Below are 55,953 nucleotides of genomic sequence, written 5' to 3' on the forward strand. Positions count from 1 at the left end.
GGTCCGGCATCCAGTCCGACTGCTCGTCGCAGCGGTAGTGCACGGCGGTGCCGCCCGCGAGGGAGACGGAGGCGGTCCAGAGGGGGTAGTCCGGGGCGGGGACGAGGACCTCGTCGCCGTCGTCGAGCAGGGCCTGCATCGACATCTGGATCAGCTCGGAGACGCCGTTGCCCAGGTAGACGTCCTCGACGGAGAGCTCGACGCCCTTGGTCTCGTAGTGCTGGACCACCGCGCGCCGCGCGGACAGCAGGCCCTTCGCGTCGCCGTAACCGTGCGCGTCGCCGACGTTGCGCAGCATGTCCTCCAGGATCTCCGGAGGGCATTCGAAGCCGAAGATCGCGGGGTTGCCGGTGTTGAGCTTGAGGATGCGGTGCCCCGCTGCCTCCAGCCGCATCGCCTCCTCCAGCACCGGGCCACGGATCTCGTAGCAGACGTTGGCGAGTTTCGTTGACTGGATCACCTGCATGACGGCCACCCTACGGGGGCGCGGGAGCGTCCGCGCGGGCTTTCGCGGCGCGCACGGCGCCCCCGGAGGGGCCGGTTCGGCGGAGCGGCGCGCGGTGCACGGGGTGACCCGCCAGTACGTCCATGCGCCGTCCGTCTTTCATCGCAAAGCGCCCGGCAATCGGGACATAAGGAATGCCGGGCGGAAGCGTCCGAGGGGCTTCGAAAGTGGCCGCGTACGGTCATGGTTCTTGGATCGGAGGAGCAAGATCCGCGCCCCGGATCGGGCCCCGTTCGGGCGGCCGGGGACCGGCCGCAGGGCGTGACGTGAGATGCGCCACGCCCACAGCGGCACGCCCACAGCGCTGCGGGGCTGGGTACGGGGCTAGAAGAACGTGCGGATGTAGTCCGTCACCGTGCCGTCCGCCGCCGCCACCGGAATCAGCTGCCACTTGTCGAACGTCGTGCACGGATGCGACAGCCCCAGCCCCACCCAGTCCCCGACCTCCAGCTCCGCGTCCTCCGGGAGGGAGACGAAGGCGTGCTGGTCGGCCAGGCCCGTCACGGTCATCCCGACCGCGTCGCGCAGCGATCCGTCCCGCGCCGAGCGGATGACCTGGACCTCCGGCAGCCCCAGGTCGTACGGGGCGTCCCGCTTGCCCGCGTTGAGGTAGGCGCGGCCCGGCTCCGGGCGGGAGACGCACTGGGCCCAGAGGCGGAACGCCGGGCGCAGGGCGCCCTGTTCGGGATGGCGCCCGAAGGGGGTCTTGTTCCGGTACTGGCCGTCGTCGTGCGTCACGTACGCGCCGGAGCGCAGCAGCTTCAGGGCCGGGGCCGACAACTCGGGCAGCTCCCCGAAGACTTCCGCGACCGTGTCGAACCAGGCGCTCCCGCCCGCGCTCACCACGATCTCCTCGACCCCCGCGAACCGCCCCGCCGCGTCGAAGGCGACGGCGATGCCGGTCAGCCGGCGCAGCCAGGCGCGCACGGACACCTCGTCCGCGTCCGGGATCTCGGCCTCGTAGCCGGCCACGCCGACCAGCCGCAGCGTCCCCGTGGCGGCGACCGCGTCGGCGACCAGCTCCGCGTCCGCCTCGGTGCGCACGCCCGTACGGCCGCCCATGGCGCCGAGTTCGACGACGACGTCGAGCGGGCGGACGGCCTCCGCCTCGCGCAGGGCCGCGTCCATGAGCTCCACGCCGCGCACGGAGTCGGCGTAGACGACGATGCGGAAGTCCGGGTCGGCCGTGAGCTCGCCCGCGAGCCAGCGCAGCGCCGCCGCGTCGACGAGCTCGTTGGCGAGGAAGATCCGCCGGACGCCGAACGCGCGGTAGGCGCGGACCTGGCTGGGCACGGCGGCGGTGATGCCCCACGCCCCGTGCGCGAGCTGGCGCTCGAAGAGCTGCGGGGCCATGGACGTCTTGCCGTGCGGGGCGAAGGCGAGGCCGTGCTCGGCGGACCAGCGCTCCATGAGCGCGAGGTTGTGGTCCAGAGCCTCGGTGGAGAGCGCGAGCACGGGTGTGGTGAAGCCGCCGGTGAACAGGCAGCGCCGCTCGGCGGCGAGCGCGCCGACGGCGAGTCCCTCCGCGTCCGGGGGAAGACCCTTGAAGCGGTGGTCGATGCGGTCGTGGGCGAGCCGGGCCAGGGCGTCGTCTGCGGCGGCCATGGAGCCTCCAGGGTCATGTTGCGGTATGTGCAACGTCCGTTGCGTACAACGCATGGAGCTGTCTAACATCCGGGCGAGCGCCGGGTCAACGGCCCGTCTCACATCGGCTGGATCGGCTGGATCGGCTGGATCGGCGGGGAGGAGCGGACGCGCAGTGATCGACGTGACCTGCGTCGGCGAGACGCTGATCGCCTTCCGCCCGGCCGGGCGCGAGGGCGGCCTCGGGGACGCGTCCTCCTTCGTCCGCGGCGTCGGCGGCGCCGAGTCCAACGTCGCGTGCGCGCTGTCGCGTTGGGGCCACCGGACGCGCTGGATCGGGCGCGTCGGCGAGGACGGGTTCGGCACCCATGTCCTGGGGACGCTCGCCGCGCACGGCGTGGACACCTCCGCCGCGCGCCGTGATCCGCGCCGGCCCACCGGTGTGTACTTCCGTACGCCCGAGGAGCGGTCCACGACCGACGGCGGACGCGCCCAAGTCGCCTACTACCGCGCCGGATCGGCGGCCACCGCCCTCTCCCCGGACCTCGTCGACCGGGACACCGCCTGGGCCGGACGGATCCTGCACCTCAGCGGCGTCACCGCCGCCCTCTCCGCGAGCTGCCTCGCGCTGCTGCGCGCGCTGACGGCCCCCGGGCCGCGACGCCCGCCGGTCTCCTTCGACGTCAACTACCGGGCGGGGCTGTGGCGCACGGCCCCCGAGGGCCCCGGCGTCCTGCTCGAACTCGCCCGCCGCAGCGACATCGTCCTCGTCGGGGAGGACGAGGCGGAGGCGGCATGGGGGCTGCGCGGGGCCGCCGCCGTACGGGCCGCGCTGCCCGAGCCTGCCGTGCTCGTCGTCAAACGAGGCGCGGCCGGGGCCGTCGTGCACACCCGCGACGGCCTCGTCGCCGCCGAACCCGCGCCCTCGGTCGAGGTCGTCGACCCGGTCGGGGCGGGCGACGCGTTCGCGGCCGGATTCCTCTCCGGCACGCTGCGCGGACTGCCGTACGCCGCGCGGCTGCGGCACGGCCACCTGCTGGCCGCGGCGGCCCTCACCAGCCCCGGCGACCTCGCCGAACCGCCGCCCGCGCGCGAGCGGGCCGACCGGCTCGCCGCCCTCGGCACCACCGCGTGGGGCAGACTGCGTCTCGGCCCCGGCTGGGCCGGCGAAGCACATCTCGACGAAGCACATCTTCAGGGGGAGCGCACCGCATGAGCCAGACCGTCGACCGCGCCCTGACCATCCTCCCGTTGCTGGCCGAGGGCCCCGCCAACCTCGAACAGGTCGCCGTCCGCCTCGGCGTCCACAAATCCACCGCGCTGCGGCTGCTGCGCACCCTGCACGAACACGGCATGGTCTACCGGCAGCAGGACCAGCGCTACCGGCTCGGGGCGCGGCTCTTCGCCCTCGCCCAGCAGGCCTTCGAGAGCCTCGACGTACGGGAGATCGCGCATCCGCACCTCGTCGCGCTGAACGAACGGTGCGGGCACACGGTGCACCTGGCGGTGTACGAGGACGGCGAGGTCGTCTACATCGACAAGGTCGACAGCCGGTACCCCGTACGGATGTACTCGCGGATCGGCAAGCCCGTCGCGATCACCGTGGCCGCGGTCGCGAAGCTGCTGCTGGCCGATCTCCCGGAAGGCGAGCGGCGGGCCCTGGCCGAGCGGCTGGACTACCCGGCGTACACGCCCCGTTCGACACCGAACGCCCCCGCGTTCCTGCGGGAACTGGCCGTGGTGCGCGAGCGGGGCTGGGCGGCGGACTTCGGCGGCCACGAGGAGTCGATCAACTGTGTCGGGGCGCCGATCCGGGGCGCGGACGGCCGGGTGGTCGCGGCGTGCTCGCTGTCCGCGCCGAACGTCGTGGTGAGCTCCGACGAACTGCTGGCGCTGCTCCCGGTGTTGCGGGCGACGGCGGAGACGATCGGCGCGGAGTACTCCGGAAAGCCGCTTTCGGCACAGTAGCGAGAGATGGGAAACGAATGACCGAGAAGACCGCTGTCACCCCGGCCGGGCACACGGCCCCGCCCGCGCTGTTCTCGCACGGCGTGCGCAAGGGGAACATCCTGCAGGTCGCCGGCCAGGTCGGCTTCCTGCCCGCCGACGGTTCCGGCAAGCCGGTGGTCGTCGGCCCCGGGCTCCGCGAGCAGACCGAGCAGACGCTGGAGAACGTGCGCGCGGTGCTGGAGGAGGGCGGCGCGTCCTGGGAGGACGCGGTGATGCTGCGGGTGTACCTCACGGACACGGCGCACTTCGCGGAGTTCAACGAGGTGTGGGACGCGTACTTCGCCGGCCGGGTGAAGGTGCCTGCGGCGCGGACGACGGTGTACGTGGGCCTGCCGGCAGGCCTCCTCGTGGAGATCGACGCGCTGGCGGTCCTGGGCTAGGCCCTGGTCCGGGCCTCGACCCGGCGCCGCCAGTACCGCCACCCGGCGTCGATCTGGCTGGCGGCCCAGACCACCGCGTCCTTCTCCAGACACTCCTGGTGGCTCGTCCAGTGGCGCGGGCCGCCCGCGGCCAGGGCGGTGAGCAGGGTCTGGCAGGCGCGTTCGAGCAGGATCGCGTACATGACCGCGTGGGCGATGTCGTGGCCGACCGCCGCGAGGCCGTGCCCGGGCATGAGGCAGGCACGGGCCTCGCCGAGGTCGGCGGCGAGCGCACGGCCCAGTTCGGGGGTGCGGACAAGGTCGGACGTGGCGGTGAACCGGGGCAGCCCGTGCTCGGCGAAGACGACGGCGTCATGACTGATCGCGCGCAGGGGTTCGCCGAGCGCGCTGAAGGCGTTGACCACCGGGGAATGGGTGTGCACGCTGACGTTCACGTCGGGCCGCGCCCGCATGATCCCGGTGTGGATGTGGTGCTCCAGATGGATCTTCCCGGTCCCCTCCAGCAGTTCACCCGTCCACGAGACGAGCAGGACGCGCTCGGGAGTGATCTCCTCCAGCCCCCAGCCCGCCGATTTCATCCACACGCCGCGCCCGGCCGGATCGCGAACGGCCAGGTGCCCCCACACCATGTCGCCCTGCCCGGCCTCGGAGAGGACCTGGCTGCCGAGGGCGACCAGGGGGGCCGGGGTGTCGTTGTCGGCTTGGGGTGACGGTACGGGGCTTCTGTCATCCTTCATGGGCGGATCATCTCCTCTGTTGGGCTGAACGATGCCTATACGGTGCGTACTTGGTGTTTCCGAGCCCACAGGCTTGGCGTGCCCCTGCGGGGATGCGGCCGGTGGGGTCGGGGGGCGGGGGAGATCTGTCACCCATTTGGGCGAATCCCGGGGAACGAGAGCCGAGCGCGCCGGGTGCCCGCAAAGCTGGCCTTTGCCTGGAAGGGAGTGCAGCATGACGGTTATGGCCGAGCGCATGTCACACATGTCGGTGGAGGACTTCGAGCAGATCGCCTCCGCATCGCCCGAGACCGTCACGTTGGAGTTCATCAACGGACGGATCGAGGAAAAAGCAGTGGCCGACGGGGATCACGGCGCGATCATCATGTGGCTGCTCAGGCTGTGCATGCAAACGCGCCCTGAACTCGACTTGTACACCGGTCAGGGACTGAAGGTCGGGGGGTATCGCAAGGGCAGGGCCCGGCCGGACGGCGCACTTGTACCTGTGAACTACTTTGCCGGGCGAGGCGAATGGGCCGACCCGGACGGCGTGCTGATGGCCGTCGAGGTCACCTCGTACGATGCGGACACCGATCGTCGCGACCGGCGGGAGAAGCCGGATGCCTACGCCGCCGCAGGCATCCCCCTCTATCTGCTCATCGACCGCGACTCCTGTGAAGCCGTGGTCCACATCAACCCCGATCAAGAAAAGGGCTGTTACCGCGACGTCCACCGGGCGCCCTTCGGGGAGCAGGTCAACCTCCCCGCCCCCGTCGGAGTCGTCCTCGACACCGAGGTCCTCAAGAACTACGTACGCTGAACCCGTCGCACCGGCGGTGCCGGGCTGGCCGTCGGGTACGGCCGGCTGTCCGCCGAACTCCGCTCCCGGCGATGTCAGTGGTGCCTTGTTGAATGGGCACCATGACCGTTCACACCCTCGTGGCCGAGCTCCCCGACCCCGCCGTCCTCCTGGCCCGCTGTCGAGCACTCGCACTGCTCGACGCCATACTCGACGGCGACACCCCTAGGCACTCGTTCGTGTCCGGCTGGCGTGACGGTGTGGACCTGGCGTTCATGGAGAACGGGTCCGGGGACGAGTACACCGTGGTGTTCGACCCGGCCGGAGTGTTCCTCTACGGCTTCGATCACGAGTCTGCCGCCACGCCGTGGAGAGAGGAGCCCCGTGCGCACTGGCCCGGTCTGCTCGACGGGCTTCCTGCCTCGCTCGCGCAGTATCCGCGCGCACCGGAGCTCCAGGTGGACGGGTTCTTCGACGCCACGGTCTGCGCGTGGCGCGAGACAGGCGCTACCACGTGGCAGTGCGGGCCGGTCAGCTTCGCCGCCGATGAATCGGACGGTGCGGACTGGCTTTTCGATGTCCTCACCGACAGCAGCCCCAAGACCTATGCGGACTTCGCCGAGCATTACTTCGAGAAGTCCGTCGACCCTCAGGCCGTGGCCGCGGTGTGGGCGGGCGAGCCGCTCACCCGCCGGACGGTCGCTGTGCTGTCCTCCGTAGCGGACTTCGAGTCCATCGCCTCGCAGGCCCGAGACCTGGGCTACGCCGTGCAGGACGAGATAGCGCTCTGACCTGGCGGTGTCCGTCTCACGGCTCCGCCGCGCGCGGCCTCCTTCGTCCGCTCAGTGCGTCCCTGTGGTCGCCGGTACCGGCTCCAACGCCCCCAGAATCCACGGCATGTGTATGTCCTCGGCAGCGATGAGCACCTGCTCCTCGCCGTCGCGGCACTCCGCGATCCAGCAGCCTTTGTGGTTGTCCCCGGGATCCCAGCGGTAGGGCGGGCGGACGCGTTCGACGACGAGCGTGCGCGGCACGGTCCTGCGGGCGATGCGGCCGGTGGGGTCGGGGGTGGAGGCGAGGTAACCGGGGCCGGCCACCAGGTGACCGAACCCGGCCATGCTGTACGGGACGTCGCCGATGACGAACCCCGGGAAGTGCTCCTCCTGTTCGGGGATGCGCGGGGTGACCTCGATCGTGTCGGTCCCCTTCCGTCGGTCCGCCCGCGCCTTGGCCATGGCCCAGACAGCCGCCACCAGCAGGCCCGGAGCTGACCCGAGAGCGGTGAACCACAGCGCGTCCGTCATCCCCGGCGTGAAGGCGACGGAGACGGGCCCCACGCCCATGACCCAGAGGCCCGCCACCTGCGGCACCGCAAGCTGCCAGGGAGAGCGGAGCGGCGAGGTGGCGCCCTTGCGGGCCAGCCAGTAGGCGCTCCAGAAGAGCACCAGGGAGAAGGGGATCAAGGCCATGCCGATGCCGGCGGGGATGCGGTAGTCGTTCGTCGGGACCTCGTGGGTGTCCTGCCGCACCCCTTTGAACTCGATGAAGCGGACCTGACCCCTCCAGTACCAGTCGGTCACCCGGTCACCGGCCTTCACGGCACGGAACACCGGCCGTTCGTCCCACTCCTCCCCACTCATCCTGATGGTGTGGGAGGAGCCGTCGGACTCGGTGAGCCTGATCCAGTACTTGGTCGTCTTGTTGTGGCGCTCGGTCCAGGTCTTCTGCACGGTGGCCGCCACCGGGCGTTCGCAGTCCTGCGACACGACGCCCGCCGGGCAGGCGGTCGCCGCCTCGAAGTCCCGCTGCTCGGCGAGCAGACGGGGGACGACGCCGAGGAGCAGGACCCCTGCGGCGATCGCGAACACGATGGCCCACGCCGCCGTCCAGACAGCGCTGCGTCGGTCCTGGCGGGACGAGCGGGCGGCGCTCATCGACAGGTCAGGGGTGTGCCCCACCTTGCTGACCAGGGAATAGGGATCAACATGGGGCCATTGTGCGCCTGCGTTCCGGGGGCTCGGGGGCGGGGTCGGGGGACGTGCGCGTTCCGGATGTGCGCCGTCAGAGGCTGTGCACCGGCATGCGGGGGGCACTGAGTGCTGCCTCCGCCGCCCGCTCGGTGCGGCAGCCGCCGCACAGTGCTTCGTCCCCCATGGGCCGGAAGAGGAGCGGCTGCGTGTGGTCGCCTTGGCATTCACGCATCTGGGCGACGCGTGGTCGCGGTGGGGTGGGGCGCCGGGCCCGGATCGGTGGTGCCTCGGGGAGTTTGCGTGTCAGCCGGTCGCGGATGAGGGATGCGGCGTGGTGGACGGGTTCGGGGAGGCCGTTGCGGAGCTCTTCGCGGAGGTCGCGGCCGGTTGCTCCGCGGAGGAGCCAGTCGGCTGCGAGTGGGGCGAGTTCCTTGAGCTCTCGTCCGGTGAGGCGGAGCCGGCGTTCGGTGTGGGAGACGGAGGCGAGGACGAGGGTGGCGTGTTCGACGAGGTCGTCGGGGATCAGTTCGCGCGGCGTCGGCGGCACGGGAGGTGGGGAAGTGTTCTTCACCGTGTTTGTCTTTGGGTGACGACCGACGGGCCGGGGCCTCGGCTCACCGACGGCCGGTTTCACGGTAGTCGGCGTTGCTTGCCCATCCCGGATCGCCCGGGCCTGCTCGGCGCTGAGCGGCTGGTTGGCGACCAGCTGCGTGGTCGTCCACCGTCCGTCGGGGCCCTGGCTGCGCCACTCGTGCGCGTAACCCTCCTCTTTGAGCTGGGACTTGGCGCGCTGGAAGGCGGCGTTCTTGATCCCGGCGCGGGCGGCGGCCTCGGAGAACGACAGGCGTTCGGTGTCGGGGGGGGAGAGGAGGAAGAGCAGCAGGCACCGGGCGTTGGGGGAGAGCCGTGGGTGACGGATGATGTCGTTCGGAGCTTGAGTGAATCGGCCCGTAGGCGCGATAGCATGGCGCAGCATCCCAGGGTCTCCTTGGGTTTCGACCTTGGCGGTGTAGGCCCCTGCGGTGTCCTGGCAGACACGTGGGGGCCGCTTTGTGCGGCTGAGCGTACAGGTAACTCAAGGCTCGGAACGTCGCCGTATGTAGTCGAACTTGTGTGCCATGGGGTCGTGTTGAGCGTTGTGCGCTCCATGTTTTAGCTTCGCGCCCTTGACCCGTGTTGCTCACGAGCGGAAGCTTCGCAAGAACGCGCAACCGGCTTGATAGGGGAGGGATCCATGAACCTAACCTTCATCGGGATCGACCCGGAGACCACCGGAGGAGGCTCGGCGACTGCCTGGGTGCATGAGGGTACGGCCGACCTCATCCTCCAGGGGGAGAAGGCTGATGAGTTGCTGAAGGAGCAGATCGGCCGGACCGATTGGGTGCCCGGTCATGACCGGGGCATCCCCGAGCACGAGACCGTGATTCGCATTCCGGCCCGTATGGTGCCGATTCTGAGGGAGGCGTGCGATGCAGCAGAACGACGTGCCCGACTTCTCTGAGCTGCTCCGTGCAGCTCGGAGCACGGCCATTCACCTGGAGATGCGGGACAGTTACGCGGTTGGTGACGAAGCAAGCGGCTTCGAGCGATTCCTGCGGACAGGTGAGGCCGACCTCGACCCCGACTCGGCCTTCTGGCAAGGGTGGACGCCACTCGTGCGCGAGGCGATTGGGCGGGGGATCGTGATGCGCCGGGCTCGGATCGTCTCCGAGCCGGTCACCGACTACATCCGGTACGAGCATGCCTTGACGCCTGTCAACGTCGCCGTGGGCGAGCGTGTCCGTTGGCTACCGCGACGCGAGGCCTCGGACATCGCGCTGCCGGGCAACGACTTCTGGTTGATCGATGATCGGATGGTGCAGTTCAACTTCTTCACAGGCAATGGGGACTGGGCTTCCCCAGGCCATGTGTGCACGGAGGACCCCGCTGTGGTCAGGCTCTGCTCTACCGCATTCGAGGCCGTGTGGGAACGCGGTATCGACCATGAGAAGTACACCGTCTGACCGCAGCTTCCAGTCATGCCCGTACCCCCCTCTTCGAGCGCCCAAGCAGCCCGCGAGGCGCTCGCGGCGCGTCTGCTCAACCTCCGCAAGGACGCCGGCCTCACCGGACGGGAACTCTCTGTCCGGTGCGGCTGGCACCCGGCGAAGACCACCAGGCTGCAAAAGGGCGCGGTCGCGCCCACGGACGCGGATATCCGCGCATGGTGTGCAGCCTGTGGTGTGGAGCGTCAGGCCGAGGACCTGATTGCCACCGCCCGTGCTGTTGATTCCATGTACCTGGAGTGGCGCAGGCTCCACAGAACCGGCATGCGCAAAGTTCAGGAAGACTTCTATGCGCTGCACGAGCACACAAACGTGTGCCGTGTGTACTCCTCCAATGCAGTGCCCGGCTTCATCCAGACGCCCGCGTATGCGACCGCGCTCATGCAGTCCATCACGGACTTCCAGGGCACCCCCGATGACGTTGCCGAAGCCGTGGCTGCCCGGATCGCCCGCTCCCGCTTCCTCTATCAAGGTAATCACCGCTTCGTGGTGCTCCTGGAGGAATGGGTTCTGAGGTCCCGAATCGGATACCCCGAGACGATGATCGGTCAGCTTCGGCACCTGCTCACAGTGATGCCTCTGCCATCCATCGCCCTGGGGGTCATTCCGTTCACCGCGCAGCGCCTCGTATGGCCTCTGGAAGCCTTCTATCTCTTTGATAATCGACGCGCCGTCATCGAGACTCTCACCGCCGAGGTCAATATCACTCAGCCCCGCGAACTCGCTGACTATCAAAGGGCTTTTGCCCAGCTGTCCAGGATGACCGTCCACGGGGACAGGGCGCGTGCCTTGATCGAGGCGGCACTCGACACCCTCGCGTGAACTCGCGCAATTATGCGCAACTTCCTGGCTGTTGCTGCCTGCCGATCCGTAGCGTCCCCTCATGACTCCGGACACAGAAGCAGCAGCGCAGCAAGCAGACGCATTCATGGCAGGGAAGCGGAAGGCCGACGACGCGGCCTTCATGCTTGGGCAGGTACTCAAAGCCGTGGGCATCACCGTGGGCGACCGGGACTCCTGGCCCCAGTTGACCGGGCGAGCCTCCCTCGCGGGTGAGCCGTACGTCTACCTGGGCACGGTTCCCCTGCCCACGGCGCAGAAGCTGGCGAACGCCTTGGTGCGCGCCGAGTCGGCACGACGGGTGAAGGCCTAGCAGAGCCAACGCCCGATCTGGAACCAGTAGGACGTTCTGTCCAACACGACACGGGAGGTTCCCCATGCAGGAGACCACTGTCCGTCCCTGGGGCATCAGCCGCATGCGTCCCTATCCGGCCACACACCAGCAGCCGTTCGCCACCGTCACCATCGACCCGGAAACCCAGACCGGCGTGTACCGCGATGGCGCGGGCCATGTGATGGAGATGGGTAAGCACGGATCCAGCAAGGGCACCGAGACCCAGCCGCAGAGCACCAACCTGGACAGCCGCAACGATACCGACCACGACCAGGACAGTGAACAGGACTGATGGCCGTGGACCGAGGACCGGTGGTGGTGGCCGCCGAAACGGACGATCAGACAGCCGATCTGGTCATCGCCGAACTCAACCAGCGCAACGTGTCGGTGATCAGATTCAACCCCGGTGACATCGGCCAACGCTTGGCGATATCTGCCCGGTTCGGTGCTCACCCGGGCACGCCGGCCGGACCGGTCCGTACCCCCTCAAGGACGGCGGACCTCGCGGAAATCCGTTCGGTGTACTGGAGGCGGCCGACCTGGCCCGCCTTCGAGCACCTCGACGAGCCCGACGCACGGTTCGCCGCCGCCCAGGTTCGCCACGGGCTCGGCGGTGTTCTGTACGCGCTGCATGACTGCCTGCACGTCAACCATCCACTGCGAAACTTCGAAGCCGAGTACAAGCCGCTTCAGCTCGCCGTGGCCCAGCGGATGGGACTGAACGTGCCGCCCACGCTCATCGCCAACGACCTTGATGCAGTAAGGGCGTTCATCGCTGCTCATGGCGAAGTGGTCCACAAGGTACTGCGCTGGACGCCCTACCGGCAGGGTGCGGTCGGACTGACGACATGGACCGAGCCAGTGACCGAAGGTGAACTGGACGAGAGCATCACGGTCGTGCCGCACTTGTTCCAGGCGCGCGTGAACAAGGTTGCGGATCTGCGCGTAGTGGTCGTCGGCGGAAAAGTGTTCGCGATCCGGATCGACTCCGATCTGCTGGACTGGCGTACGGATTACGACGTGCTGTCCTACAGCGTGGTGGACCTGCCGTCCCGGCTGGAGAAGACGCTCATCGCCTACCTGGAGCATTTCCGCCTGGCCTCGGGCAGCTTCGACCTGTGCGTCGATCGTGAGGGGGAGTTCCACTGGCTTGAGCTGAATCCGAACGGTCAATGGGGTTGGCTGGAGGATCAGACGGGTCTGAAGCTGGCCGCGGCCTTTGCCGAGTTGCTGATGCGAGGAGGGTCATGACCCAGTCCGATACGGGTACGGACACCGCCGCCGAGCGCCGTGCCCTCGCCGACCGCCTGGCCATCGGCGGACATCTCGTAACCCCTAGATGGCGGGCGGCAGTCGAGGCCGTCCCCCGGGAGCTATTCCTGCGACTGGGTGTCTTCCTGCCTGCCGAGGATGGTCGATGGACGCCCGTCACGGAGGCCGGAACCGACCCCAAGGAGTGGGCGGAGATCGCCTACAGCGATCAGTCGCTCGTCACCCAGCTCGACAACCACCTCACGGCCGACCAGGCCGACGGGCCAGTCCGGGGCTTTCCGACCTCGTCGTCCACGGTCCCGGCGACCGTAATCGGCATGATCGAGGAACTGGAGGTCGCCGACGGCCAGTCCGTGCTGGAGATCGGGACGGGCACGGGGTACTCGACCGCGCTCCTCTGCCATCGGCTCGGCGAGGACAACGTCACCAGCGTTGAGGTGGACCCCCAGGTCGCCGCCCGGGCGGACGCCGCGCTGGAGAACGCGGGGTACTCGACCTGGACGGTCACCGGGGACGGCCTGCTCGGGCATCCGCGCCGGGCTCCCTACGACCGGGTCATTGCGACCTGCGCGGTCCGCCGCATTCCCTACACATGGATCCGCCAGACCAGGCCCGGCGGGATCGTCCTCGCAACGATGGGCTCCTGGGCGTACGGGACCGGTCTGGCCAAGGTCGCTGTGAAGGACGACGGCACTGCGGAGGGGCGGATCATCGGCCGGTCCTCGTTCATGCCCGCTCGTTCCCAGGCGGTGGTTCCGCCGGCCGGAGACCTGTCGGCCCGTGCGGCCTATGCCGACACCGAGCGCCGGGCCGTGGTCGCTCCGCAGTTGCTGGAGGGGTGGATGCCAGCATTCCTGGCTCAGCTCGCCGTTCCTGGAGCCCAACTCACCTGCACCGTCGCGGAAGACGGCGAGCGAGCCGTATATCTCTTCGACGTCGAACGCGAGTCGTTCGCGGCGCTCGTTCGCGACGGGGGCGGTTGGACGGTCCGCCAGGGCGGCCCGGTCGCCCTCTGGGACGCCGTCGAACGGGTCCTGTCCGTCTGGGAGGACGCCGGGCAGCCCGATATCGACTCCGTACGCGTTCGGGTGACCGACCGGACGCACACCTACTGGATCGGGGACGAGCCGGCTCTGCGATGGGAACACCGGATCGCGTAGCTCTGCGGTCACCGGCCCCGCGTCTGCGGGCACTCCGCACAGATCTTGCGGGCTTTCGCGGATGTCCGGGACCCGCCCGGGCGGACACGATCAACCCGTCACCAGAACCCACCGGGCGCCGCACCGCCGGGTGGGCGGTCGACCGTGCCGGGGCTGTCCAGGGCCCCGGCACGGCACCGCCGCCCCCGTGCTCGGCCGGTGGTCAACGAGAAAGAAGGATTACGTCATGCTCAACGCCCTCATCGACCTCTTCAGCGACTTCGCCGACTGGTTCATCGGCTAAGTCCCGGTCCCACCGGGAGAGTCCCCGCTTCCGCGCGAACGGAAGCGGGGTCCCGGGACGCGGCGGGGCGGACGGAACGGCGGCGGGCCGTGGCGTCCGTGCCCGTGCGGGAGCGTCCTGGGGCCACGGGGGCGGGAGGGAGCCCCGCCCCCGCAACCCGCTGCACGGGTCAGTGCGCCGGTGAGCAGTACTGCTGCTCCTTCCCGATGGAGCGGTACATGCAGTCCGCGTTCTCCAGGAGTTGGAGCACCGCGTCCCGGTTGCGCGCCGTCTCGCGGTCGATGACCGAGGCCGGCGGGTAGAAGCCGCCGTCCGCCGCGCTGCTCGGGTACATCTCGAAGGTGTAGGCGAAGATCTTCTGGTCGCCCCAGAGCCAGTCGTCGATCGCGCCGTCGGTGATGTAGAGCCGGCTGTCCTGCTCGGGGGTGTAACCGTTGCTGGCGGCCATGGACTTGCCGACCGTGGCGAACGCGTCGTAGTCGTCCCGGGTCATGCCGGGCGCCGTCTCGTCGTACGTCCAGCCGAACGGCCACATGACCAGTTCGCTGTAGGTGTGGAAGTCGATGGCGGCCTTGATGCGCTGGGTGCCGTCCACCTTCCGGGAGCGGACGAAGTCGGAGACGGCCTTCACCTCGGGGGCGGATTCGGCGGCGGGGCCGCGGTACGTCTCGGAGCCGGTGCTGCCGGAGGAGCCGCCGCAGCAGGCCCACTTGTAGTCCCAGTTGCGGTTGAGGTCCGTGCCGACGTTGGAGGAGCCGGAGTTGGGCTGGCGGTTCTTGCGCCAGCTGCGGTACGTCCCCGTCGCGATGTCGTATTCGCCACCGTCGGGGTTGACATCGGGGACGATCCAGATGACGCGGTTGTCGACCATCTTGGTGATGCGGGGGTCGGTGCCGTAGCCGTTGCCGAGCTCCTTGAGCAGGTACAGCGCCATCTCCACCGTCAAGTGCTCGCGCGCGTGCTGGTGGTGGGTGAAGAGGACCTCGGGTTTGGCCGAGTCGGGGTCGGGGTTCGTGCCCGAGGTGACCTTGACGGCGATGATGTCGCGGCCTTCGTAGCTCTTGCCTATGACCTGTTTGCTCATGAAGGTGGGGTGGGCGGCTATGTCCGTGTCGATCTCGGCCATGGCCTCGGCGTAGGTGTGGTACTTGGCGTCCTGTGCGGGGAATGTGTGCGGTCTCGGCGTGTGGCCGCCCGAGCGGTCCGGCGGGCCGGGGAGCGGGACGACGCGGAGGCCCAGGGCACGTATGCGGTCGGCCTGGTCGGAACTGGCCGTGATGTCCGCCGTGTTGCCGTGGACGGCGTCGACCGACGCGCCCGTGGCGGCGACGGCGGTGCGCTGGGCCGCCGTGCGCAGGCCGTCGACCTCGTACGCGTGGGGGCGGCGGTCGTCGCGTGCGGTGGCGGGGGCGGCCAGGGCCAGGGAGAGCAGGACGGCGAGGGCGGCGGCTGCCCGGCCGCCGGGGGAGCGCGGTCGCATGCGGTCTCCTGAGGGGTCCGATGGTGCGACGGGTGGGGGGTTGGGCACCCTCAGTGTCGAGAGGATGGCATGAGCGGGTCAACGCGACCGGTGCGGGGGATTCCGGCCAACTTCCGGCAAGTTGACCGCCTCATGCGTCTGATCGATTGCGTTCGGCCCCATCCGTATCAACAATGCGCATGACAAATACCGTTCGGAGAGGACCACCCCCCATGAGACGACCTCTCGTCGGCGCGCTCGCCACGCTGCTGCTCACCGGAGCTGGTACCGCGACGGCCGTCGCCGCTCCGTCCGCCCCGGCCCCGGCCCCCGCACCCGCCAAGTCGACCGCCAAGGCCGTCGACTTCGCCGGCACCGTCGCCCTCAGCAACTGCTCCGGCTCGCTGATACGGCTGCCCAGCTCGGCCGACAACGACCCGGCGCTGGTGCTCACCAACGGCCACTGCCTGGAGACCGGGATGCCCGGCCCCGGCGACGTGGTCGTGGACCAGCCCTCGTCCCGTACGTTCAGCCTGCTCAACTCGACCGCGGGCAAGGCCGGTACGCTGCGCGCCAGCAAGGTCGCGTACGCCACGATGACCGACACCGACGTCACGCTGTACCAGCTCAACAGCACATACGCGCAGATCAAGAAGAACTACCGGATCGACGCCCTCAACCTGTCCACGGACCGGCCCGCCGCCGGTACGGCCATCAAGGTCGTCTCCGGGTACTGGAAGAAGATCTACTCGTGCAACGTGGACGGCTTCGTCCACGAGCTCCACGAGGGCGACTGGGTCTGGAAGGACTCGCTGCGCTACACGCCGTCCTGCAACACCATCGGCGGGACGTCCGGCTCCCCGGTCGTCGACGTGAACACCGGCAAGGTGGTCGCCGTCAACAACACCGGCAACGAGAACGGCGAGCGCTGCACGGAGAACAACCCGTGCGAGGTGGACGAGAACGGCAACGTCACCGTCCGCAAGGGCATCAACTACGCCGAGCAGACGTACGGCATCGCCAAGTGCATCACCAAGGGGAACAGGGTCGATCTGAGCCTGGATGGGTGTGCCCTGCCGAAGCCGTAGGGGTACCGAAGGAGGGGCCCGCCCTGTCCGGCGGGCCCCATCCCGTTGCGGAAGCTACGGCAGTCCGTGCACGTGCGGTCCCACCGCCGACGACCACGCGTTGCCGCTGCTCGCGTCCCAGTTGGTGGACCAGGTCATCGCGCCCCGGACGCCGGGGTAGGTCCTCGCGGGCTTGAACGTGCCGCAGCCCGTCCCCTTGGCGAGGCAGTCCAGGGCGTTGTTGATCACCGACGGGGGCACATAGCCGCTGCCCGCGCCGCGCGTCGAGGCGGGCAGGCCCAGGCCGACCTGCCCCGGGTCGAGGCCGCCCTCCAGCTGGATGCAGGCCAGAGCGGTGAGGAAGTCCACCGTGCCCTGGGAGTACACCTTGCCGTCGCAGCCGTTCATGGAACCGCTGTTGTAGAACTGGGTGTTGACGACGGTCAGGATGTCCTTGATGTTGAGCGCCGTCCTGAAGTAACCGGCCGACGTCGACTGCATGTCGATCGTCTGCGGCGCCATGGTGATCACCAGTCTGCTGCCGGCCTTCGCGGACAGTGCGCGCAGGGCCTGCGTCATATACGTCGGGTTGATCCCGTTCTCCAGGTCGATGTCGACGCCGTCGAATCCGTACTTCTGCATCAGGGACCAGGCGCTGTCGGCGAAGTTGTTCGCGGACGCCGTGTCGTTGACGCTGATCGTGCCCCGCTCGCCGCCGACCGAGAGGACGACCGACTTGCCCGCGGCGTGCTTGGCGGCGATGTCCGCCTTGAAGCGCGCCTCGTCGTACTTCAGCGCCGGGTCGAGGGTGAAGGAGATCGCGCCGGGTGTGGTGGTGGCGTCGGCGAAGGCCACGGCGATGATGTCGTACTGGTCGGACACGTCGCCGATCGTCTGGACCGTCGCGCCGTTGTCGAAGTTCTGCCAGTAGCCCGTCACGGCGTGCTTCGGTACGGCCGGTCCGCCGCCGCCCGCTGTCGTGGTGGCGGTGATCTCTGCCGAACGGGGTGACTCGCCCGCTGCGTTGACGGCCGTCACCTGGAAGCGGTAACTCGTGGACGGGGCCAGCCCGGTGACCGTGGCGGACGCTCCCGCGACCTCCTGGACCCGGGTGCCGTCCTGGTAGACGCGGTAGCCGGTGGCGCCGGTGACCGGGGTCCAGGACAGGGCGACGGACGAGGACGTGGCCCGCCCGGCCGCGAGCCCGCCGGGCGCGGCGGGCACCGGGTCGCCGGGGTCGGTCGGATCGCCGCCGGGCCCGGTCAGGGTGAAGTCGTCGGCGGAGTAGGCCCCTTGTCCGTACCAGCCGTGGGTGTAGACGGTGACGGACGTGGTGGTCGCGCCGGTGGTGAAGGACGTGGTCAGCTGTTTCCAGTCGGAGCCGGTGCCGGGGCTCCACGTCGAGACGTCCGTGGTGCCGGTCCCGCTCGCGCCCAGGTAGACGTACGAGCCCTGGACCCAGGCGCTGATCTGGTAGGCCGAGTTGGGCTTGACGGCGACCGTCTGGGAGCAGCGGGCGGTGTCCTGCCCGGCGGGCGTGGCGCGCAGGGCGGCCGTACCGCTGTGGACGGGGGAGGCAGTGACGGTGCCGCTGTCCGCCGAACAGGTCCAGGGGGAGAGGCCGTTCTCGAAGCCGGCGTTGCGGACGAGGTTGGGATCCGCGGCGTGGGTGGGGGACGCGGCGGCTATGCCGCCGGCGGTGAGGGCGAGCGCGGCGAGAGCGCTGGCGGCGGAGCGTCTGGTGGTACGGGGACATGGCCGATGCACTACTGCCTCCGGTGGGGGGCGAGTTGAAAGGGTGAGTGGGGGGTATCGCAGGGGAAGGCGGTGGCCACCGTCTGGAGCGTGAGGATGGTCCAGACCAATCCATTCGTCAAGGGTTCGCGACCCACGCGGCCGGGGCGGGCACCCAAGGAACTGTTCTCAGCCGCTCCATTCGTGGATACAGTGCGGAGGTTCGCGGATACAGTGCGGAGGCGGAGGCGCCGAGCAGTGACGGTCCACGGCCACCGGGGCACCGGACGGCCGGAGTGAACGGGGAATCCGACGTGCCGATTGCGATAGCGGTCACCAGTGGCGATCTGGTGCTGCCCGCGCCCGACGGCCCGGCCCCGACCGCCGCCGTGTTCCGCCCGCCCGGGGAGCAGCCGTTGGAGACCGCCGTCACGCAGGCGGGCCTGCTGCTCGACCAGTGCGGCCACCTCGTCGTCCTCTACCCGGACGCGCTGCCCGCGCCGTACGTCCACCGGCTGCACGCGGTGCGCGCGCTGCTGGAGAGCGAACGGATCGCCCTGCTGCCCGTCGGGCTGCCCCCGCTCGCCGTCGGCGTACTGGCCCGCCAGTTACGCCAGTTGTCCCTCTCCGACCTCGGGCCCGGCATCCTCGCCTCGGCGGCCCGGCTGCTCGCCCACTACATCTACGCCGGCGCCGAACTCGCCAGCGTCGCCCGGCTCGACCGGATGCCCGTCGGCCTCGGTCCGCATGTCGCCTCCCTGCTCCCCGGCGTCCGCTTCGGGGTCCTCGTCAATCCCGTGCCCCAACTCGTCCGCCCCGGTGGGGCGGAGATCCCGGGGCCCGCGTACCCGACCCGGATGACCGTCGCCCGCGCCGGGCCGCGGCGGGAGAGCGACTGGGTCACCGACACCCTCGCCCCCGCCTGGCAGGTCCAGGGTGTTCAGGAGATCTCCCCGCTGCCCGAGGGCTCCGCGCGCTGGTGGGGCACCCCCCGCGCCGTCGAGTTCGCCGCGGCGATCCCCGACCCGTCCGTCCTCTACCAGCTCATCGCGTCCGTACGGCGCGAGGAGTGCCGCTGGTGCGGGCTGGAACTCATCGGCGACCGCTGCGGGTTCTGCTCCGCGCCGGTGGCGGCGGCCGCCGCGTGAGCGCCCCGCGGCGGGCCCCGGGGCCGGCCGGTCCTCGGATCCGGCTGCTGCCCGGCCCCCGAGGTCCGGCCGGTCCCGGGGCCCCGGCCCGCCGCCCGCCGGTCCGCTGACCCCCGACCCCGATCCCCACCCCGACCCCGATCCCCACCCCGTCCCCCGTCCCCGGCCCGTCCCCCGTCCCCGGCCCGTCCCCCGTCCCCGACTCGTCCCAGCGCACCCGATCCGTCCCAGCGAGGTCGCCGCCCCATGAACTCACGCCAGCGTCGCGGGATCGTCCTGCTGCTCTTGTCGGTCCTGTGCGCCGTCGGCGCCGCCGCCGGGGTCCTCGCCGTCGTCGACGACGCCGAGTCCAAAGCAAGCCCCGAGGTCACCGCCTACCGGCTGCGCGAGGACGTTCCCGCCTACCGGGCCCTGGACGAGGGCGCGTTCGAGAGGGCTCCGATGCCCAGACGGTGGCTGCCGCCCACCGCCGTCACCGATCTCGCCGGGGTGCGCGGCAAGATCGCCGTGACACCGCTGCGCAAGGGGTCGCTGCTGCAGAGCGACATGATCGTCGAACGGCCCGCGCTCGCCGCCGGGCAGCAGGAGATCGCCATCATGATCGACGCCGCGACGGGGGTGGCCGGGAAGATCACCCCGGGGGCGAAGGTGAACATCTACGCCACTTTCGACGGACGGACCGCGGCCGCTGCGGGAAAGGACGGGAAGGAGCAGAGCACCCCGCCCGTCTCCAAGGTGATCGTCAGCGGCGCCCAGGTCATCGAGGTCGGCCGGCTCACCCCGCTCGACCGTCAGAGCCAGGACGGCCAGGGTCAGAGCCGGCGGAGCGGGAGCGTCCGGCCGGTCGGCGAGGCCGTGCCCATCACCTTCGCACTGGACACCAAGGACGCCCAACGCGTCGCCTACGCCGAGTCGTTCGCCACCCACGTCCGGCTGGCGCTCGTCGCCCCCGGCGGCGACCCCGGCGTCAGCGGCTCCGACCGGACCTACACCCTCGACGGCGACAAATAGGGGCCCGGCCATGACGATCCGCATCCTCCCCGCCGTCGCCGACCCCGAGGCGGCCCACGCCGTCGAGGGGCTCCTCGCCCAGCTGCCCGGCGTCGAACCGCTGCGCACCGTGGGCGACTCCGCCGGGCTCCTCGACGCCCTCGCCGTCCTGGGCGCCTCCTCCGTCGCCGGACTGCCCGAGGTCGTCCTCGTCCACGAGCACCTCGGGCCGCTGCCCGCGCTCGAACTCGTCCGGGAGGTCGCCCTGCGCTTCCCGGCCACCGGCGTCGTCCTGCTCTCCGCCGACGCCGGGCCCGCGCTCTACGCCGCCGCCATGGACTGCGGCGCCCGGGGCCTGGCCGCGCTGCCGCTCTCCTACGACGAACTCGGCGCCCGCGTCCGGGCCGCCGCCCACTGGGCCGACGGGGTCCGCCGCCATCTGGGCCCCGCGGACGCGCCGACGGGCGGCGCGGGCGGCGGCCGGCTCGTCGCCGTCGTCGGGGCGAAGGGCGGCGTCGGGACGACCGTCACGGCCGTCCAACTGGCCCTGGCCGCACGGGCCGCCGGGCGCGACGTCGCCCTCGCCGACCTCGACCTCCAGTCCGGGGACGTCGCGTCCTACCTGGACGTGCAGTTCCGGCGCTCGGTCGCCGACCTCGCGGGCATCACCGACATCTCGCCCCGGGTCCTCCAGGACGCGGTCTTCCCGCACCCGACGGGCCTCGGCCTGCTGCTCGCCCCGGCCGAGGGCGAGCGCGGGGAGGAGGTCGGCGACCTGGCCGCCCGGCAGATCACCGGCGCCCTGCGCCGCCGTTACGAGCTCGTGGTGGTCGACTGCGGCACGCAGATCACCGCCGCGGGGGCGGCCGTCATCGAGACGGCCGACCTGGCCCTGCTGGTCACCACGCCCGACGTGGTGTCCGTACGGGCCGCCAAGCGCATGGTCCGGCTCTGGGACCGGCTCCAGATCCGCAAGGCGGAGGACACCATGACCGTCGTGAACCGTCACACCCGCACCGCCGAGGTTCAGCCGCCCCTCGTGGCCCGCACCACCGGGACGACGACCGCCCGGACGACCGTCCCCGCCGCCTACAAGGAGCTGCGCGCGGCCGTGGACGCCGGGCGGATGCAGGACCTCGACGCCAGGTCCGGGGTCCGGCAGGCGCTGTGGACGCTGGCGGCCGAGCTGGGGCTGACCGGAGGGCCGGGCCGCCGGGCGCTCGGGCCGGGGGGAGGGGACGGGGGTGGTACGGGCGCCGATCAACTGAGGCCCGTCGCCTCGCCGTTCAGCAGGCTGCGGCGGAGGATCGGGGGCGACCGGGGGCAGATCGCCGTCGAGTTCACCGGGATCGTCCCGATGATCCTGGTGGCGCTGGCCGTGGTCTGGCAGTGCGTCCTCGTCGGCTACACCTACTCGCTCGCGGGCCACGCCGCCGACACCGGCGCCCGGGCCGGGGCCGTCGGCCGCGACTGCGCGGCCGCCGCGCGCGCCGACCTGCCGGACGCCTGGCGGACCGGTGCGGTCGACTGCGGGAACGCCGGCGGGGTCTACCGGGCGGGCGTCCGGCTGAAGGTGCCCGTGCTGGTGCCGAACGCGGTCGACTGGCCATGGCCGGTGGCGGGGACGGCCGGCGTGGCGCGGGAGGACTGAGGGGTGGTGAGTTTCGGGAGAGTGGTTGCCCCTGTCCCGCCCCCAGATGGGGCGCCCCCATTTCACCGTTGGCTGATTCAGCCCGTCCGGCGATTCAGGACAGCGCGCGCAGCGTGCTGCTGCGGAAACGGCGAAAGGGCGGGACAGGGGCAAATCCCTCCCCCCGAACAGGAACGCGGCTCCGCCGCCGTCGAGTTCATCGGCTTCGTCCCGCTCCTCCTGCTCGTCGCCCTGGTCGCCGTCCAGCTCGGCCTCGCTGCCTTCGCCGCGCAGCAGGCCGGGACCGGCGCCCGCGCCGCGGCCCGGACGGCCACCCTCGACGAGCCCCGCACCACGCCCGCGGACGCGGCCCGCGAGGCCATGACGGGCTGGGTCGCCGACCGCGCGGACACCACGGACGCGCCCTCGTGCGCGGGCCGCGACGAGGTCACCGCGACGGTCGGCGTCAGCGTCCCGGGCCTCGTCCCGGGGACGGACTTCCATGTGACCCGGCACGCCACGATGCGCTGCCCCGCGCCCGCGCCCGCGCCCGCAACCGCGCCCGTTCCCGCACCAGGGGGCGCACGATGAGCCTGCGCGCCCGCATCGTCGCCCCCGACGCGCCCGCCGCCGGGCGGGAGGCCGACCACCTCGTCCCCGTCTACCGGGCCAAGCTCCTGGAGGAGATCGACCTCGCCGAGATGTCCGCGCTCGCCGCCGCCGAGCGCCGGGGCCGGCTGGAGCGCGTCCTCGGGCACATCATCAGCCGCGAGGGGCCCGTCCTGTCGACGGCCGAACGCGACCGGCTCGTCCGCCGGGTCGTCGACGAGGCCCTCGGGCTCGGCATCCTCGAACCCCTGCTGGAGGACCCGACCGTCACCGAGATCATGGTCAACGGCCCCGACCAGGTCTTCGTCGAACGGGCCGGCCGGGTCGAGGCCGTCCCCGTCCGCTTCGCCTCCCACGAGCAGCTGATGCAGACCATCGAGCGCATCGTCTCGACGGTCAACCGCCGGGTGGACGAGTCCCACCCCATGGTCGACGCCCGCCTCCCCAGCGGCGAACGCGTCAACGTCATCATCCCGCCCCTCGCCCTCAACGGCGCCACCCTCACCATCCGCCGCTTCCCCCGCGTCTACACCCTGCGCGAACTCATCGGCATGGGCACGCTCGACGAGCCGACGTTGACGCTCCTCGCCGCCCTCGTCCGCGCCAAGTTCAACATCGTGATCTCCGGTCCCACCGGCTCCGGGAAGACCACGCTCCTCAACGCCCTCTCCGGGCTGATCCCCGAGGGCGAGCGGATCATCACCGTGGAGGACGCGGCCGAACTCCAGCTCCAGCAGGGGCATGTGATCCGGCTGGAGGCCCGCCCGCCCAACGTCGAGGGCAAGGGCCGCATCACCATCCGCGACCTGGTGCGCAACTCCCTGCGTATGCGCCCCGACCGCATCATCGTCGGCGAGGTCCGCGGCGGCGAGACCCTCGACATGCTCCAGGCCATGTCCACCGGCCACGACGGCTCGCTCGCCACCGTCCACGCCAACTCGGCCGAGGACGCCCTGATGCGCATGCGCACCCTCGCGTCCATGTCCGAGGTCAAGATCCCCTACGAGGCCCTGCGCGACCAGATCGACAGCGCGGTGGACTGCGTCGTCCAGCTCACCCGGGGGCCGGACGGCTCGCGGCGGATCACGGAGGTGGCCCTGCTGGACCCGGGCGACGACGTGGCCCACGGCGCGGAGTACCGGCTCGTCGCCGCCGTCCGCTTCGACGCCCTGCCCATGGGCCCCGACCGCGTCGTGCGCGGCTCGTTCGCCCATCTCCCCCTCCCGGACCGCGCCGTGGAGAGGCTGCGCCTGGCGAACGAACCGGTGCCCCAGGCGTTCGGCGTCGCCGCACCACCGGCCGGACGGGCCGCGGGCCGGCACGCCGCCCCCGGACAGCCCCTTGGACATCCGCGCAACCGGCCGACGTAGCGAGGCAACCGGACCATGGACAGCACCGCACTCCTGACCCTCGGCGCCACCCTTCTGGCCGGCGCGCTGGCCGTCGCCGGCGTACGCACCTGGCTGGCCGGGCGGCAGCAGCACGCCGCCCTGGTGGACCGGCTGGCGGGCACCCCGGACGCCACCGGCCCCCGCCCCCGGCCGTTCGCCCGCTTCGACCGCCGGCTGCGGGCCACCTGGTTCGGCCGCCGCCTGGAGCGGCGCATCGCCTCGACCGGACTCGCCGTCACCCCGGGCGACTTCACTCTCCGGACGCTCGCCGCGGCGGCCGTCCTGTGGCTGGTGGCGGCCCTCGCCCTCGCGCCGTTCTTCGGGCCGATCGCCGCGGTCGTCACCGTCTGGGCCGCCTCCGCCTTCCTCGCCCGGCAACGCCGCAAGCGCATCGAGAAGTTCATCAACCAGCTCCCCGAGCTCTCCCGCATCCTCGCCAACGCCACCCAGGCCGGACTCGCCCTGCGCACCGCGCTCGGCATGGCCGCCGAGGAGATGGACGCCCCGGCGGGCGAGGAACTGGCCGCGGTCGCCGACCGGCTCGCCGTCGGCCACTCCGTCGACGACGCCCTCGGCGAGCTCGCCGAGCGCCTTCCCTCCCGCGAACTCGTCGTCCTCGTCACGACCTTGGTGCTGTCCAACCGGGCCGGCGGCTCCGTCGTGCGCTCGCTGCGGAACCTCACCGAGACGCTGGAGGAGCGCAAGGAGACGCGGCGCGAGGTCCGCACCCAGCTGTCCCAGGTGACCGCCACAGCGTACGTCGTCCCGCTGATGGGGATCGGCACCCTCTTCCTCATGGACCGCATCGCCCCCGGCTCGATCGACCGGATGACGGGGACGGTGGCCGGACAGCTCGCCGTGGTCGGTGCGTTCGTGCTCTACGGCATCGGCTTCTTCCTGATCCGGCGCATGTCGCGCATCGACGTCTAGGAGGTTCTCCGCCGTGGGACTGCTGCTCGCCCTGCTGGCCGCCGCCTCGGTGGCCGGGGTCTGCTACGGCGTCGCCCTGTGCCGGGGCGGGGCCAGGCTGCCGCCGGACCTGGCGGTCGCCCTGGAGGTCGGGGCCACCCGCACCTCGGCCGTCGGCTCCGCCGTCGACCGGCTCGGCATGCGCGGGGCCCCGCTCGTCCTCCGCCTCATGGGCGAGCGGCGCGTCGCGCGGATCCGTACCCGCATCGACCGCGCGGGCAACCCCGGCGGCCTGACCGTGGACCGCTATGCGGCCCGCCGGGCGGTCTACGGGGCGCTCGGCTTCGGCGGCGCGCTGGTCATGGTGGCGAAGGGGCAGTGGCTGGTGGCCGCCCTGCTCGTCGCCTTCGGGCTGTTCTGGATCGAGGTCGGCATCTGGGCCGCCGTCCGCGAGCGGCGCGTGGCGATCGAGCGCACGCTCCCCGACTTCCTGGACGTGCTCGCCGTCGTGGTGAGCGCCGGGCTGAGCTTCCGGCAGGCGCTCGACCGGGTCGCGGAGCGCTACGAGGGCCCGTGGGCGGACGAACTGCGCATCGCCCTGCGCCAGATGGACATGGGCGTCAGCCGCCGCGAGGCGTTCGACGGCCTGCGCCGGCGCAACGAGTCCGAGCAGGTCGCCCAGTTCGTCTCCGCCCTGCAGCAGGGCGAGGAGCTCGGCTCGCCCATCGTCGACACGCTCATGGACCTCGCCGACGACATGCGGCGCACGGACGCGCAGCACGCGCGGCGGCGGGCGGCGCGGGCGGTGCCCAAGGCGACCGTGATCATCACGACGTTCATGGTGCCGGGGACGCTGGCGCTGATGGTGGCGGGGTTCTTCCTCGGCTCCGGGGTGGACTTCGGGACGGTGACGGGGAGGTGAGGCGGCGCCTGCAAGGAGGAGCGGGGAAGCGCGAGTTGTGTGAAGACCCTTCGCTTCTGCAATCAGTTGTGGGACAGTCGTCGACGCCTGGAAGCGGCTCCCCGTCCGGACGGAGGTGCGGTGTGTGAGGTGCCGGATGTTCGGCGCGATATTCCAACTTCCGTGCGACGGGGGAAAGCTGGGGCGTGCGCACTGTTCCGCGCCTGCCGTTTGGGCGTACGTTTCCCGTGCGGTGAGTGGTGCGGTGAGTGACCGTGCGCTGACGCGGATCCACCCGCAGAGCCGCAACCGACCGGCCGCCCGCGGAGGGGAAGAGGATGGCGCAGCGTTTCCGGAACCGAGCCTTCTGGGACGACCGGGGGCAGACCTCGGTCGAGTACCTGGGCATCATCGCGGTGGTGGTGGCGATCGTGCTGGTGCTGACGACGACGGACTTCGGAACGGTGATCGCCAAGGCGATCATGGACCAGATCCACAAGATCACCTGACCCCGCGCGCACCCGGGGCGCGGGACGCGGGACAGGCGTTCCCGGTCTACGTCGTGGCCGTCGCGGGCCTGCTGTTCGTCGCCCTCGCGGTCTTCGCCGTGGGCATGGCCGGGGCGGCGAGGAACGGCGCGCGGTCGGCGGCGGACGCGTCGGCCCTCGCGGCGGCGCAGAGCTACCGGGACGAGGTGTTCGCCGGCTTCCTCCGCGACCTCGGCACCGCCGACGCGGGACGCCGCTGGCTCACCGGCCTCGGGGACCCGCCACGGGCGGCCTGCTCCGAGGCGGCCCGGCTCGCGGGGAGCAACGACGCCGACGACGAACGGTGCAGGATCACCGCGGGCCCCGGCCCGGCGACCTCGTTCGAGGTGACGGCGCGGACGCGCAAGGCCGTCGGCACGTCGGTCGTCCCCGGCACGGAGGACGTCCACGCGCGGGCCACGGCACGGGCCGTGCTGGAGCCGCGCTGCCGCCCGGGGCCGGGGGACGTCCCGCACGCCGGACCGTTCCTCCTGGAGTGCGACGACGGGCGGGAGTTGACGGTCGACCCCGGCCACCCGGACCCGCTCCTCGACGCGAAGGACCTGTTCGCCGTCCGACTTGCCGCCACCGACCAGTGACCGACGAGCGAAGGAATGCGAACGATGAGCGCAGGGCACCGGAGGATCGCGGCCATGGCCCTCATGGTCCCGCTGGCCGCGGCGGCGGCCGGGTGCGGCGGCGGGGACGACGGAGGCAGGGACGGAGGGGGCGCCGGGAGCTCGAAACCGGTCGCGGACTCCGAGGACTCCCGGCCGGGCGGCGTACTGGGAGAGCTCAAGGGGCCCAACGGCGTGGTGGTGACGATCGGTTCCGCCGTCCGGGACGGCGGTGGCTTCGTCACCGTCCAGGGCTCCGTCACCAATCGCGGCAAAGCCGTCTTCGACGCGCTCGAATGGCGCTCCAAGGAGACCGGCGTGAAGTCGAGATCCGCGATATCGGGGGCCTCGCTGGTCGACGACCGCAGCAAGAAGCGCTATCTCGTCCTGCGCGACACGGACGGCGAGTGCCTGTGCACGACGGGCCTGACGAACATCAAGCCTGGTGAATCCCGCCCGGTCTTCGCCCAGTTCCCCGCGCCGCCCTCGGAGGTCACCGCGGTCGACTTCCAGCTCCCCACCATGCCCACCGTCCGCATCAGGCTCTCGGGGTGACCCGGTGGTGACCCGACTGCCGATCGTCGTCCTCGCCCTGATCGCCTTCGGGGCCGTCGCGCCGGCGCCCGCCCACGCTTCCGGACCCGGCGACCCCGCGAACACCACCCCGCCCGTCCGCCTCGACCCCACCGCCCCCGGCCTGAAACTGCGCAAGGGCGCGCGGCTCGCCCCCGGGCGCGTCCTCGACGTCAAGTCCGTTGTGGAGACCGGCAGCAACGGCGGCGAGCGCCGCGAGGACACCAACGTGGACGTGACGTTCGCCCTCCAGACGGAGATCCTCTTCGACAAGGACAGCGCCGACCTGGGCAAGGCGGCCGGACAGCGCATCGGCGTGATCGCCGCGGAGGCGAAGAGGCAGCGGGCGACGACGATCCGCGTCTTCGGCTTCACCGACAACCTCGGCTCGGCCGACCACGGCATCGCCCTCTCCAAGGAGCGCGCCAACGCGGTGCAGCGCCGCCTCGCCCGGGAACTGGGCTCCTCCGCGATCACCTACCAGATCCGGGGGTACGGCGAGGAGTACGCCATCGCCGACAACTCCACGGAGGACGGCCGCCGCAAGAACCGCAGGGTGGAGGTCAGCTTCCCGCGCAGGGGATGATGATCAAGGTCGGTCCGCCACCGGCTCACCGTCGGCCCACCGAGGAGAAGGATCCCCCTTGCGCAAGCTCGTCTACTGCATCGCCTCCACCATCGACGGCCACATCGCGGGCCCGGACGGCGCGGACCCGACCGGCCCGGACGGCTTCTGGCCTGTCCCGGAGGACTACGTCCGGCACCTGATCGCCGAGTACCCGGAGATCCTCCCGGTCCACGCCCGCGCCGCGCTCGGCGTCACGGCCGGGGGGACGCACTTCGACACCGTCGTCGAGGGCCGCCGCACCTACGAGACCGGCCTGGCGGCCGGGATCCCCGACGCCTACCCCCACCTGCGCCACCTGGTCTTCTCCCGCACCCTCACCGAGGCCCCGGCCCCCGCCGTGGAACTCGTCGCCACCGACCCGGCGGAGAAGGTCCGCGAGCTCAAGCAGGAGCCCGGCAAGGACATCTGGCTCATCGGCGGCGGCGAACTGGCGGCCTCCCTCTACCCCGAGATCGACCGCCTGATCATCAAGCTGGGCCCGCTGACGACGGGTACGGGTGTCCCGCTGTTCGCCCCGACGGCGGGCTTCGCACCGCGCGTGTGGACGCTGTCCGGGCATGTGGCGATGGAGAGCGGCGCGGTGTTCCTGACGTACGACCGGGACGGGGAGGCGTAGCCGCCCGTAAAGGGCGGGACCGACGGCGCGCCCCGCGTGCGCCTGCCGGATGCTTCCGTGCCCCTCTTCACGCCCCCGCAAGCGGAGGGGCACCGGTGCGTTCCGCATGGTTGGATTTCAGCCAGTTGACTGTCCAGTTGACTGTCGGAACGGGGTTCACGATGACCCAACAGCGCAACGGCCAACAGCGCAACGACATCTCGGGCGGCAGCATCGACGGTCCGGCCGTTCAGGCCGGCACCATCGGCACCGTTCACATCGGCACGAGACCCGGCGCAACGCCCCCGGACCGGCTGACCCGGGTCAAGAACCGGCTGGCGGCGGAAGTGCGGACGCAGTGGCGGGACGAGGTCACGGCGCAGGACCTGGACAGCCCCGCGCCGCTGCGCCTGTGGTGGCGGCGGACCGAGCGGGCCGTGGCCGCACGGGGCGCGGACGGGGCGCAGGAACGCGGCGCCGTGGACGGGCTCGTGGCGATGTTCCGCGAACTCCCCGTCCGGCAGCTGGTGATCCTCGGCGAGCGGGCCTCCGGCAAGAGCGTCTCCATGATGCTCCTGACGCTCGGGCTGCTGGAGGCGTACGACCCGGCGGACCCGGTGCCGGTGCTGATGACGGCCTCCTCGTGGCACCCCCGGCGCGAGCACCTGCACACCTGGCTGGCCCGCCGGCTGACCGAGGAACACCCCTTCCTGGCCGACCGGAAGGGGTGCGGTACGGACATGGCGGCACGGCTGGTCACCGGCGGGCACGTGCTGCTGATGCTCGACGGCCTGGACGAACTCCCCGCGGAGCTGCACGCGTTCGCCATCAGGGCGCTCGACCGGGCCGTGGGCGGCCGGGACCGGCTCGTGGTCGCCTGTCTCGCCGCCGAGTACGAACAGGCGGTCGCCCGGAGCGGCCGGATCCTGACCCGGGCGACGGTCGTGGAGATGGAACCGGTCTCCCTCGACCGCGCCGAGGAGTTCCTCACCGCCGACCGGCCGCCCGCCGACCGCCGCTGGCAGGACGTACTGGCGCGGCTGCGGGCCCACCCGCGGCACCCGGCCGTACCTCTGGCCCAGGCACTGACCAGTCCGCTCATGGTCGCGCTCGCTCGCGCGATCTACGCTCCGGCGGACGCGGACCCCCGCGTACTGCTGGGCTTCTCCGACCGGGAGGGCATCGAGAGCCATCTGCTGAGCGCCTTCCTCCCGGCCGCGTACGAGCCGCGCCCGCCGCCGCCCGGCGGCAGGCGGCGCGCCCCGGCGCACTATCGGCCCGAACAGGCCCGGCGCTGGCTGGTGTTCGCCGCCCGTCACATGAACCGGAACCGGACGCAGGACTTCGCGTGGTGGCAGGTGGAGACCGCGGTGCCGGGGAGCGTCCGGGGGCTGGTCTTCGCGGTGGTCTCGGGGCTGGTGTTCGGTGTGATCGGCCACGCGGCGGGCGGACCGGTGATCGGGCTCGTCTTCGGGGTCCCGTTCGCGCTGGCCGGATTCGTCGTGCAGACGACGGCCCGGTGCAAGCCGCCGACGCGGGTGGAGATCCGCTTCCGGGGCACGGGCGGGCCCTTCCTCCTCCGCTCCGCGGTGGGCTTCGTGATCGGCATCGCGCTCGGCTTCGGGTTCGAACTCCCCTATGACGACGCGCTGATGCTGGGTCTGCCGTTCGCCCTGGCGGTCGGTCTGCACGCCTGGCTGCGGGTGCCCGCCGACGCGAAGAAGGTGTCGAGCCCCGGGCTCACGCTCCAGCAGGACCGTACGGCGACGCTCATGCTGGGGCTCTCGTTCGCCCTCTCCTTCGGCCTCACCTTCGGGACGGTCTTCGCCCACACGGATCCGTCGGCCTCGGACTGGCCGGGGTTCGGGCCCGTCGACGGCCTCACGGTCAACGCGGTGTTCGTGCTCCCCGGCGCGCTGGCCGGCTGGATCGTGGGCCGTCTGTCGTACGGGCGGTGGGGCAGCCTCGCCTACGGCGTGGCGGGGGCGATCGTGAGCGGCGTCGTCTTCCCGCCGGCGGACGACCCCGGCTTCGCCTACGGGCTCGGTATCGCCTTCGGTCTCGCCTGCGGCTTCGTGGTCGTCCTCGGGCGTCCGTGGGGCGCGTTCGTCTTCGCGTGCGCCCTGCTGGCGCTCTCGGGCCGACTGCCCTGGCGGCCCATGGCCTTCCTCCAGGACGCGCGCCTCCGCGGCGTCCTCCGCCAGGCGGGCGGCGTCCACCAGTTCCGGCACGCCCGGCTGCGCGACCACTTGGCCGAAGGGCACACGTAGGGCGATCAGGGTGGACACCGGGCCGACGCGGCTGCTGGCTTGGTTGTGGCGACGGAGGTATCCGTCGCAGGAGCCAGGACGGCGGTTGCGGCCACCCATGGCGTGGGCGCGGGGTGCATGAAGTTATGAGGATGGGTCTTTTTGGGCCTGAAGGGCCCGGATGAGATGGACGGCCGATGAAGCACCATGCCGCTCCATGGTCGGTGCCCCGCTCAAAGGAGGTGGTCGGCTTTGCCGGCTTTGATGTCGAGGATGAGGGCGCGGAGGGCTTCTCGGGAATCGGTGAGGTAGCGGTGCTCCTCGCCAGCGACGGTGATGAAGCCGTTGCCGTCGGCATCGGTGCCTATGCGGAAGCATGCGCTTCCTTCGCCGCAGAAGGGTTCTTCCCAGGTGATGTCGGGCATGAGGAGTTTCCCTAGAGCTGTAGAACGATGTCATGGATGAAACCGAGAGACTCCTCCGGGGATAGGGCGAGCCGCTCGGTCCAGTCCAATTGAGCACGGTACTTGGTCAACTGCGCCTCACCGCAGAGGTATTCCGGCCCATGGGTGCTGTCGATCTGCACGGTGTCCAGCTGAGGGACTGCTCCCTCGGCATATACGAGCGTCTGCCCGGCCCCAGGAAAGACGCCACCGGACACCGGCAGGACGCGAAGCGTGACGTGGCTGAGCTCCGAGATGTGCATCAAGTGCTGTAGCTGTGCCCGTGCCACAGATCTGCCGCCGAACTGCATGCGGAGCGCCGCCTCGTGCACGGTTCCGTAGTACTCGGGCGGCTTGTCCTGGAGGAGGATGCGCTGGCGTTCCATGCGGTGCACCAGGCGCAACTCCAGTTCGCGTTCGGGGAGGGGCGGGACGACGGCTCCGAAGATGGCGCGGGCATGGTCGATCGTCTGGAGAAGTCCTGGGATGTGGACGGTGTGTGCCGTCCGCAGCCGCGTGGCGTTGGCCTCCATCTCCGAGATGTCGAGGAAGCCCCCGGGGAGCGCCCCTCTGTAGCGCTCCCACCAGCCTCTGGGGTTCGACTGGGAGAGCTTGACCAGTGCCTCGACGTACCGCTCGTCCGAACAGGCACAGTGGCAGGCCCAACTCCACAGGCGGTCCGGGCTGATGGCCCGTACGCCTCTCTCGATGGCGGAGATCTTGCTCCGGTCCACTCCCAGCAGTGAGGCGATGCTCTCGGCGCTCACACCTGCTGACGTGCGCATCTTGTTCAGCTCGTATCCGACGCGCTTCTGGCGCTCTGTGGGAGATGTCCTGGGTGGCACGGCTTCCCCTCTGTGCTTGTGGTGAACGGCAGTCTGCCGCCTCGGGCGAGGCCGCCTCCACCGAGGTGGACTTTCTGTGCAAGCGGGTGGCCTATTGGCCACCTGCTCCGCTACCTTCGGTGGCGCATCGCTCACGTACTGACGGAGTCGGAAGTGCATCGCGCGAGCACGCTCGTACGCCTGCGTGCTGTCGCGACGAGCCACCTTGCCCACACGTGCGTGCCCAACACCCGTCCCCCCACCGGGAGCTGCCGTATGCCCGTCAGCCTCTGCCCACTCGTGTCACCGGACTCGTGCGACGACCCACCAGCCCCTGTCCGCACCGCAGACCCCACATCCCTCTCCTACAGCTTCACAATCCCGGGAGAGTCCCGTTCGGCCGCCGTCGCCCGCCGCAACGTCCAGGCGTCCCTGTGCGCCCATGGACTCACCGGGATCGCCCCGCCCGTGCTCCAGGTTGTCGGCGAACTCGTCGCATGCGCGGTAATGTTCGAGCCCGGCCAGAACCTCTATCTCAGTCTCAACTGGCGCGATGACGCTCTGCGGACGGTCCTCTGGGACCCCCACCCCTCTCACCGGAGCGAACCTGCCGCGTCGCTCCTCTGCGCTGACCGGCGCAGGCGGATGCTGCTCCTGCTCGCCTGCGTGGCGCGGGAGTGCGGCGGCGACTGGGGAATCGACACACCGGGACCGGGCGCAGAGGGCACCAAGGTCTGGGCCGTCCTGCCCTACACGGGCGCGGCGGCGTATGCGCGCCAAGGCTGAGGGGCCACCAGTGCGTTCGACGGTGGGACGGCTCGTGAGCAACTGCGGCCATGTGGAGGGATGGGAGTCGGGAAACGGCGTGGAGCGCTGCCAGACGTGCGGTACCCAACGTTTTACGGACTATGGCGCCCTGCGCCCGCCCGAACTGCCGGTGATGGCGACAACCGCGATCCGGACGCACGACTGCGACGCGGGCGCCTGACCGACGCGCCTCGCGTGCGCCCGCCCGATGCTCCCGTGCCCCCTTTCACGCCCCCGCGAGCGGAGGCACACCGGCGTGTTCCGCATGTTTGGATTCCAGTCGATTCGTCTGTCGGTGAGACGGCGGAGGCGACTGGTTCGGAACGGGGTTCGCGATGACCCATGGGCGCAACGAAATTTCGGGCGGCAGCATCGATGGTCCGGCCGTTCAGGCCGGCAGCATCGGCAGCGTTCACTTCGGCACGAGACCTCATGGAACGTCCTCGGACCGGCTGGTCCAGGTCAAGAGCCGGCTGGCAGAGGAGGTGCGGAGGCAGTGGAGGGAGGAAGCCAAGGCGCAGGAACTGGACAGTCCCGCGCCGTTGCGCCTGTGGTGGCGGCGGACCGAGCGGGCCGTGGCGGCACGGGGTGCGGACGGGGCGCGGCAGCGTGGCGCTGTGGACGGTCTTGTGGCGATGTTCCGCGAACTGCCGGTCAAGCAGCTGATGATCCTGGGTGAGCGGGCCTCTGGCAAGAGCGTCTCCATGATGCTCCTGACGCTGGGGCTGCTGGAGGCGTACGACCCGGCGGACCCGGTGCCGGTGCTGATGACGGCGTCCTCGTGGCACCCGCGCCGGGAGCATCTGCATACCTGGCTGGCCCGTCGGCTGGTCCAGGAGCACCCTTTCCTGGCCGACCGGAAGGAGTGCGGTAGGGACATGGCGGCGCGGCTGGTCACCGGGGGACACGTGCTGCTGATGCTCGACGGGCTGGATGAACTTCCCTCGGAGTTGCATGGGTTCGCTATCAGGGAGCTCGACAAGACCGCGGGTGGTGAAGACCGACTCGTGGTTACCTGCCTCGCCGCCGAGTACGAAGAAGCGGTTGTCCGAAGCGGCCGGATCCTGACCCGGGCGACCGTGGTGGAGATGGAACCGGTCACGATCGACCGGGCCGAGGAGTTCTTGACCGCCGATCGGCCGTCGGCTGACCGCCGCTGGCAGGATGTGCTGGCGCGCCTGCGGGCTCACCCCGACTACCCGGCCGTACCCCTGGCCCAGGCCCTGACCAGCCCGCTCATGATTGCGCTCGCTCGTGCGATCTATGCCCCGGCGATTGCGGAACCCGGCGTGCTGCTGGGCTTTTGCGACCAGAAGGGCATTGAAGACCACTTGTTGAGCGCCTTCCTCCCGGCCGCGTACGAGCCCCGGCCGTCGTCGCCCGGAGCCGGACGCGGCGCGCAGGCGCGCTACCGGCCGGAACGGGCCTGCCAGTGGCTGGCGTTCGCCGCCCGCCACATGAACCGGACCCGGACGCAGGACTTCGCGTGGTGGCAGGTGGCAACGGCCGTTCCGGGGAGCGTCCGCGGGCTAGTCTTCGGCATCCTCTCGGGGCTGATGTTCGGTCTTATCGGCAATGCTGCGGGTGGGCCGGTGAACGGGTTCATCTTCGGGGTTCCCTTCGCACTGGCCGGGTTCCTTGTACAGACAACAGCCCGGTGTATGCCGCCGACCCGCGTGGAGATCGGCTTCCGGGGAACAGGAGGTCCCTTCCTCCTCCGGTCGGCTGTGGGCTTCACGACCGGTCTGGCACTCGGCTTCGGCCACGAACTTCCCCACGACAAGGTGCTGATGCTCGGTGCCCTGTTTGCCCTGGCGTTCGGTCTGCACGCTTGGCTGCGGGTGCCCGTCGATGCGAAGAAAGTATCGAGCCCTGGGCTGACCCTTCAGCAGGACCGCACAGCGACACTCATGCTGGGGCTCTCCTTCGCACTCTCCTTCGGCTTCACTTTCGGGACAGTCTTCGCCTACACGGACCCGTGGGCCTCACGCTGGCCGGAGCTTGTGCCCGTCAACGGCCTCTCGGTTAACCTCGTTTTTGCATTCCCCGGTGTGCTGGCCGGCTGGACCGGGGGTCGTCTGTCGTACGGCCGGGTCGGCAGCCTCGCGTATGGTGCCGCCGGGGCGATTCTGAGCGGCATTATCTTCCCGCCGGCGGACGACCCCGGCTTCGCCTACGGGCTCGGCATCGCCTTCGGGCTCGCCTGCGGCTTCGTGGTCGTCCTCGGGCGTCCGTGGGGCGCGTTCGTCTTCGCGTGCGCCCTGCTGGCGCTTTCGGGTCGGCTGCCCTGGCGGCCCATGGCCTTCCTCCAGGGCGCGCGCCTCCGCGGCGTCCTCCGCCAGGCGGGCGGCGTCCACCAGTTCCGGCACGCCCGGCTGCGCGACCACCTCGCGGAGGGGCGGGCGGGCCGGTTCAGGGCGTGACGGGTCAGGGCGTGGCGGGCACCGTCCACCGCTGGCTGCCGGCCCCGGTGCAGTCGCGGATCTGCAGGCGCGCGCCGTCGGCGGCGGACGGCGCGGTGAGGCAGCGGCCGGAAGAAGGGTTGCGCAGGCCGCTGTTGGAGCGGACCCACTGCTGGTTGGCGCCGCCGTTGCAGCCGTACACCAGGACGGGGGTGCCGTTCGCGGTCCCGTTCCCCGCCACGTCCAGGCACCTGCCGCTCTTCATCAGGTGCAGGGCCTTGTCCTTGCCGAGGACCCACTGCTGGTCCTCGGCCCCGGTCGGCGGGCGGAGGACGCCGGCGGCGTCGATCACCTTGCCGCCGGGGCCGGTGACCGGACCGCGCACCGAGTTGCCGACGCCGTTGCTCTGCACGCTGCCGTCGCTGGAAGTGCCGACACGGCTCAGGGCCGAGCAGCCGCCGCTGACGCTGGTGCCCGAGACCCGGGCCGTGGCCCTTCCTCCGTCGCCCTGCGGCAGGCCGAATCGCACCTGCGAATAAGGCTGGTCGTTGCAGGACGCCCGGTCGTCGTTCCACTCGAAGTACTCGGTCCAGTCGACCATTCCGCCGGGCGATATCCGGTCCGAGGCGGCGCGGATGCTGCCGAGCTTGAAGGAGCCGCCGGTGGTCTCGTCGGTCACCGTGACGCCGAACCAGCGGTCGCCCTCGGCGGCGACCCGCGTCCGGTACGTACGGCCCTCCTTCCAGTCGTACTTGATACGGCAGCTCTTGCCCTCGCCCTCGCCGCCGAAGTCGACGCAGTAGCTGCCCCTGGAGCCCGGCTTGGCCTCCTTGGCGTCCCAGACGGAGAACAGGAACGTGCGCTTCTCGCCCGGGCCGTTGGCCTGCATCCCGGTGTAGGCGCCGTTGCCCTTGGTGAAGCCGAACTGGTGGCTCCAGAAGACGTTGGCCGCCCGGCCCGGATCCTTGGTGACCGTGGTGCGGAACGTGACGTCCGACAGGCCCTTGGTGCCGCCGGGGAAGGCGTAGTCGGTGTACGAGCCGGGGGTCTCGGACGCGGACGCCGGGCCTGCTGTGGCGACAGCGATGCCTGTCGCGGAGGTGAGGGCGGTGGCCAGGGCGATCCAGCGCCGCAGGGTGCGTGAAGTCATGGGGGGCTTTCGTGTGTGGGGGGAGCCTGTACGGCTTGTCGATCATGGAACTGCCGGGGTCGGCGCACCGGCCAGGGCCGAAAGTCCCTTGTGCCGCAAGGTTGTTGCGGGTTAACCGCAAAATAGGCCGATCGGCGATGGCTTTGCCAATTCTTGGTGTTCTTGGCCGGACATTCGGACCAATGTCTTCCGCATCGCACGGCAACGGCAGTCGCTCCGGCTCCCCACGGCCCGATCGCCGTTCCCCCACGCTTTCGAGGAGGAGTCCGTCATGACGGAATGCAGAAGACGGCGGTACAGCCGCCGGGTCCTGGCCCTGTCGGCCGCCGCACTGGGCCTGGTGGGCGCCGCGGCCCTCCCTGCCTCGGCCGCGGATCTCAGCGTCAAGCAGATCATGGCCGACTGCGCCTCCGGCGCGGGCAAGTGCACCTTCAACGACCCGAAGTTCGGCACCGCCTACCTCGGCAACTACAAGCGGGTCTCCGACGAGCTCCACAACTGCACCAGCTCGGACGCGAGCCAGACGATGAGCTGGTCCGACACGGTGGGCTCCAGCGACACGGCCGGCGTGACCATATCCGTCGGCGGCAAGATCGAGGGCATCATCGACGTCAGCGTGCAGGCGAACTACAGCCACACCTGGTCGAGTTCGCACTCGGAAACCAGCACGTTGGGGATGACCGTCAAGCCGGGCGAGGTCGGCTGGATCTCCCGGGCCCAGGTGATGCGGAACGTGTCCGGCACCTGGCAGACCCACTACGACGACCCCAAGGCGGGCCACTACTACTGGTACGTCAACGACACCATCAGCGGCCCCGCCCCCAACGGGACCGACGGCGTCCACAACGCGGTCGTCGTGAAGACCCGTCCCATGACGAGCGCGGAGAAGTCGGCCTGCTCGACCCGGACGGCGAAGGTCTTCCGGTCCGCGAACTGACGGACAGCGCACGTCGAACGACGCACGACGCGTCGCCGCCGGGACGATTCCCCGGCCCCCTGACCGGTCGTGCCGACCACCCCCGATCCGCACGGCCGCACCGGCCCGGCCCGCCTCCCTGATCCCCCCCTCGGGGCGGGCCGGGCCTTCATGTGATCGATCACATACCTCTGGCCCGTCCCGTCGGCCCTACCGTGGAACCCCGCCACCCCCGGAGGTCCGATGACCCGCGCCCGTACCGCCGACCTCATCGACACCCAGGCCCGCGCCTGCGCCGAGCTCGGATCGCCGCTGTACGCGGCGCTGTTGGCCCGGGCCGCCGAGGACGTCCGGGCGGGCGGGCCCTGCGCCGACGCCGTCGCGCCGCTGGCGGGCGCGCCCGGACCGGCCGCGGTGGCGCTGCGGCTGCTGGGCGCGGTGCACGCGCTGGTGCTGCTCGGGAAGGCGCCGGAGCTGGCGGAGCACTACGCGCGCGCCGGAGACCCGGAGGCCGCCTGGGAGCCGTTCCGCAGGGCCGTGGCGGAACATCCGGACCACATCGCGACGTGGATGCGGCGCCCGCCGCAGACCAACGAGGTGGGCCGAGCAGGCCAGTTGATCGCCGGCCTGCTGACGGTCCTGGACGACCTGGGGCTGCCGGAGCCGCCCCCCGTCCGGCTGCTGGAACTGGGGGCGAGCGCCGGGCTGAACCTACGGGCGGACCGTTTCCGCATCCGGTCGGGCGGCGACGGACGGGAGTTCGCCTGGGGCGACCCCGCCTCACCGGTCGTCCTGGACGGCGCCTGGCGGGACGGCGCCCCGCCGCCCCGCATCGCCGCGGCCGCCGCCCGCGTCCCCGGGGTGACCGTCGTCGAACGCCTCGGCTGCGACGTCGATCCGCTGGACCCGCTCGACCCCGCGGAGGCCCTCGCCCTGCGCGCGTATCTCTGGCCCGACGTGCCCCACCGGGCGGAGCGCCTGGCGGGAGCGCTGGCCCTCGCCCGCGAGGTGCCCGCGCGGGTCGTGCGGCAGGGCGCCGCCGACTTCCTGGCCGGGACGGCGTTGCGCCCCGGCACGCTCACCGTGGTCTGGCACTCGGTGATGCGCCAGTACGTACCGCCCGCCGAGTGGTCCCGCGCGGAGGCGGAGCTCGGCCGGCTCGCGCGGGCCGGACGCGGGCCGGACACCGGGTGGTTCGCCCACCTGGCGTTCGAGCCGCGGCGCGTCGGGGGAGTCCACCGGTTCGTCCTGACCGCCCGCCTCGGCGACGGGCCGCAGGAGGTCCTCGCCGAGGCGCACCCCTGGGGCCTGGACGCCCGTGCGACGGAGGCCACCGCGCTCGACGGGTGACGCCCGGCCGTGTTTGTGTCGTCGCGGTTGTGTCGTCGCGTCCCTCGCGAACTCCCCGCCCCGCGCGGCAGGATGGAACTCCGGGGTCACGGTGGCGCGTGAGGGGGACGGTGGCTTGTACGGCGGGTGGGCAGGCCTGCGGACGGTCGTCGCGGCGGTGGGGGCGCTGACCGTGACGGCCGCGGCGTCCCCGGCGCGGGCCGACGGGGGAACGGGCGTGAGGACGCAGGCGGTCCACGGCGCGCCGGAGGGCGCGGACGGGCCGCTGCTGGAGGCCGGCGGACGGACCTACACGGACCGCCTCGCGCCGGGCGAGCACAAGTCCTACCGCGTGCGGCTGGACACCTCCTCCGACGCGTACGTCTCGGCGGTGGTCCTGCCCCGGCCCGGCAGCACGATGGGCCTGCGCGACGGGATCGACGTGTCGTTGCGCGCCGCGGACGGCACCCCGTGCGGCCCGGCGCGGCACCGCTCGTTCCTGTCGGAGGGCGGCGCGTATCCGCTCGCCGACCATGTGGAGCACCTCGCCGGTGCGGGCGGGGCGTGCGGGGCGGCCGGGATCTACCGGTTCGTCGTCGCGCGCGGGGACGCCGACGGGGGCGACGCGGCCCCGGTGCCGCTGGAGCTGAGGCACACGAGCGAACGCCCGGCCGCGGGCTCCCCGGCGCCGGACCCGGACCCCGGCCCGGGGAGCTGGAGTTCACAGCCCCCTTCCGCGTCGGCCGGCCCCGTCCGCGGGGTCACCGGCGGCAGCGGGTTCGACGACGCGGCACAGGTGGGCGGCGGCACGTGGCAGGACCGGATCCGGCCGGGCGAGACCCGCTTCTACCGCGTCACCGTCCCGGCCGGCCAACAGCTGTTCGCGAAAGCGACGTTCGGGAAGGCGCCCGGGCCCTATGTCGCCAACGGGGTGCGGCTGGGCCTGAACGACGCGGCCCGCGGCCATGTGATGAACCGGACCGGCGCATACGGCGGCGACCCCGCGACCGTCGCATTGGCCACCCCGCCGGCCGCCGGGCCCGGTGCCCTGCGGGGCGGGGAGGCGGAACGCGGGATGGGCCGGGCCGGCTGGTACTTCCTCCAGGTCAGCCTGAACGCGAAGGCCGCGGGCGCGCGTTCGGGCCCGGTGCCGGTCCGGCTGGCGGTGGGCCTCGCGGCCGCCCGGAAGGACGCGGGGGCGGGTCTGCTGCCGCGCGTCCTGGGCGGCCGGCCGGCGGCGGCGCACGGCGGGACCGCGGGCGGCGGAGGATGGCTGCGGGCCTTCGGGTACACCGGCGTCGGCGTGGGCGCGGCGCTGCTGCTGGGGCTCGGGGGATGGGTGCTGCTGGCGCGCCGGGCGGGTGGGCGGTAGGTGCTACTCCGCTCCGATCCGGAGCCGTACGCCTTTGCACAGCCCCCACCGGGCCATGGCCCCGGCGGATGCCTCCAGGACGTGGCGCGCCCGTGGGCGCGGCGCGCCGAGCCGGTGGGGGGCCATGGTGCGCACGGCGAGGACGGTCAAGTCCCGGTCCAGATAGGCCACATCGATGGCGAAGCGCATGCCGAAGGTGTGCACCGAGCTCGCCGGGGTGAGCAGCAGGGCGCCGTCGATCCCGTCGCGGCCGAGGAGCCCCCGGGTGCGGGCGCGGTACGAGGCGGCGATCTCCAGGGGGACGGATTCCCGCCCCTCCACCGTGAGTTGGGAGTGGCCGTTGTGCCATATGGGCATGCCGGGGCCTTTCGGGGAAGCCGAGGGTGACCACGTTATCCACCGTCGCCGGGTTGTCCACCGGGTTGTCCACAGGGCCCGGCGCGCCGGGCGCGGGATCCGTAATCTCGGCCCATGGACTGGTGGTTGATCGCGACGGCCGTGACGGCCGGGCTGTACGGCGCCCTGGCCGGGGCGCTGGTGCCGCGCGCCCTGTACCGGCTGTCCGTCGGGCCGGGGGAGGCGTGGCGGACGTCGGCCCCGTGCGGCCACGCGCTCGGCGGCTGGGCGGGCCGGGCGCGGTGCGCGGCCTGCGGGGGGAGGTACGGGCCGGGCGCGCCGTGGCCGGCCGTCGCCACGGCCGTGGTGTGCGCGGGGACCGCGGCGGCGGTCGGGCCGCGCCCGGAGCTGGTGGTGTGGCTGCTGGCGGTGCCGGTGGGCGTGCTGCTGACGGGAGTCGACCGGGCGGTGCAGCGGCTGCCGGACGTGCTGACGCTGCCGCTCGCGGCCGGGACGGCGGCCCTGCTGGGCGTGGCGGCGGCGGTGCCGGGGTCGGCCGGCTCGTGGCCGGGGGCCCTGCTGGGCGGCGCGGCGCTCGGCGGGGCGTACCTCGTGCTGTTCCTGGCGCACCCGGCCGGGATGGGCTTCGGCGACGTGAAGCTGGCGGCCGGCCTGGGCTGCGCCCTGGGCTGGTACGGCTGGGGGGCGCTGATATCCGGCGGCCTCGCGGGGCTGCTGCTGGCCTCGGTCCACGGGACGTGGCTGATGCTGACCCGCAGGGCGGGCCGCGGGGCCACGATGGCGCTGGGGCCGTTCCTGGCGGCCGGGGCGTGGCTGGGGGTGCTGGCGGGGGGCTGGGCCGTACGGCCGTGACGGCGCCCGGGAGGCCGGCCGGGCCGGACCCGTCTGGATCGGCCCGGATCGGCCCGGATCCGCCTGGACCCGTCCGGATGCGCCCGGACCGGTCCGGATGGGATCGGACCGGTGCAGTTCGTGCGACGCGGTGAGCGACGAAATCGTCACGGAGCAGTTCCGGCGTCAAGTCGGCGATGACTTTGCGCAACATTTTCGACGAATCTCGGAGACAGTTCCGGAGGCTGCGGCCGGTTGGCCGGTTCTACACCGTAGGCCCAGCGCTGGAGCGGTTTTGCGGGGGTGCGAGGAGGTGCCAGGGACCCTTGTTTCAAGATCAACTAACCCTCCGGGGGTCAGCCCCGCGCGCCGCGTCACCCCTGTCGGTGCATGAAGTACCCCCTCCGACCGGTTATGGTGGAAACCCCCCCTCGGGCCGGTCCGTATCCCCCCCACGGACCGGCCCGTTTTTCTTGGGGCGATGTCACTCTCCGTAGGAATCCGTACGACTCCGCGCAGGTATCGCGCAGGTATGTCGCCGGTCCGGTCCCATTCCGTCGCCCACCGGTCCCGGCCCGCCCCTGATCCGCTCCGGACCGGGCCGAAGGGCTCCGCCGCGTGGGCGCGACCGGCCGGGACGGCCCGCAGCCGACCGGCCGCGCCTCCGGCGGAGCGCTCAGTCGCCCCGGCGCGCCCAGATGTTGACCCCCTCCGTGCTCACCGCGAGGGAGTCGATCTCGGCCAATTCCTCCTTGTCGAGCCCGGGCCCGCCCAGCGCGGCCACATTGGCCTCCAGCTGGGCCACGCTGGAGGCGCCGATCAGGGCGGACGTCATGCGCTCGTCCCGCAGCACCCAGGTCAGGGCCAGCTGGGCGAGGGACTGGCCGCGCCGGGCGGCGATCCCGTTCAGCCCGCGCAGCCGGCGGACGACGTCCTCGGTGAGCAGCGCCGGGTCCAGCGACTTGCCCTGCGCGGCGCGCGAGCCCTCCGGGACGCCGTGCAGGTACTTGTCCGTGAGCAGCCCCTGCGCCAGCGGCGCGAAGGCGATGCAGCCCATGCCCTCGTCCTCCAGGGCGTCGAGCAGCGCGTCGTCCTCGATCCAGCGGTTGATCATCGAGTAGGAGGGCTGGTGGATCAGCGCCGGGACGCCCATCGCGCGCAGCAGCCGGGCCGCCTCCCGGGTCTGCTCGGCACCGTAGGACGACACGCCCGCGTACAGCGCCTTGCCCTGCTGGACGGCGGACGCCAGTGCGCCCATCGTCTCCTCCAGCGGCGTGTGCGGATCGAATCGGTGCGAGTAGAAGACGTCGACGTAGTCGACGCCCATACGGGTCAGCGATGCGTCGAGGGACGACAGCAGGTACTTCCGCGAGCCCCACTCCCCGTACGGCCCGGGGTGCATCAGATATCCGGCCTTTGTGGAGAGCACCAGTTCGTCGCGGTAGGGCCGGAAGTCCTGGGCGAACAGCTTGCCGAAGTTCAGCTCGGCGGAACCGGGCGGCGGGCCGTAGTTGTTGGCCAGATCGAAGTGGGTGATGCCCAGGTCGAAGGCGCGCCGCAGAATGGCGCGCTGGGAGTCGAGGGTGCGGTCGTCCCCGAAGTTGTGCCACAGTCCCAGGGAGACGGCGGGAAGCCTGAGGCCGCTCCGGCCGCTGCGCCGGTACTCCATGGAGTCGTAGCGCGTTTCGGCCGCGAGGTAGTGCGAATCGGTCATGTGGCCACTGACTATCACGGTCCGGTGACAGGCCGAGTTGGGTTCCCGCGACACGCTGGCAGTAATGTGGCGCCCTCGGAGACCGCGAAGTGGCGGGGCACCGCAGTGGCATGGAGGGGCTGGAAACGTGAAGTTGCGCGACCTGGTGTACAGGCTCTACGCACGCCGGGTGGAAGGCCGCCTCGACCATGACCAGGTCCCCAAGCACATCGGCGTCATCCTCGACGGCAACCGCCGCTGGGCCCGCGCCGACGGCCGGACGACCGAGCAGGGCCACCAGGCCGGCGCCGACAAGATCAGCGAACTGCTCGGCTGGTGCGAGGAGACGGACGTCGAGGTCGTCACCCTCTGGCTGCTCTCCACCGACAATCTGGACCGGCCCGCCAAGGAGCTCAAGCCCCTCCTCGGCATCATCGAGAACACCGTCCGCGGCCTCGCGGCGGACGGCCGCTGGCGCGTCCACCACGTCGGCCAGCTCGACCTGCTCCCGGCCGAGACGCAGACCGTGCTCAAGGAGGCCGAGCAGGACACCCTCGGCATCAAGGGAATACTGGTCAACGTCGCGGTGGGCTACGGCGGACGGCAGGAAATCGCCGACGCGGTCCGCTCGCTGGTCCTCGAAGCGGCCGACAACGGCTCGACTTTCGAGGAACTGGCCGAGCGCGTCGACGTCGAGCACATCACCGAGCACCTCTACACGCGCGGCCAGCCCGACCCGGATCTGATCATTCGCACCAGCGGCGAACAGCGGTTGTCCGGATTCATGCTCTGGCAGAGCGCGCATTCCGAGTACTACTTCTGCGAGGTCTTCTGGCCGGCCTTCCGCAAGGTCGACTTCCTTCGCGCGCTGCGCGATTACGCGGCGCGCCACCGCCGTTACGGCGGCTGACCGGCCGTCGGACCGGCGGTCAACACCCGCCGGAAGCCGGGTGATTACCGCGTGATTATGCGGCGCGTCCCCGCCCGCACCACCGCCGCCGACGCGCCCGCACCCGCTCCTCCGTACGGACCGTCACCGCCCGTGCCCCGCATGTGCGCCGGTCGATTGCCGGGTGCCCGTGGCGGCCGCCACGGCCCACGAGCCGCACAGAGATCAATCGTTCACCTGCTCGTCGCATATGCCGTTGCATGGTCAAGCGCTTCGGCGGGAATATCCCCTGCAGGCCGACGGTCGGCCCAATGACCGTCGCTCTGCCAGCGGACGGCATGGGGCCGTCCGCCCGGGAGGCCCTTTGCACAACGGACGAGGCCCGCGTCGGCCGGGCAGTGCGGCCCGGCCCCCGGGGTCCGCCGTGTGCGCGGCGCGGCCATGCCGCCGAAGGGCTTGTCCCCCGGACTTCCCCGCGACCCAGTCGCGCCCACACCTCTCCCCGAGGGGGTTCGTGCACCCGTGGTGACCAGCAAGAAGCGCCGTGAGAACGACCGGCGCACCTATGTCCTCGACACCAGCGTCCTGCTGGCGGATCCAGGCGCGATGTGCCGCTTCGAGGAGCACGAGGTCGTGCTGCCCGTCGTCGTGGTCACGGAGTTGGAGGCCAAGAGGCATCACCCGGAGCTCGGTTACTTCGCCCGCAAGGCGCTGCGCCTGCTGGACGAGTACCGGGTGCAGTTCGGCCGGCTCGACGCGCCCCTCCCCATCGGGGAGCTCGGCGGCAGCCTGCGGGTCGAACTGAACCATTCGGACCCGGGCATACTCCCCGTCGGCTTCCGCCTGGGGGACAACGACTCGCGGATCCTCGCGGTCGCCCGCAATCTGCAGGCCGAGGGCTATGACGTCACCGTGGTCTCCAAGGACCTGCCGCTGCGCATCAAGGCGTCGTCGGTGGGCCTGTCCGCCGAGGAGTACCGGGCCGAGCTGGCCATCACGGACTCCGGCTGGACCGGGATGGCGGAGCTGGCGGTCACCGCCGAGCAGGTGGACGAACTGTTCGCCGTCGAACGGGTCCACGTTCCGCGGGCGGCCGAACTCCCCGTGCACACCGGCCTCGTGCTCCAGTCCGAGCGCGGCAAGGCGCTGGGCCGCGTGACGGCGGACGGTTCGGTGCGGCTGGTGCGCGGCGACCGGGAGGCGTTCGGCATCCACGGGCGCAGCGCCGAGCAGCGCATCGCGCTGGACCTGCTGCTGGACCCGGAGGTCGGCATCGTCTCGATGGGCGGCCGGGCCGGTACGGGTAAGTCGGCGCTGGCGCTGTGCGCGGGGCTGGAGGCGGTGCTGGAGCGCCGCCAGCACCGCAAGGTGATGGTGTTCCGGCCGCTGTACGCCGTCGGCGGGCAGGAGTTGGGATATCTGCCGGGCAGCGAGGCGGAGAAGATGAGCCCGTGGGCCCAGGCCGTCTTCGACACCCTCTCGGCGGTGACGACGGCGGAGGTGATCGAGGAGGTCGTCGGGCGCGGGATGCTGGAGGTCCTGCCGCTCACCCACATCCGCGGCCGGTCGCTGCACGACGCGTTCGTGATCGTCGACGAGGCCCAGTCACTGGAACGAAACGTTCTTCTGACCGTTCTGTCCCGGATCGGGGCCAACTCCCGCGTGGTGCTCACCCATGACGTGGCGCAGCGCGACAACCTCCGGGTGGGCCGCTACGACGGGGTGGTCGCCGTCGTGGAGAAGCTGAAGGGGCATCCGCTCTTCTCCCATGTGACGCTGACGCGTTCGGAGCGTTCGCCGATCGCGGCACTGGTGACCGAGTTGCTGGAGGACGGCCGCATCTGACGGTGCGCCGACGGTAGAACGCCGGAACCGGCGTGGCGCGCGGCGAAGCGAGGGAGCTTAGCCGCGCGCCTTTGCGCGGCGCCGCATTTTCCGGAAATCCTGTCGGGTAAACGGGATGTGACCTTTCCCACGCAACGGAGAATTGCCTCCGGGCGTGCGCGTCGGGCAGAGTCTGGGTCCTGTCAGGCCCCGCATACGGCACTTGCTCCCTCTCGGGGGCGTGCACTGCCCTCAACTTGAGCAGCCGCCAACTCAACAGCGTCGCCGTATGCCGCCCGAGTATCGTGCGGACCTCCTTTTGAACCGGGGGCCCCGCCCGGGCCAGTGCCTCCGGTGACCGCCCGGTACCGCTCGCGCGGGACCTGAGCAAGCGGAGGCCAGCGCAAGGGGCGCGATCGCGTCCGCGAGGTCACCTTGCGCGGGCGATGCTGGAAGGAAAGCGTGTGAGCCGGATCTCCGTCCGGGGATTCGCCGTGGCCTCCGCCACCGCGGTCACCACCGTCGGCGCCGTCGTGGGCGTCGCCCAGGGCGACGAACAGGGCAAGACGATCCACGGGGTCGAGGCGACCGCCGCCGACGCGACGATCCTCGCGGACATCCCCTCCGGGCAGGACGTCCAGGCGCAGACCGCCTCGCTGACCCAGCAGGCGGACACGCAGACCAACGTCGCCCAGACCGCCGCCAAGAAGCAGGCGGAGGAGTCCGCGCGCCAGCAGGCCGCCGAGGACGCCACCGCCAAGAAGGAGGCGGTGGAGGAGGCGAAGAAGAAGGAAGCCGAGGAAGAGGCCAAGAAGAAGGCCGAGGCGGAGCGCGAGAAGAAGGAAGAGGTCGCGAGCCGCTCGGCCCGCGCCGATGGCGACTTCCCCGTCAAGGGCTCCTACTCCGTCGGCGAGATCCAGGCCATGGCCCGGCAGATCGTCCCGGCCGACCAGTTCCAGTGCTTCAGCAACATCGTGAACAACGAGAGCAGCTGGGACTACACGGCGACCAACGCCTCCTCCGGCGCCTACGGTCTCGTCCAGGCGCTCCCCGGCACCAAGATGGAGTCCGCGGGCTCCGACTGGCGCACCAACCCCGCCACCCAGATCAAGTGGGGCCTCAGCTATATGAACGAGCGGTACCACAGCCCCTGTGGCGCCTGGTCGTTCTGGCAGGCCAACCAGTGGTACTGAGCATCTGACGCTCCAGGGGAGCCCCCGACCTCAACCGGTCGGGGGCTCTCCTCGTCTCTCCCCGAGGAAACCTTTCGACCTCGAACGTCCGACCCCGGGTAACGTTCATCGAGGACGACCGCTGGGGCAGTGGGGGTAGAGGAAGAGAAATGTCGAGATTGCCACATTGGCTCGGCAGCGTGGGGTCGGGCCTGACACGGCTCTCCCGGCGGCTGGAGGAGCGCAAGGCGCGCGCCGAGGCGGAGGAGGCCCTGCCCGAGTGGGCCCGGCCGGTCCCCGGCGAGGACGCCGCGCCGGAGCCCGTGCCGCAGCCCGCCCAGGAGCCCGTACCCCCGGTGGACCCGCCGTCCGACGCGCCCGCGGCGCCGGTGCCCCCGCATGTGCCTCCGCGCCCGGACCCGGTCGCCGCCGTCCCCTGGGGCGTACGGGTCGCGGCCGAGGCCGGCTGGCGGCTGCTGGTGCTCGCCGGGACGCTGTGGGTGCTGATGCGCGTCATCAGCGCGGTGCAGCTGGTGGTGCTCGCCTTCGTCGCCGGCCTGCTGATCACCGCCCTGCTCCAGCCGACCGTCGCCGCGCTCAAGCGGCGGGGCGTGCACCGGGGGCTGGCCACGGCCATGACCTTCATCGCCGGCTTCGTGGTGATGGGGCTGGTCGGCTGGTTCGTGGTGTGGCAGGTGATGGACAACACCGAGGACCTGTCCGAGCAGCTTCAGACGGGTCTCACGAATCTGAAGGAATGGCTGCGCACCAGCCCGTTCCATGTCACCCAGGACCAGATAAACAACATCACGGACAACCTCACCAAGGCCCTCAAGTCCAACACCGAGGAGATCACCTCGGCCGGCATACAGGGCGTCCAGGTCATCATCGAGACGCTGACCGGCATCGTGCTCGCGATGTTCACCACGCTCTTCCTGCTCTACGACGGGCCGAAGATCTGGCGCTGGATGCTCAAGCTGGTGCCCAGCGCGGCGCGCGAGGGTGTGGCGGGCGCGGGTCCGCGTGCTTGGGCGACCCTCACCGCCTATGTGCGCGGCACGGTGATAGTGGCGATGATCGACGCGATCTGCATCGGCATCGGGCTGTACTTCCTCAAGGTGCCGATGGCCGTGCCGCTGGCCGTCTTCATCTTCCTCTTCGCGTTCATCCCGCTCGTCGGCGCGGTGATCTCCGGGGCGCTGGCCGTGGTGGTCGCGCTGGTGACGCAGGGCCCCTTCACCGCCGCGATGGCGCTGGTGGTCGTGCTCGCCGTGCAGCAGATCGAGGGGCATGTGCTCCAGCCGTTCATCCTCGGTCGCGCGGTGCGGGTCCATCCGCTGGCGGTCGTCCTGTCGGTCGCGGCGGGAGGGCTGGTCGCGGGCATCGGCGGCGCGGTCGTCGCGGTGCCGCTGGTGGCGGTCACCAACACGGTGGTCGGATACCTGCGGGCGTACGGCCGGGGCGAGGTCCCGGGCGAGAAGGTCTGAGTCCCCGCATCCCCGCACGAACGACGGCGGCCCGCCGACCTGTCGAGGTCGGCGGGCCGCCGTCGTGGTGCGGATGGCCTGGTCAGCCGGCCAGCACGGCCTCGGCGTCGAGGGTCGCGCCGACCGCCTGCAGCACCGAGGCGATCTTGAAGGCTTCCTGGATCGTCTCGCGGTCCACACCGGCCTTGCGCAGCACCTGCTCGTGCGAGTCGAGGCACATGCCGCAGCCGTTGATGGCCGAGACGGCCAGGGACCACAGCTCGAAGTCGACCTTCTCCACGCCCGGGTTGCCGATGACGTTCATCCGCAGACCCGCGCGCATCGTGCCGTACTCCGGGTCCGACAGCAGGTGCCGGGTGCGGTAGTAGACGTTGTTCATCGCCATGATCGCGGCGGCCGCCTTGGCGGCGGTGTACGCCTCGGGCGAGAGGTTCGCCTTCGCCTCGGGCTCCAGCTCGCGCAGCACGATCGGCGAACGGGTCGCGATCGCGCAGGAGAGGACGGTGCCCCACAGCTGCTGCTGCGGCAGGTCGGAGTTGCCGATGACCGAGCCCAGGTTGAGCTTCAGGTCCTTGGCGTAGTCCGGTATCGCGGACTTCAGTTCATCGAGGGCCATGGTGGGTCAGCTCACTCGCCCGCGAGGAGCTTGACCGCGTCGAGGGTCTCCTCGCCCTTGTTCCAGTTGCAGGGGCACAGCTCGTCCGTCTGCAGGGCGTCGAGGACCCGCAGGACCTCCTTGGGGTTACGGCCCACGGAACCGGCGGTCACCATGACGAACTGGATCTCGTTGTTCGGGTCCACGACGAACACGGCGCGCTGCGCGTAGCCGTCCTCGCCCTCGACGCCGCAGGCGCGCATGAGCTCGTGCTTGGCGTCGGCCAGCATCGGGAAGGGCAGGTCGCGCAGGTCCTTGTGGTCCTTGCGCCAGGCGTGGTGGACGAACTCGGAGTCGCCGGAGACGCCGAGGATCTGGGCGTCACGGTCGGCGAACTCGTCGTTCAGCTTGCCGAACGCGGCGATCTCGGTCGGGCAGACGAAGGTGAAGTCCTTCGGCCAGAAGAAGACGACCTTCCACTTGCCCTCGTAGGTCTTGTGGTCGATCTGCGCGAAGGCCTTGTCCGCGTCGAGGTCCACACAGGCGGTCAGGTCGAACTCGGGGAACTTGTCACCGACAGTGAGCACGCGCTCTCCTTGCAGCGAAGAAAGTCCCTGTTCGTGGACTTTCTGAGGGTTGGACTGCGAACAGCCTGCCACAGGGGGGATTGATAGCGGAAATAGCTATAGTGAGTGGTGTTGATTGGTGGTGTTTATCGATGGAGTCGTCCATACCCCCCGAGGGGTCCGCGCCGGAGCCCGCGGACCGCCGTACGGGTGGCCTGAAACAGCCGACCGGTCGGCCGCGCCAGCCCAGTCTGGCCCAGCTGAGGGCCTTCGCCGCCGTCGCCGAGCATCTGCACTTCCGGGACGCGGCCGCCGCGATCTCCATGAGCCAGCCCGCGCTCTCCGGGGCCGTCGCCGCGCTGGAGGAGGCGCTGGGGATTCAGCTCTTCGAGCGTACGACGCGGAAGGTGCTGCTCAGTCCCGCGGGTGAACGGCTCGCCGTCCGCGCCCGTACGGTGCTGGACGCGGTCGGCGCGTTCATGGAGGAGGCCGAGGCGGCGCGGGCGCCCTTCACCGGCGTCCTCCGCCTCGGAGTGATCCCCACCGTGGCGCCGTACCTCCTGCCCGCCGTCCTCCGCCTCGTCCACGACTCCTATCCGGACCTCGACCTCCAGGTGCACGAGGAGCAGACCTTTTCCCTGCTGGACGGGATCACCTCGGGACGGCTGGACCTGCTGCTGCTCGCGGTGCCGGCCGGGGCGCCCGGACTCGTCGAACTGCCCCTGTTCGACGAGGACTTCGTCCTCGTCACCCCGCGCGACCACGCGCTGGCCGGGCGCACCGACCTGCCGCGCGGCGTCCTGCGCGAGCTGGACCTGCTGCTCCTGGACGAGGGGCACTGCCTGCGCGACCAGGCACTGGACATCTGCCGGGAGGCGGGCCGCGTCCCCGGCGGCCCGGTGACGACGAGCGCCGCCGGGCTGTCGACCCTGGTCCAACTGGTCGGCGGCGGAATGGGGGTGACCCTGCTGCCGGACACGGCCGTCGACGTCGAGGCGGCCCGCAGCGCGGGGCTGGCGACGGCCCGTTTCACCGGCCCGGCGCCGTCGCGCCGCATCGCGCTCGCGATGCGCTCGGGGGCGGCGCGGCAGGGGGAGTTCGAGGAACTGGCGGAGGCGCTGCGCTCGGCGTTGAGCGGGCTGCCGGTGCGGATCGTGCGGTGAGCGTCAGTTGGCGGGCTTGAGCCGCAGGAGGGTGTCCACGGAGAACTTGACCTCGGCCCCAATGGAGGACGGGAGAGCGAAGGTGGCTCCCGGGGCGTGAACGGCGTGCTCGTACTCGCCGTTGTGCGGGTTGGTCAGGACGTGGACGCGCTGGTGTTTGCGGTCGATGATGACGTAGACGGGGATGCCGGCCTCGGCGTACAGGGCGACCTTGGTCCGTAGGTCCGTCCGGTAGTTGGACGAGGTGACCTCGAGGACCATGCGAAAGACGGCCGGGTCGTAGGAGTTGTACTCGATCAGGTGGTCCTCGTAGTCGGCGTCGACCACGGAGAGGTCGGGGATCGTGAAGTCCTGGTCGGAGCAGAGCCACACACCCATGGCCTGGATCACCCTGGACTCCTCGCCATGCAGGCCGGCGGCGATGAGAGGGATCATGACATCGGTCAGGGATTCCCCGTGCGGGCCGTCCGCGGGCGGTGTCACGGTGATCTGTCCCCCAAGGATCTCGACACGGTGACCGGGGAACTTCTCGGAGATCTCCTCGGCCGTTTCGAGGAGCGAGCGGTGGTCCCAGGCGTGGCGCTTCTCTACTGCTGCTGCGGACATGGAGTGCCTCCTGGCGTCCGGTGTCGAGACCATCATCGTAGGTCGATCCGGCCCTCCCCTGCCGTGCGCATGGATGTTCACCCATGCGTGGGTTCGGGCGCACGCAAAGGCCCGGCCCCTCCCACCTCGCGTGATAGGAGGAGCCGGGCCTTGCCCCACGCCCTACTCCGTCCGCAAGCCCTCCGGCCGCATCATCCGCAGCAGTGGCGGCAGGCTGGCCAGGGTGACGGCCGCGATCACCCCCGCGCCCGCGCCGGCCATCGGCAAGAACGACCACCAGTCCTTCACGTGCCCGTCCACGACCTTGAGGATGATCCAGCCCAGCGCCAGACCCCCCGCCACGGCGACGGCCATGCCCAGCAGCACCGGGATCGTGGTCTGCCAGAACACCGACCAGGCCAGGGTGCGGCGGCGCGTGCCGTAGGCGACCAGCACCGCCAACAGGCGCTTGCGCTCCCGCAGTTGTTCCAGCGAGGCGACGAGCATCGTCGTCCCGATCAGGGTCAGTGTGCCCACCGCGCCGATGAGCAGGCCGCGTTCGATGACGGCGTAGTTCTCGTCCTTCTGCACGCCGCCCATCCGCCACACCCGTACCGCGGGGTCGATGCGGGCCAGCGTGTTGCGGACCCGTTCGATGGCGTCGAGGTCGCCGGGCTCGGTCTTGATGTTCAGCCGTGACCTGATGTCCGGGATGGCGTCCGCCTTGAGCACCGACGGCGTGACCAGGACGCCGTCGTGGTGCTCGCCCGTCGGGTCGGGGCGGGTGCGCACGATGCGGGCCGAGGACGGGATGGTCCACTGGTACGCGCGGGCCTCCTTCCCGGAGGTGTCGTACGGCGTGACGACGATCCGGGTCCCGGCGCCGAAGGACTTCTGGTGGTTGTCCTCGTCGGACCGGCCGAGGAAGACGTCGCCGTCCTTGCAGGAGTCCAGCCGGGCCAGTTCGCGCAGACTGGCGCAGTCGGCGATGGTCATCGAGCTGACCTTGCCCGCGTCCCCCTTCACCTCGATGTAGCGGTCCGCGTAGCCGACGGCCGACCGCACGCCCGGGACGGCCCGCACCCGCTCGGCGTAACCATGCACATCCGCCGCCGACTTGAGCGAGGACGACGCCTGGAGCTGCGAGTGGGAGGGGGTGTCCGCCGGTTCGGTCTCGTAGTTGCCGCGCACACCGGCGAAGAGCATCTGCACGGCGATGGCCCCCGCCACGGCGACGGCCACGCCGCTGACCGCACGGGCCGCCGGACCGCTGTGCAACTGGAGCCGCCGGACGGCGAGTTGCCAGGGCAGCGGCCCGCCCCGCAGGCGGGCGACGAACAGCTCGACCAGCCAGGGCAGCAGCACCGTGACGCCGGTCAGCAGCAGCACCGCGCCGGCCGCCACCCGGTAGGTGGTGAGCGGGTCGCGGTACATCCCGGGTTCCTGCCCGACCAGCGGGAGCAGCAGCCCCGCCCCGGCGGCCGGGACCAGCAGCCGCCACCACAGCCGGCGCCGCCGCGGCACCGCGTTGCGCACCACGCCCAGCGGCTCGATCGCGATGCCGCGCAGCGCGAAGAGCGTCACCACGACCGCGCACGCCGGAACGGCGAGGAGGATCAGGGCGATCAGGGCGGGGGAGGGGATGATGTCCGAGGGGAAGACGCTGGTCCCGCGGATGGCCACGTCCCGCGCGTTCTCCCGGAGCAGCAGGAAGAACACGGCGCCGACGGCCAGCCCGATCGCCGAGCCGCCCAGCGCCTCGCCCGCCGCGATCCGGCGGATCATCCCGAGGTCCGCGCCCATCAGCCGCAGCGCCGCCAGCCGTCGGTCGCGGCGCTCGCCGCCGAAGCGTACGGAGGTGGCGATGAAGACGCCCACCGGCGTCAGCAGCACCACGCACACCATGATGGTGAGGACGACGAGCACCGGATCCATCGGGATGTCCGGCTCCTCGTGGCCGAACCGTTCGATGCGCTTGGCGCCCGTCGCGGGGGAGAGGCGGTCGCTGCCCGCGTAGTAGAAGAGCTCACTGGGGCCGATGAGTCCGGAGTCGGCGATGATGCCGGTCTTCCGGTAGGCCGAGAAGCGGTCGCGCAGCAGCTTCCCCTCCTCGGAGGAGAGCAGCCGGTCGAGCGCAGGGGAGAGCACCATCTCGCCGGCGCGCGGCATCCGTTGCACACCCGGCGGCAGCGGGGCGTCCGGCCCGTCGGGGCGCAGCAGTCCGCCGGTGATGGGCCGGTCGCGGAAGTCGGTGTCGGCCTCCTGGTAGAGCAGGGTCCCGCTGCCGCGGGCCGCGTCCTTCTCCTTGAGGTTGCGGAACTCCCCGGTGACGCCGACCGAGCGGGCCGTCCCGCGCTCGTGCCGCTTCTCCATCATCGACGGCACCGACGCCGCGATCATCAACAGGGCCACGCCCAGGCCGACACCGGTCGCGGTCAGCGCGGTGCGCACCCAGCCCTCCCGGCCGCCGGAGACCGCGTAACGGACGCCGAGGAGGAGGTCGCGGAGCCAGGCGGCGGGGCCGGTGGGACCGGTGGGGTACGGGTGGAGGGCGCTGTCCTCCTTTGTACGGTCTTCTTTTGTGCGGTCTTCCTTTGTGCTCGCGTCCGTCACAGAACGCCCGCCATGTCCCTTGCCCGGCCGTCGCGCACGACGACCTCCCGGTCCGAGTACGCGGCGACCCGCGCCTCGTGCGTGACCAGGACGACCGCCGCACGGGTCTCCCGGGCGGCCTCGGTCAGCAGCTGCATCACGCGCTCGCCGTTGAGCGAGTCCAGGGCGCCGGTCGGCTCGTCGGCGAAGACCACGCGCGGCGAGGTGACCAGGGCGCGGGCCACGGCCACGCGCTGGCCCTGGCCGCCGGAGATCTGGCCGGGCCGGTGGTGCCGGACGTCGGCGACCTCCAGCCGCTCCAGCCAGTGCAACGCCTTCGCCTCGGCCTCCTTGCGCTTGAGACCCGTCAGCCGCAGCGGCAGCGCCGCGTTCTCCAGACACGTCAACTCGGGGACGAGCTGGCCGAACTGGAAGATGAAGCCGAACTCGCCGCGCCGCAGCGCGCTGCGCTCGGCGTCCGACATGTCCGACAGCGAGCGGCCGTCGTAGGTCACCCGGCCCTCGTCCGGCGGCACGATCCCGGCCAGGCAGTGCAGCAGGGTCGACTTGCCCGAGCCGGAGGGGCCCATCACGGCGACGACCTCGCCCGGGTGGATGGAGAAGTCCGCGCCGTCGAGGGCGCGCGTCGGACCGTAGGACTTGCGCAGCCCCACGCCGCTGAGCAGGGAACCGGCGGGTATCACGCGCCCACCGCCTTCGCGAGCTGGTCCAGCCGGGCGGCGGTCAGTTCCAGCCACCGCAGGTCGGCCTCCAGATGGAACAGCGCGTGGTCGCAGATCAGCTGGTCGGCCAGATCGCCGCCGCGCTTGCGCTCGGTCAGCCCGCGCATCAGCCGCAGGTGCTCGGACCGCTGCGCGTCCAGCAGGCCCTCCGCGCTGCGCCCGGTCAGCAGGGCCAGGACGACCTTGGTGTAGAGGGTGGACTGGAGGTACGGCTCCGGCTTCTCCGGCCGTGCCAGCCAGTGGGCGACGTCGGTGACGCCGGCGTCGGTGATGGCGTAGCGCTTGCGGTCCGGTCCGTCGCCGGGCTCTATGCCCTCGACCTCCACGAGCCCGTTCTTCAGCAGGCGCGACATCGTCGAGTAGACCTGTCCGTAGTGGAGCGGACGGTCGTGGCCGAAGTGCTCGTCGAAGGTCTTCTTGAGGTCGTAGCCGTGGCGCGGGCCGGACTCCAGCAGGCCGAGCAGCGTGTGTCCGATTGACATGCCGAGGACTGTACATCAGGTGTATACACGCGATGTATAGAGGGGGTGCATAGCCGACGGAAAGGTTCCGATTACTGCCGAGCTTCGGGCGCCGAGTGGGCTCGGCGCGCCCCGCAGGGGCGCGGGGAACTGCGCGACCAGCCACGACGCACCCGCGGGAGCGCTCAGTCCGCTTCGTCCGACTTGGCCGGCCGCCCAGGCCGCCGCATCGCGCCCACCCCCTTCGGCAGCCGCCCGGCGTCGGTCAGCGCCTTCCGCAGCAGGAACTCGATCTGCGCGTTGGTGCTGCGCAGCTCCTCGCCGGCCCAGCGGGAGAGCGCGTCGTGGACCAGCGGATCGAGCCGCAGCAGCACCTGCTTGCGCTGCCGCGGCCGTCCTTGGGGGGGAAGATCATCCGTCACTGGTACAGGGTGCCGGTGTTGAGGACGGGCTGGGCGGCCCGGTCACCGCACAGCACCACCATCAGATTGCTCACCATGGCCGCCTTCCGCTCCTCGTCCAGCTCGACGATGCCCTGCTCGTTGATGCGGCTCAGGGCCATCTCGACCATGCCCACCGCACCTTCGACGATCATCTGCCGCGCGGCCACGATCGCACCCGCCTACTGGCGCTGGAGCATCGCCGAGGCGATCTCGGGCGCGTAGGCGAGGTGCGTGAAGCGCGACTCGACGATGCGCACCCCGGCCGCCTCGACGCGCGCGTGCAGCTCGATCGCCAGCTTCTCGGTGATCTCCTCGGCGTTGCCGCGCAGCGACAGCGCGTTCTCGTCGTGCGCGTCATAGGGGTACTCGATGGCGATGTGCCGC

At 71.3% G+C, this 55,953-nt stretch carries 57 protein-coding genes and 1 pseudogene (2 of these 58 cut by a window edge); 38 read left to right on the plus strand and 20 right to left on the minus strand.

What is annotated here, in order from left to right; all coding sequences use genetic code 11:
• Positions 1-466, minus strand: partial view of a pyridoxal phosphate-dependent aminotransferase gene (locus AB8735_RS23515; RefSeq protein WP_344020475.1) — the 5' end (the start) only. The gene continues 743 nt to the left of window position 1, outside the view; 466 of the gene's 1,209 nt are visible here — the first part of the coding sequence; the start codon lies at positions 464-466; the stop codon falls past the left edge of the window.
• Positions 467-829: 363 nt separating this feature from the next.
• Positions 830-2,110, minus strand: a complete 1,281-nt coding sequence (locus AB8735_RS23520; RefSeq protein WP_372409158.1) for an amino acid deaminase — start codon at positions 2,108-2,110, stop codon at positions 830-832.
• 154 nt (positions 2,111-2,264) lie between these two features.
• Between AB8735_RS23520 and AB8735_RS23525 the strand changes: the two genes are divergently transcribed.
• From AB8735_RS23525 to AB8735_RS23535, 3 genes are read left to right on the plus strand one after another with little or no spacing between them, the layout of a single operon-like run.
• A complete protein-coding gene (locus tag AB8735_RS23525; protein WP_372409160.1) occupies positions 2,265-3,305 on the plus strand; it encodes a sugar kinase in 1,041 nt (346 codons plus the stop codon).
• Positions 3,302-4,057 (plus strand): IclR family transcriptional regulator, encoded by a 756-nt coding sequence (locus AB8735_RS23530; RefSeq protein WP_344020469.1) that lies wholly within the window; start codon positions 3,302-3,304, stop codon positions 4,055-4,057. The genes AB8735_RS23525 and AB8735_RS23530 overlap by 4 nt, the downstream gene beginning before the upstream one ends.
• A gap of 17 nt (positions 4,058-4,074) precedes the next feature.
• Complete coding sequence (locus AB8735_RS23535) at positions 4,075-4,479, plus strand: RidA family protein (protein WP_372409161.1); 405 nt, start codon at positions 4,075-4,077, stop codon at positions 4,477-4,479.
• Here AB8735_RS23535 and AB8735_RS23540 read toward each other — a convergent pair.
• On the minus strand, positions 4,476-5,216 hold the full coding sequence (locus tag AB8735_RS23540; RefSeq protein ID WP_372409163.1) for a class II aldolase/adducin family protein: 741 nt from the start codon (positions 5,214-5,216) through the stop codon (positions 4,476-4,478). The genes AB8735_RS23535 and AB8735_RS23540 overlap by 4 nt on opposite strands.
• A gap of 214 nt (positions 5,217-5,430) precedes the next feature.
• Here AB8735_RS23540 and AB8735_RS23545 point away from each other — a divergent pair, with 214 nt between their 5' ends.
• Positions 5,431-6,015, plus strand: coding sequence for a Uma2 family endonuclease (locus AB8735_RS23545; protein WP_344020463.1), 585 nt, complete (start codon positions 5,431-5,433; stop codon positions 6,013-6,015).
• A gap of 101 nt (positions 6,016-6,116) precedes the next feature.
• Positions 6,117-6,785, plus strand: coding sequence for a hypothetical protein (locus AB8735_RS23550; protein WP_372409165.1), 669 nt, complete (start codon positions 6,117-6,119; stop codon positions 6,783-6,785).
• Between the two features lie 51 nt (positions 6,786-6,836).
• Here AB8735_RS23550 and AB8735_RS23555 read toward each other — a convergent pair whose 3' ends face one another.
• Positions 6,837-7,952 (minus strand): hypothetical protein, encoded by a 1,116-nt coding sequence (locus AB8735_RS23555; RefSeq protein WP_372409166.1) that lies wholly within the window; start codon positions 7,950-7,952, stop codon positions 6,837-6,839.
• Positions 7,953-8,055: 103 nt separating this feature from the next.
• On the minus strand, positions 8,056-8,940 hold the full coding sequence (locus AB8735_RS23560; RefSeq protein ID WP_372409168.1) for a hypothetical protein: 885 nt from the start codon (positions 8,938-8,940) through the stop codon (positions 8,056-8,058).
• A 258-nt stretch (positions 8,941-9,198) separates the two neighbouring features.
• Between AB8735_RS23560 and AB8735_RS23565 the strand changes: the two genes are divergently transcribed.
• The 7 genes from AB8735_RS23565 (at position 9,199) to tgmC (ending at position 13,615) form a co-directional block, all read left to right on the plus strand.
• Positions 9,199-9,465 (plus strand): hypothetical protein, encoded by a 267-nt coding sequence (locus AB8735_RS23565; protein WP_372409169.1) that lies wholly within the window; start codon positions 9,199-9,201, stop codon positions 9,463-9,465.
• Positions 9,434-9,967, plus strand: coding sequence for a DUF6879 family protein (locus tag AB8735_RS23570; protein WP_372409171.1), 534 nt, complete (start codon positions 9,434-9,436; stop codon positions 9,965-9,967). The genes AB8735_RS23565 and AB8735_RS23570 overlap by 32 nt, the downstream gene beginning before the upstream one ends.
• A 15-nt stretch (positions 9,968-9,982) precedes the next feature.
• The gene (locus AB8735_RS23575; protein ID WP_372409173.1) at positions 9,983-10,831 is read left to right on the plus strand and encodes a helix-turn-helix domain-containing protein; all 849 of its coding nucleotides are present in this window, start codon (positions 9,983-9,985) and stop codon (positions 10,829-10,831) included.
• Between the two features lie 106 nt (positions 10,832-10,937).
• The gene (locus AB8735_RS23580; protein ID WP_372409175.1) at positions 10,938-11,162 is read left to right on the plus strand and encodes a hypothetical protein; all 225 of its coding nucleotides are present in this window, start codon (positions 10,938-10,940) and stop codon (positions 11,160-11,162) included.
• Positions 11,163-11,226: 64 nt separating this feature from the next.
• On the plus strand, positions 11,227-11,475 hold the full coding sequence (gene tgmA / locus AB8735_RS23585) for a putative ATP-grasp-modified RiPP (protein ID WP_372409177.1): 249 nt from the start codon (positions 11,227-11,229) through the stop codon (positions 11,473-11,475).
• On the plus strand, positions 11,475-12,434 hold the full coding sequence (gene tgmB, locus AB8735_RS23590) for an ATP-grasp ribosomal peptide maturase (RefSeq protein ID WP_372409179.1): 960 nt from the start codon (positions 11,475-11,477) through the stop codon (positions 12,432-12,434). The genes tgmA and tgmB overlap by 1 nt, the downstream gene beginning before the upstream one ends.
• On the plus strand, positions 12,431-13,615 hold the full coding sequence (gene tgmC / locus AB8735_RS23595) for an ATP-grasp peptide maturase system methyltransferase (protein WP_372409180.1): 1,185 nt from the start codon (positions 12,431-12,433) through the stop codon (positions 13,613-13,615). Before tgmB ends, tgmC begins: the two co-directional genes overlap by 4 nt.
• Positions 13,616-14,067: 452 nt before the next feature.
• Here tgmC and AB8735_RS23600 read toward each other — a convergent pair whose 3' ends face one another.
• Complete coding sequence (locus AB8735_RS23600; protein ID WP_372409182.1) at positions 14,068-15,378, minus strand: M14 family metallopeptidase; 1,311 nt, start codon at positions 15,376-15,378, stop codon at positions 14,068-14,070.
• Between the two features lie 212 nt (positions 15,379-15,590).
• On the opposite strand from AB8735_RS23600, the gene AB8735_RS23605 reads away from it, so the two are divergent.
• Complete coding sequence (locus tag AB8735_RS23605; RefSeq protein ID WP_372409183.1) at positions 15,591-16,445, plus strand: serine protease; 855 nt, start codon at positions 15,591-15,593, stop codon at positions 16,443-16,445.
• Positions 16,446-16,499: 54 nt separating this feature from the next.
• On the opposite strand, the gene AB8735_RS23610 is transcribed toward AB8735_RS23605, so the two are convergent.
• Positions 16,500-18,191 (minus strand): chitinase, encoded by a 1,692-nt coding sequence (locus tag AB8735_RS23610; RefSeq protein ID WP_372409185.1) that lies wholly within the window; start codon positions 18,189-18,191, stop codon positions 16,500-16,502.
• A gap of 281 nt (positions 18,192-18,472) precedes the next feature.
• Here AB8735_RS23610 and AB8735_RS23615 point away from each other — a divergent pair, with 281 nt between their 5' ends.
• From AB8735_RS23615 to AB8735_RS23675, 13 genes are all read left to right on the plus strand, one after another.
• Positions 18,473-19,306 carry a hypothetical protein gene (locus tag AB8735_RS23615; RefSeq protein WP_372409187.1) on the plus strand — a complete coding sequence of 278 codons (834 nt, stop codon included), beginning with the start codon at positions 18,473-18,475 and terminating at the stop codon, positions 19,304-19,306.
• A gap of 246 nt (positions 19,307-19,552) precedes the next feature.
• Entirely contained in the window at positions 19,553-20,317 is a 765-nt protein-coding gene (cpaB, locus tag AB8735_RS23620) for a Flp pilus assembly protein CpaB (protein ID WP_372409190.1), read from the plus strand.
• Positions 20,318-20,327: 10 nt separating this feature from the next.
• A complete protein-coding gene (locus AB8735_RS23625) occupies positions 20,328-21,947 on the plus strand; it encodes a P-loop NTPase (RefSeq protein ID WP_372409193.1) in 1,620 nt (539 codons plus the stop codon).
• Between the two features lie 21 nt (positions 21,948-21,968).
• The gene (locus tag AB8735_RS23630; protein WP_372409195.1) at positions 21,969-22,517 is read left to right on the plus strand and encodes a TadE/TadG family type IV pilus assembly protein; all 549 of its coding nucleotides are present in this window, start codon (positions 21,969-21,971) and stop codon (positions 22,515-22,517) included.
• Positions 22,514-23,905: a CpaF family protein gene (locus tag AB8735_RS23635; RefSeq protein WP_372409197.1), complete on the plus strand. Its 1,392-nt coding sequence runs from the start codon at positions 22,514-22,516 to the stop codon at positions 23,903-23,905. The genes AB8735_RS23630 and AB8735_RS23635 overlap by 4 nt, the downstream gene beginning before the upstream one ends.
• Positions 23,906-23,920: 15 nt before the next feature.
• Positions 23,921-24,856: a type II secretion system F family protein gene (locus tag AB8735_RS23640; protein WP_372409198.1), complete on the plus strand. Its 936-nt coding sequence runs from the start codon at positions 23,921-23,923 to the stop codon at positions 24,854-24,856.
• A 13-nt stretch (positions 24,857-24,869) separates the two neighbouring features.
• Positions 24,870-25,757 carry a DUF5936 domain-containing protein gene (locus tag AB8735_RS23645; RefSeq protein WP_372409199.1) on the plus strand — a complete coding sequence of 296 codons (888 nt, stop codon included), beginning with the start codon at positions 24,870-24,872 and terminating at the stop codon, positions 25,755-25,757.
• 317 nt (positions 25,758-26,074) lie between these two features.
• The gene (locus tag AB8735_RS23650; protein ID WP_372411902.1) at positions 26,075-26,245 is read left to right on the plus strand and encodes a hypothetical protein; all 171 of its coding nucleotides are present in this window, start codon (positions 26,075-26,077) and stop codon (positions 26,243-26,245) included.
• Positions 26,242-26,862, plus strand: a complete 621-nt coding sequence (locus AB8735_RS23655; protein ID WP_372411903.1) for a pilus assembly protein TadG-related protein — start codon at positions 26,242-26,244, stop codon at positions 26,860-26,862. Before AB8735_RS23650 ends, AB8735_RS23655 begins: the two co-directional genes overlap by 4 nt.
• A gap of 24 nt (positions 26,863-26,886) precedes the next feature.
• Positions 26,887-27,435, plus strand: coding sequence for a hypothetical protein (locus tag AB8735_RS23660; protein ID WP_372409201.1), 549 nt, complete (start codon positions 26,887-26,889; stop codon positions 27,433-27,435).
• Positions 27,436-27,439: 4 nt separating this feature from the next.
• The gene (locus AB8735_RS23665) at positions 27,440-28,039 is read left to right on the plus strand and encodes an OmpA family protein (RefSeq protein ID WP_372409203.1); all 600 of its coding nucleotides are present in this window, start codon (positions 27,440-27,442) and stop codon (positions 28,037-28,039) included.
• Between the two features lie 58 nt (positions 28,040-28,097).
• The gene (locus AB8735_RS23670; RefSeq protein ID WP_372409205.1) at positions 28,098-28,697 is read left to right on the plus strand and encodes a dihydrofolate reductase family protein; all 600 of its coding nucleotides are present in this window, start codon (positions 28,098-28,100) and stop codon (positions 28,695-28,697) included.
• A 161-nt stretch (positions 28,698-28,858) separates the two neighbouring features.
• Entirely contained in the window at positions 28,859-30,946 is a 2,088-nt protein-coding gene (locus tag AB8735_RS23675; RefSeq protein WP_372409207.1) for a hypothetical protein, read from the plus strand.
• A gap of 212 nt (positions 30,947-31,158) precedes the next feature.
• On the opposite strand, the gene AB8735_RS23680 is transcribed toward AB8735_RS23675, so the two are convergent.
• Together AB8735_RS23680 and AB8735_RS23685 are read right to left on the minus strand one after the other, a co-directional pair.
• A complete protein-coding gene (locus AB8735_RS23680) occupies positions 31,159-31,350 on the minus strand; it encodes a hypothetical protein (RefSeq protein ID WP_372409209.1) in 192 nt (63 codons plus the stop codon).
• Between the two features lie 11 nt (positions 31,351-31,361).
• A complete protein-coding gene (locus tag AB8735_RS23685) occupies positions 31,362-32,213 on the minus strand; it encodes a helix-turn-helix domain-containing protein (protein ID WP_372409211.1) in 852 nt (283 codons plus the stop codon).
• 255 nt (positions 32,214-32,468) lie between these two features.
• On the opposite strand from AB8735_RS23685, the gene AB8735_RS23690 reads away from it, so the two are divergent.
• From AB8735_RS23690 to AB8735_RS23700, 3 genes are all read left to right on the plus strand, one after another.
• Complete coding sequence (locus tag AB8735_RS23690) at positions 32,469-32,978, plus strand: ATP-binding protein (RefSeq protein ID WP_372409212.1); 510 nt, start codon at positions 32,469-32,471, stop codon at positions 32,976-32,978.
• A complete protein-coding gene (locus tag AB8735_RS23695; protein WP_372409214.1) occupies positions 32,962-33,180 on the plus strand; it encodes a DUF6255 family natural product biosynthesis protein in 219 nt (72 codons plus the stop codon). Before AB8735_RS23690 ends, AB8735_RS23695 begins: the two co-directional genes overlap by 17 nt.
• Before the next feature lie 154 nt (positions 33,181-33,334).
• Positions 33,335-35,422 carry a hypothetical protein gene (locus AB8735_RS23700; RefSeq protein WP_372409215.1) on the plus strand — a complete coding sequence of 696 codons (2,088 nt, stop codon included), beginning with the start codon at positions 33,335-33,337 and terminating at the stop codon, positions 35,420-35,422.
• A gap of 4 nt (positions 35,423-35,426) precedes the next feature.
• On the opposite strand, the gene AB8735_RS23705 is transcribed toward AB8735_RS23700, so the two are convergent.
• A complete protein-coding gene (locus tag AB8735_RS23705; protein WP_372409216.1) occupies positions 35,427-36,551 on the minus strand; it encodes a ricin-type beta-trefoil lectin domain protein in 1,125 nt (374 codons plus the stop codon).
• A gap of 271 nt (positions 36,552-36,822) precedes the next feature.
• On the opposite strand from AB8735_RS23705, the gene AB8735_RS23710 reads away from it, so the two are divergent.
• The 3 genes from AB8735_RS23710 to AB8735_RS23720 all read left to right on the plus strand — a co-directional run bounded on the left by AB8735_RS23710 (position 36,823) and on the right by AB8735_RS23720 (position 40,168).
• Complete coding sequence (locus AB8735_RS23710) at positions 36,823-37,488, plus strand: hypothetical protein (RefSeq protein ID WP_372409218.1); 666 nt, start codon at positions 36,823-36,825, stop codon at positions 37,486-37,488.
• A 222-nt stretch (positions 37,489-37,710) separates the two neighbouring features.
• Entirely contained in the window at positions 37,711-38,817 is a 1,107-nt protein-coding gene (locus AB8735_RS23715) for a DUF2332 domain-containing protein (RefSeq protein ID WP_372409220.1), read from the plus strand.
• Between the two features lie 115 nt (positions 38,818-38,932).
• A complete protein-coding gene (locus AB8735_RS23720) occupies positions 38,933-40,168 on the plus strand; it encodes a hypothetical protein (protein ID WP_372409222.1) in 1,236 nt (411 codons plus the stop codon).
• A gap of 3 nt (positions 40,169-40,171) precedes the next feature.
• Here AB8735_RS23720 and AB8735_RS23725 read toward each other — a convergent pair whose 3' ends face one another.
• The gene (locus AB8735_RS23725; protein ID WP_372409223.1) at positions 40,172-40,525 is read right to left on the minus strand and encodes a DUF192 domain-containing protein; all 354 of its coding nucleotides are present in this window, start codon (positions 40,523-40,525) and stop codon (positions 40,172-40,174) included.
• A 114-nt stretch (positions 40,526-40,639) separates the two neighbouring features.
• Here AB8735_RS23725 and AB8735_RS23730 point away from each other — a divergent pair, with 114 nt between their 5' ends.
• Complete coding sequence (locus AB8735_RS23730; protein WP_344020389.1) at positions 40,640-41,377, plus strand: A24 family peptidase; 738 nt, start codon at positions 40,640-40,642, stop codon at positions 41,375-41,377.
• Between the two features lie 655 nt (positions 41,378-42,032).
• On the opposite strand, the gene mgrA is transcribed toward AB8735_RS23730, so the two are convergent.
• A complete protein-coding gene (gene mgrA, locus AB8735_RS23735) occupies positions 42,033-43,070 on the minus strand; it encodes an L-glyceraldehyde 3-phosphate reductase (protein ID WP_344020387.1) in 1,038 nt (345 codons plus the stop codon).
• A gap of 127 nt (positions 43,071-43,197) precedes the next feature.
• Here mgrA and AB8735_RS23740 point away from each other — a divergent pair, with 127 nt between their 5' ends.
• From AB8735_RS23740 to AB8735_RS23755, 4 genes are all read left to right on the plus strand, one after another.
• Entirely contained in the window at positions 43,198-43,959 is a 762-nt protein-coding gene (locus AB8735_RS23740; RefSeq protein ID WP_344020385.1) for an isoprenyl transferase, read from the plus strand.
• A 501-nt stretch (positions 43,960-44,460) separates the two neighbouring features.
• Complete coding sequence (locus tag AB8735_RS23745) at positions 44,461-45,783, plus strand: PhoH family protein (RefSeq protein ID WP_344020383.1); 1,323 nt, start codon at positions 44,461-44,463, stop codon at positions 45,781-45,783.
• A gap of 443 nt (positions 45,784-46,226) precedes the next feature.
• Positions 46,227-46,955 carry a transglycosylase SLT domain-containing protein gene (locus tag AB8735_RS23750; protein ID WP_372409225.1) on the plus strand — a complete coding sequence of 243 codons (729 nt, stop codon included), beginning with the start codon at positions 46,227-46,229 and terminating at the stop codon, positions 46,953-46,955.
• Positions 46,956-47,104: 149 nt separating this feature from the next.
• A complete protein-coding gene (locus AB8735_RS23755; RefSeq protein ID WP_344020379.1) occupies positions 47,105-48,421 on the plus strand; it encodes an AI-2E family transporter in 1,317 nt (438 codons plus the stop codon).
• Positions 48,422-48,503: 82 nt separating this feature from the next.
• On the opposite strand, the gene AB8735_RS23760 is transcribed toward AB8735_RS23755, so the two are convergent.
• Both AB8735_RS23760 and AB8735_RS23765 read right to left on the minus strand, forming a co-directional pair.
• On the minus strand, positions 48,504-49,037 hold the full coding sequence (locus AB8735_RS23760) for an alkyl hydroperoxide reductase (protein WP_344020377.1): 534 nt from the start codon (positions 49,035-49,037) through the stop codon (positions 48,504-48,506).
• Positions 49,038-49,048: 11 nt separating this feature from the next.
• Positions 49,049-49,603 carry a peroxiredoxin gene (locus AB8735_RS23765; RefSeq protein WP_344020374.1) on the minus strand — a complete coding sequence of 185 codons (555 nt, stop codon included), beginning with the start codon at positions 49,601-49,603 and terminating at the stop codon, positions 49,049-49,051.
• A 131-nt stretch (positions 49,604-49,734) separates the two neighbouring features.
• Here AB8735_RS23765 and AB8735_RS23770 point away from each other — a divergent pair, with 131 nt between their 5' ends.
• The gene (locus AB8735_RS23770; RefSeq protein WP_372409228.1) at positions 49,735-50,745 is read left to right on the plus strand and encodes a LysR substrate-binding domain-containing protein; all 1,011 of its coding nucleotides are present in this window, start codon (positions 49,735-49,737) and stop codon (positions 50,743-50,745) included.
• 3 nt (positions 50,746-50,748) lie between these two features.
• Here AB8735_RS23770 and AB8735_RS23775 read toward each other — a convergent pair whose 3' ends face one another.
• The 6 genes and pseudogenes from AB8735_RS23775 to AB8735_RS23800 all read right to left on the minus strand — a co-directional run.
• On the minus strand, positions 50,749-51,351 hold the full coding sequence (locus AB8735_RS23775) for a Uma2 family endonuclease (protein ID WP_372409229.1): 603 nt from the start codon (positions 51,349-51,351) through the stop codon (positions 50,749-50,751).
• A 162-nt stretch (positions 51,352-51,513) separates the two neighbouring features.
• On the minus strand, positions 51,514-53,943 hold the full coding sequence (locus tag AB8735_RS23780) for an FtsX-like permease family protein (RefSeq protein WP_372409231.1): 2,430 nt from the start codon (positions 53,941-53,943) through the stop codon (positions 51,514-51,516).
• Entirely contained in the window at positions 53,940-54,626 is a 687-nt protein-coding gene (locus tag AB8735_RS23785) for an ABC transporter ATP-binding protein (protein ID WP_372409233.1), read from the minus strand. The genes AB8735_RS23780 and AB8735_RS23785 overlap by 4 nt, the downstream gene beginning before the upstream one ends.
• On the minus strand, positions 54,623-55,147 hold the full coding sequence (locus AB8735_RS23790) for a PadR family transcriptional regulator (RefSeq protein WP_344020364.1): 525 nt from the start codon (positions 55,145-55,147) through the stop codon (positions 54,623-54,625). Before AB8735_RS23790 ends, AB8735_RS23785 begins: the two co-directional genes overlap by 4 nt.
• 164 nt (positions 55,148-55,311) lie before the next feature.
• Positions 55,312-55,548, minus strand: a complete 237-nt coding sequence (locus AB8735_RS23795) for a hypothetical protein (protein WP_344020362.1) — start codon at positions 55,546-55,548, stop codon at positions 55,312-55,314.
• A pseudogene (locus tag AB8735_RS23800) lies at positions 55,545-55,953 on the minus strand (SPFH domain-containing protein); it runs 518 nt beyond the window's last position. The gene AB8735_RS23795 and the pseudogene AB8735_RS23800 overlap by 4 nt, the downstream one beginning before the upstream one ends.

The organism is Streptomyces luteireticuli, assembly GCF_041519305.1.
In the GTDB taxonomy this organism is placed as follows: Bacteria; Actinomycetota; Actinomycetes; order Streptomycetales; family Streptomycetaceae; genus Streptomyces; species Streptomyces luteireticuli.

Bases quoted from the DNA above. Each gene is read 5' to 3' on its own strand.
- AB8735_RS23540 (WP_372409163.1), bottom strand. From the start codon at position 5,216: ATGAAGGATGACAGAAGCCCCGTACCGTCACCCCAAGCCGACAACGAC.
- cpaB (WP_372409190.1), top strand. From the start codon at position 19,553: ATGAACTCACGCCAGCGTCGCGGGATCGTCCTGCTGCTCTTGTCGGTC.
- AB8735_RS23545 (WP_344020463.1), top strand. From the start codon at position 5,431: ATGACGGTTATGGCCGAGCGCATGTCACACATGTCGGTGGAGGACTTC.
- tgmA (WP_372409177.1), top strand. From the start codon at position 11,227: ATGCAGGAGACCACTGTCCGTCCCTGGGGCATCAGCCGCATGCGTCCC.
- AB8735_RS23730 (WP_344020389.1), top strand. From the start codon at position 40,640: ATGGACTGGTGGTTGATCGCGACGGCCGTGACGGCCGGGCTGTACGGC.
- AB8735_RS23675 (WP_372409207.1), top strand. From the start codon at position 28,859: ATGACCCAACAGCGCAACGGCCAACAGCGCAACGACATCTCGGGCGGC.
- AB8735_RS23550 (WP_372409165.1), top strand. From the start codon at position 6,117: ATGACCGTTCACACCCTCGTGGCCGAGCTCCCCGACCCCGCCGTCCTC.
- AB8735_RS23570 (WP_372409171.1), top strand. From the start codon at position 9,434: ATGCAGCAGAACGACGTGCCCGACTTCTCTGAGCTGCTCCGTGCAGCT.
- mgrA (WP_344020387.1), bottom strand. From the start codon at position 43,070: ATGACCGATTCGCACTACCTCGCGGCCGAAACGCGCTACGACTCCATG.
- AB8735_RS23635 (WP_372409197.1), top strand. From the start codon at position 22,514: ATGAGCCTGCGCGCCCGCATCGTCGCCCCCGACGCGCCCGCCGCCGGG.
- AB8735_RS23640 (WP_372409198.1), top strand. From the start codon at position 23,921: ATGGACAGCACCGCACTCCTGACCCTCGGCGCCACCCTTCTGGCCGGC.
- AB8735_RS23695 (WP_372409214.1), top strand. From the start codon at position 32,962: ATGCGCGCCAAGGCTGAGGGGCCACCAGTGCGTTCGACGGTGGGACGG.
- AB8735_RS23575 (WP_372409173.1), top strand. From the start codon at position 9,983: ATGCCCGTACCCCCCTCTTCGAGCGCCCAAGCAGCCCGCGAGGCGCTC.
- AB8735_RS23535 (WP_372409161.1), top strand. From the start codon at position 4,075: ATGACCGAGAAGACCGCTGTCACCCCGGCCGGGCACACGGCCCCGCCC.
- AB8735_RS23715 (WP_372409220.1), top strand. From the start codon at position 37,711: ATGACCCGCGCCCGTACCGCCGACCTCATCGACACCCAGGCCCGCGCC.
- AB8735_RS23705 (WP_372409216.1), bottom strand. From the start codon at position 36,551: ATGACTTCACGCACCCTGCGGCGCTGGATCGCCCTGGCCACCGCCCTC.
- AB8735_RS23775 (WP_372409229.1), bottom strand. From the start codon at position 51,351: ATGTCCGCAGCAGCAGTAGAGAAGCGCCACGCCTGGGACCACCGCTCG.
- AB8735_RS23600 (WP_372409182.1), bottom strand. From the start codon at position 15,378: ATGCGACCGCGCTCCCCCGGCGGCCGGGCAGCCGCCGCCCTCGCCGTC.
- AB8735_RS23625 (WP_372409193.1), top strand. From the start codon at position 20,328: ATGACGATCCGCATCCTCCCCGCCGTCGCCGACCCCGAGGCGGCCCAC.
- AB8735_RS23725 (WP_372409223.1), bottom strand. From the start codon at position 40,525: ATGCCCATATGGCACAACGGCCACTCCCAACTCACGGTGGAGGGGCGG.
- AB8735_RS23650 (WP_372411902.1), top strand. From the start codon at position 26,075: ATGGCGCAGCGTTTCCGGAACCGAGCCTTCTGGGACGACCGGGGGCAG.
- AB8735_RS23560 (WP_372409168.1), bottom strand. From the start codon at position 8,940: ATGCTGCGCCATGCTATCGCGCCTACGGGCCGATTCACTCAAGCTCCG.
- AB8735_RS23700 (WP_372409215.1), top strand. From the start codon at position 33,335: ATGACCCATGGGCGCAACGAAATTTCGGGCGGCAGCATCGATGGTCCG.
- AB8735_RS23770 (WP_372409228.1), top strand. From the start codon at position 49,735: ATGGAGTCGTCCATACCCCCCGAGGGGTCCGCGCCGGAGCCCGCGGAC.
- tgmC (WP_372409180.1), top strand. From the start codon at position 12,431: ATGACCCAGTCCGATACGGGTACGGACACCGCCGCCGAGCGCCGTGCC.
- AB8735_RS23580 (WP_372409175.1), top strand. From the start codon at position 10,938: ATGGCAGGGAAGCGGAAGGCCGACGACGCGGCCTTCATGCTTGGGCAG.
- AB8735_RS23530 (WP_344020469.1), top strand. From the start codon at position 3,302: ATGAGCCAGACCGTCGACCGCGCCCTGACCATCCTCCCGTTGCTGGCC.
- AB8735_RS23760 (WP_344020377.1), bottom strand. From the start codon at position 49,037: ATGGCCCTCGATGAACTGAAGTCCGCGATACCGGACTACGCCAAGGAC.
- AB8735_RS23680 (WP_372409209.1), bottom strand. From the start codon at position 31,350: ATGCCCGACATCACCTGGGAAGAACCCTTCTGCGGCGAAGGAAGCGCA.
- AB8735_RS23710 (WP_372409218.1), top strand. From the start codon at position 36,823: ATGACGGAATGCAGAAGACGGCGGTACAGCCGCCGGGTCCTGGCCCTG.
- AB8735_RS23660 (WP_372409201.1), top strand. From the start codon at position 26,887: ATGAGCGCAGGGCACCGGAGGATCGCGGCCATGGCCCTCATGGTCCCG.
- AB8735_RS23565 (WP_372409169.1), top strand. From the start codon at position 9,199: ATGAACCTAACCTTCATCGGGATCGACCCGGAGACCACCGGAGGAGGC.
- AB8735_RS23605 (WP_372409183.1), top strand. From the start codon at position 15,591: ATGAGACGACCTCTCGTCGGCGCGCTCGCCACGCTGCTGCTCACCGGA.
- AB8735_RS23790 (WP_344020364.1), bottom strand. From the start codon at position 55,147: ATGTCAATCGGACACACGCTGCTCGGCCTGCTGGAGTCCGGCCCGCGC.
- AB8735_RS23690 (WP_372409212.1), top strand. From the start codon at position 32,469: ATGCCCGTCAGCCTCTGCCCACTCGTGTCACCGGACTCGTGCGACGAC.
- AB8735_RS23755 (WP_344020379.1), top strand. From the start codon at position 47,105: ATGTCGAGATTGCCACATTGGCTCGGCAGCGTGGGGTCGGGCCTGACA.
- tgmB (WP_372409179.1), top strand. From the start codon at position 11,475: ATGGCCGTGGACCGAGGACCGGTGGTGGTGGCCGCCGAAACGGACGAT.
- AB8735_RS23520 (WP_372409158.1), bottom strand. From the start codon at position 2,110: ATGGCCGCCGCAGACGACGCCCTGGCCCGGCTCGCCCACGACCGCATC.